55 protein-coding genes (1 of these 55 running past the window's edge) are annotated in these 55,535 nt (G+C 71.7%); 25 read left to right on the top strand and 30 right to left on the bottom strand.

Features of this window, described 5'->3' with window-relative positions; all coding sequences use genetic code 11:
* Positions 1-173: the final stretch of a hypothetical protein gene (locus tag ACFQO7_RS27880; RefSeq protein ID WP_376809150.1), read on the top strand. Its footprint begins 376 nt before the window's first position; 173 of the gene's 549 nt are visible here — the last part of the coding sequence; the start codon falls outside the window, past its left edge; the stop codon is at positions 171-173.
* A gap of 85 nt (positions 174-258) precedes the next feature.
* On the opposite strand, the gene ACFQO7_RS27875 is transcribed toward ACFQO7_RS27880, so the two are convergent.
* Positions 259-867 carry an excalibur calcium-binding domain-containing protein gene (locus tag ACFQO7_RS27875; protein WP_376809149.1) on the bottom strand — a complete coding sequence of 203 codons (609 nt, stop codon included), beginning with the start codon at positions 865-867 and terminating at the stop codon, positions 259-261.
* Positions 868-1,150: 283 nt separating this feature from the next.
* Between ACFQO7_RS27875 and ACFQO7_RS27870 the strand changes: the two genes are divergently transcribed.
* Positions 1,151-1,864 carry an HAD family hydrolase gene (locus ACFQO7_RS27870; protein WP_376809148.1) on the top strand — a complete coding sequence of 238 codons (714 nt, stop codon included), beginning with the start codon at positions 1,151-1,153 and terminating at the stop codon, positions 1,862-1,864.
* Between the two features lie 23 nt (positions 1,865-1,887).
* Here ACFQO7_RS27870 and ACFQO7_RS27865 read toward each other — a convergent pair whose 3' ends face one another.
* The 3 genes from ACFQO7_RS27865 to ACFQO7_RS27855 all read right to left on the bottom strand — a co-directional run bounded on the left by ACFQO7_RS27865 (position 1,888) and on the right by ACFQO7_RS27855 (position 6,425).
* Positions 1,888-2,595, bottom strand: a complete 708-nt coding sequence (locus ACFQO7_RS27865) for an XRE family transcriptional regulator (RefSeq protein WP_376809147.1) — start codon at positions 2,593-2,595, stop codon at positions 1,888-1,890.
* Between the two features lie 513 nt (positions 2,596-3,108).
* Positions 3,109-4,755: a pectate lyase family protein gene (locus tag ACFQO7_RS27860; protein WP_376809146.1), complete on the bottom strand. Its 1,647-nt coding sequence runs from the start codon at positions 4,753-4,755 to the stop codon at positions 3,109-3,111.
* An 11-nt stretch (positions 4,756-4,766) separates the two neighbouring features.
* Positions 4,767-6,425: a pectate lyase family protein gene (locus ACFQO7_RS27855; protein WP_376809145.1), complete on the bottom strand. Its 1,659-nt coding sequence runs from the start codon at positions 6,423-6,425 to the stop codon at positions 4,767-4,769.
* A 255-nt stretch (positions 6,426-6,680) separates the two neighbouring features.
* On the opposite strand from ACFQO7_RS27855, the gene ACFQO7_RS27850 reads away from it, so the two are divergent.
* The 3 genes from ACFQO7_RS27850 (at position 6,681) to ACFQO7_RS27840 (ending at position 10,171) form a co-directional block, all read left to right on the top strand.
* On the top strand, positions 6,681-7,412 hold the full coding sequence (locus tag ACFQO7_RS27850) for an SDR family NAD(P)-dependent oxidoreductase (protein WP_376809167.1): 732 nt from the start codon (positions 6,681-6,683) through the stop codon (positions 7,410-7,412).
* A gap of 120 nt (positions 7,413-7,532) precedes the next feature.
* On the top strand, positions 7,533-8,597 hold the full coding sequence (locus ACFQO7_RS27845; RefSeq protein WP_376809144.1) for an ATP-dependent DNA ligase: 1,065 nt from the start codon (positions 7,533-7,535) through the stop codon (positions 8,595-8,597).
* Positions 8,598-8,659: 62 nt separating this feature from the next.
* On the top strand, positions 8,660-10,171 hold the full coding sequence (locus tag ACFQO7_RS27840) for an alpha/beta hydrolase (RefSeq protein WP_376809143.1): 1,512 nt from the start codon (positions 8,660-8,662) through the stop codon (positions 10,169-10,171).
* Positions 10,172-10,281: 110 nt separating this feature from the next.
* Here ACFQO7_RS27840 and ACFQO7_RS27835 read toward each other — a convergent pair whose 3' ends face one another.
* On the bottom strand, positions 10,282-11,124 hold the full coding sequence (locus tag ACFQO7_RS27835; protein ID WP_376809142.1) for an oxidoreductase: 843 nt from the start codon (positions 11,122-11,124) through the stop codon (positions 10,282-10,284).
* A gap of 67 nt (positions 11,125-11,191) precedes the next feature.
* Between ACFQO7_RS27835 and ACFQO7_RS27830 the strand changes: the two genes are divergently transcribed.
* Positions 11,192-11,857 (top strand): hypothetical protein, encoded by a 666-nt coding sequence (locus ACFQO7_RS27830; RefSeq protein WP_376809141.1) that lies wholly within the window; start codon positions 11,192-11,194, stop codon positions 11,855-11,857.
* 135 nt (positions 11,858-11,992) lie between these two features.
* Here the strand turns inward: ACFQO7_RS27830 and ligD are convergent, their stop codons facing one another.
* Entirely contained in the window at positions 11,993-13,027 is a 1,035-nt protein-coding gene (gene ligD, locus ACFQO7_RS27825) for a non-homologous end-joining DNA ligase (RefSeq protein WP_360529710.1), read from the bottom strand.
* A gap of 29 nt (positions 13,028-13,056) precedes the next feature.
* On the opposite strand from ligD, the gene msrB reads away from it, so the two are divergent.
* The 3 genes from msrB (at position 13,057) to ACFQO7_RS27810 (ending at position 15,630) form a co-directional block, all read left to right on the top strand.
* Positions 13,057-13,461 carry a peptide-methionine (R)-S-oxide reductase MsrB gene (gene msrB, locus ACFQO7_RS27820; RefSeq protein WP_360529713.1) on the top strand — a complete coding sequence of 135 codons (405 nt, stop codon included), beginning with the start codon at positions 13,057-13,059 and terminating at the stop codon, positions 13,459-13,461.
* A gap of 149 nt (positions 13,462-13,610) precedes the next feature.
* Positions 13,611-15,065, top strand: a complete 1,455-nt coding sequence (locus ACFQO7_RS27815) for a SigE family RNA polymerase sigma factor (protein ID WP_376809140.1) — start codon at positions 13,611-13,613, stop codon at positions 15,063-15,065.
* Positions 15,066-15,150: 85 nt separating this feature from the next.
* Positions 15,151-15,630, top strand: coding sequence for a DUF4231 domain-containing protein (locus ACFQO7_RS27810; RefSeq protein WP_360529719.1), 480 nt, complete (start codon positions 15,151-15,153; stop codon positions 15,628-15,630).
* On the opposite strand, the gene ACFQO7_RS27805 is transcribed toward ACFQO7_RS27810, so the two are convergent.
* The 4 genes from ACFQO7_RS27805 to ACFQO7_RS27790 are packed head-to-tail and all read right to left on the bottom strand — an operon-like array spanning position 15,623 to position 18,141.
* Positions 15,623-15,976: a hypothetical protein gene (locus ACFQO7_RS27805; protein WP_376809139.1), complete on the bottom strand. Its 354-nt coding sequence runs from the start codon at positions 15,974-15,976 to the stop codon at positions 15,623-15,625. The two genes, ACFQO7_RS27810 and ACFQO7_RS27805, sit on opposite strands and share 8 nt — an antisense overlap.
* A gap of 47 nt (positions 15,977-16,023) precedes the next feature.
* Positions 16,024-16,521 carry a DNA glycosylase family protein gene (locus ACFQO7_RS27800; protein ID WP_376809138.1) on the bottom strand — a complete coding sequence of 166 codons (498 nt, stop codon included), beginning with the start codon at positions 16,519-16,521 and terminating at the stop codon, positions 16,024-16,026.
* Positions 16,518-17,738, bottom strand: coding sequence for an SLC13 family permease (locus ACFQO7_RS27795; RefSeq protein ID WP_376809137.1), 1,221 nt, complete (start codon positions 17,736-17,738; stop codon positions 16,518-16,520). The genes ACFQO7_RS27800 and ACFQO7_RS27795 overlap by 4 nt, the downstream gene beginning before the upstream one ends.
* Before the next feature lies 1 nt (position 17,739).
* Complete coding sequence (locus ACFQO7_RS27790; RefSeq protein WP_376809136.1) at positions 17,740-18,141, bottom strand: ArsC/Spx/MgsR family protein; 402 nt, start codon at positions 18,139-18,141, stop codon at positions 17,740-17,742.
* Between the two features lie 87 nt (positions 18,142-18,228).
* Here ACFQO7_RS27790 and ACFQO7_RS27785 point away from each other — a divergent pair, with 87 nt between their 5' ends.
* The 6 genes from ACFQO7_RS27785 (at position 18,229) to ACFQO7_RS27760 (ending at position 24,075) form a co-directional block, all read left to right on the top strand.
* Positions 18,229-19,545, top strand: coding sequence for a SigE family RNA polymerase sigma factor (locus ACFQO7_RS27785; RefSeq protein ID WP_376809135.1), 1,317 nt, complete (start codon positions 18,229-18,231; stop codon positions 19,543-19,545).
* Positions 19,512-19,706: a hypothetical protein gene (locus tag ACFQO7_RS27780; RefSeq protein ID WP_376809134.1), complete on the top strand. Its 195-nt coding sequence runs from the start codon at positions 19,512-19,514 to the stop codon at positions 19,704-19,706. The genes ACFQO7_RS27785 and ACFQO7_RS27780 overlap by 34 nt, the downstream gene beginning before the upstream one ends.
* A gap of 95 nt (positions 19,707-19,801) precedes the next feature.
* Positions 19,802-21,196, top strand: coding sequence for a SigE family RNA polymerase sigma factor (locus ACFQO7_RS27775; protein WP_376809133.1), 1,395 nt, complete (start codon positions 19,802-19,804; stop codon positions 21,194-21,196).
* A 95-nt stretch (positions 21,197-21,291) separates the two neighbouring features.
* Positions 21,292-22,731, top strand: coding sequence for a SigE family RNA polymerase sigma factor (locus tag ACFQO7_RS27770; RefSeq protein WP_376809132.1), 1,440 nt, complete (start codon positions 21,292-21,294; stop codon positions 22,729-22,731).
* A 28-nt stretch (positions 22,732-22,759) separates the two neighbouring features.
* Complete coding sequence (locus tag ACFQO7_RS27765; protein ID WP_376809131.1) at positions 22,760-23,194, top strand: hypothetical protein; 435 nt, start codon at positions 22,760-22,762, stop codon at positions 23,192-23,194.
* 107 nt (positions 23,195-23,301) lie between these two features.
* Positions 23,302-24,075, top strand: coding sequence for a class I SAM-dependent methyltransferase (locus ACFQO7_RS27760; protein ID WP_376809130.1), 774 nt, complete (start codon positions 23,302-23,304; stop codon positions 24,073-24,075).
* Positions 24,076-24,079: 4 nt separating this feature from the next.
* On the opposite strand, the gene ACFQO7_RS27755 is transcribed toward ACFQO7_RS27760, so the two are convergent.
* From ACFQO7_RS27755 to ACFQO7_RS27740, 4 genes are all read right to left on the bottom strand, one after another.
* On the bottom strand, positions 24,080-24,343 hold the full coding sequence (locus ACFQO7_RS27755; protein ID WP_203692694.1) for a hypothetical protein: 264 nt from the start codon (positions 24,341-24,343) through the stop codon (positions 24,080-24,082).
* A gap of 172 nt (positions 24,344-24,515) precedes the next feature.
* Positions 24,516-26,108, bottom strand: coding sequence for a DEAD/DEAH box helicase (locus ACFQO7_RS27750; protein WP_376809129.1), 1,593 nt, complete (start codon positions 26,106-26,108; stop codon positions 24,516-24,518).
* A gap of 285 nt (positions 26,109-26,393) precedes the next feature.
* Positions 26,394-26,666, bottom strand: coding sequence for a hypothetical protein (locus ACFQO7_RS27745; protein ID WP_360529764.1), 273 nt, complete (start codon positions 26,664-26,666; stop codon positions 26,394-26,396).
* Positions 26,667-26,715: 49 nt separating this feature from the next.
* Entirely contained in the window at positions 26,716-27,279 is a 564-nt protein-coding gene (locus ACFQO7_RS27740) for a dihydrofolate reductase family protein (RefSeq protein ID WP_376809128.1), read from the bottom strand.
* Between the two features lie 139 nt (positions 27,280-27,418).
* Between ACFQO7_RS27740 and ACFQO7_RS27735 the strand changes: the two genes are divergently transcribed.
* Positions 27,419-30,199, top strand: coding sequence for an FtsX-like permease family protein (locus tag ACFQO7_RS27735; RefSeq protein ID WP_376809127.1), 2,781 nt, complete (start codon positions 27,419-27,421; stop codon positions 30,197-30,199).
* A 22-nt stretch (positions 30,200-30,221) separates the two neighbouring features.
* On the opposite strand, the gene ACFQO7_RS27730 is transcribed toward ACFQO7_RS27735, so the two are convergent.
* A complete protein-coding gene (locus ACFQO7_RS27730) occupies positions 30,222-30,740 on the bottom strand; it encodes a PadR family transcriptional regulator (RefSeq protein WP_376809126.1) in 519 nt (172 codons plus the stop codon).
* 93 nt (positions 30,741-30,833) lie between these two features.
* Here ACFQO7_RS27730 and ACFQO7_RS27725 point away from each other — a divergent pair, with 93 nt between their 5' ends.
* Entirely contained in the window at positions 30,834-31,589 is a 756-nt protein-coding gene (locus ACFQO7_RS27725) for an ABC transporter ATP-binding protein (RefSeq protein ID WP_376809125.1), read from the top strand.
* Positions 31,590-31,598: 9 nt separating this feature from the next.
* Here ACFQO7_RS27725 and ACFQO7_RS27720 read toward each other — a convergent pair whose 3' ends face one another.
* A complete protein-coding gene (locus ACFQO7_RS27720; RefSeq protein ID WP_203692689.1) occupies positions 31,599-31,805 on the bottom strand; it encodes a hypothetical protein in 207 nt (68 codons plus the stop codon).
* Between the two features lie 227 nt (positions 31,806-32,032).
* Between ACFQO7_RS27720 and ACFQO7_RS27715 the strand changes: the two genes are divergently transcribed.
* Positions 32,033-32,380, top strand: coding sequence for a YciI family protein (locus ACFQO7_RS27715; protein ID WP_376809124.1), 348 nt, complete (start codon positions 32,033-32,035; stop codon positions 32,378-32,380).
* The gene (locus ACFQO7_RS27710) at positions 32,373-33,587 is read left to right on the top strand and encodes an RNA polymerase sigma factor (RefSeq protein WP_376809123.1); all 1,215 of its coding nucleotides are present in this window, start codon (positions 32,373-32,375) and stop codon (positions 33,585-33,587) included. Before ACFQO7_RS27715 ends, ACFQO7_RS27710 begins: the two co-directional genes overlap by 8 nt.
* A 9-nt stretch (positions 33,588-33,596) precedes the next feature.
* On the opposite strand, the gene ACFQO7_RS27705 is transcribed toward ACFQO7_RS27710, so the two are convergent.
* Positions 33,597-34,178: a hypothetical protein gene (locus tag ACFQO7_RS27705; RefSeq protein ID WP_376809122.1), complete on the bottom strand. Its 582-nt coding sequence runs from the start codon at positions 34,176-34,178 to the stop codon at positions 33,597-33,599.
* A gap of 149 nt (positions 34,179-34,327) precedes the next feature.
* Here ACFQO7_RS27705 and ACFQO7_RS27700 point away from each other — a divergent pair, with 149 nt between their 5' ends.
* A complete protein-coding gene (locus ACFQO7_RS27700; RefSeq protein ID WP_376809121.1) occupies positions 34,328-34,747 on the top strand; it encodes a hypothetical protein in 420 nt (139 codons plus the stop codon).
* Positions 34,748-34,958: 211 nt separating this feature from the next.
* Here ACFQO7_RS27700 and ACFQO7_RS27695 read toward each other — a convergent pair whose 3' ends face one another.
* A complete protein-coding gene (locus ACFQO7_RS27695; RefSeq protein WP_376809120.1) occupies positions 34,959-35,612 on the bottom strand; it encodes an MBL fold metallo-hydrolase in 654 nt (217 codons plus the stop codon).
* A gap of 47 nt (positions 35,613-35,659) precedes the next feature.
* Positions 35,660-36,322 (bottom strand): GntR family transcriptional regulator, encoded by a 663-nt coding sequence (locus ACFQO7_RS27690; protein ID WP_360529789.1) that lies wholly within the window; start codon positions 36,320-36,322, stop codon positions 35,660-35,662.
* 379 nt (positions 36,323-36,701) lie between these two features.
* Here ACFQO7_RS27690 and ACFQO7_RS27685 point away from each other — a divergent pair, with 379 nt between their 5' ends.
* The 3 genes from ACFQO7_RS27685 (at position 36,702) to ACFQO7_RS27675 (ending at position 39,230) form a co-directional block, all read left to right on the top strand.
* On the top strand, positions 36,702-37,760 hold the full coding sequence (locus ACFQO7_RS27685; protein WP_376809119.1) for a 3-deoxy-7-phosphoheptulonate synthase: 1,059 nt from the start codon (positions 36,702-36,704) through the stop codon (positions 37,758-37,760).
* 187 nt (positions 37,761-37,947) lie between these two features.
* Entirely contained in the window at positions 37,948-38,805 is an 858-nt protein-coding gene (locus ACFQO7_RS27680) for an alpha/beta fold hydrolase (RefSeq protein ID WP_376809118.1), read from the top strand.
* Positions 38,806-38,861: 56 nt separating this feature from the next.
* The gene (locus tag ACFQO7_RS27675) at positions 38,862-39,230 is read left to right on the top strand and encodes a VOC family protein (protein WP_376809117.1); all 369 of its coding nucleotides are present in this window, start codon (positions 38,862-38,864) and stop codon (positions 39,228-39,230) included.
* On the opposite strand, the gene ACFQO7_RS27670 is transcribed toward ACFQO7_RS27675, so the two are convergent.
* Entirely contained in the window at positions 39,231-39,479 is a 249-nt protein-coding gene (locus ACFQO7_RS27670) for an SCO4848 family membrane protein (RefSeq protein WP_376809116.1), read from the bottom strand.
* A gap of 18 nt (positions 39,480-39,497) precedes the next feature.
* On the bottom strand, positions 39,498-39,953 hold the full coding sequence (locus ACFQO7_RS27665; protein WP_376809115.1) for an Lrp/AsnC family transcriptional regulator: 456 nt from the start codon (positions 39,951-39,953) through the stop codon (positions 39,498-39,500).
* Positions 39,954-40,045: 92 nt separating this feature from the next.
* On the opposite strand from ACFQO7_RS27665, the gene ACFQO7_RS27660 reads away from it, so the two are divergent.
* A complete protein-coding gene (locus ACFQO7_RS27660; RefSeq protein ID WP_376809166.1) occupies positions 40,046-40,957 on the top strand; it encodes an SMP-30/gluconolactonase/LRE family protein in 912 nt (303 codons plus the stop codon).
* Here the strand turns inward: ACFQO7_RS27660 and ACFQO7_RS27655 are convergent.
* The 3 genes from ACFQO7_RS27655 to ACFQO7_RS27645 are packed head-to-tail and all read right to left on the bottom strand — an operon-like array spanning position 40,947 to position 44,519.
* On the bottom strand, positions 40,947-41,561 hold the full coding sequence (locus tag ACFQO7_RS27655; protein ID WP_376809114.1) for a TetR/AcrR family transcriptional regulator: 615 nt from the start codon (positions 41,559-41,561) through the stop codon (positions 40,947-40,949). The genes ACFQO7_RS27660 and ACFQO7_RS27655 overlap by 11 nt on opposite strands.
* Before the next feature lie 55 nt (positions 41,562-41,616).
* Entirely contained in the window at positions 41,617-43,764 is a 2,148-nt protein-coding gene (locus ACFQO7_RS27650) for a YhgE/Pip family protein (protein WP_376809113.1), read from the bottom strand.
* Positions 43,761-44,519: an ATP-binding cassette domain-containing protein gene (locus tag ACFQO7_RS27645; RefSeq protein ID WP_376809112.1), complete on the bottom strand. Its 759-nt coding sequence runs from the start codon at positions 44,517-44,519 to the stop codon at positions 43,761-43,763. Before ACFQO7_RS27645 ends, ACFQO7_RS27650 begins: the two co-directional genes overlap by 4 nt.
* A 122-nt stretch (positions 44,520-44,641) precedes the next feature.
* Here ACFQO7_RS27645 and ACFQO7_RS27640 point away from each other — a divergent pair, with 122 nt between their 5' ends.
* Positions 44,642-45,079, top strand: a complete 438-nt coding sequence (locus tag ACFQO7_RS27640) for a GNAT family N-acetyltransferase (protein ID WP_360530203.1) — start codon at positions 44,642-44,644, stop codon at positions 45,077-45,079.
* Between the two features lie 6 nt (positions 45,080-45,085).
* Here ACFQO7_RS27640 and ACFQO7_RS27635 read toward each other — a convergent pair whose 3' ends face one another.
* The 6 genes from ACFQO7_RS27635 to ACFQO7_RS27610 all read right to left on the bottom strand — a co-directional run bounded on the left by ACFQO7_RS27635 (position 45,086) and on the right by ACFQO7_RS27610 (position 54,925).
* Positions 45,086-46,084, bottom strand: coding sequence for a LacI family DNA-binding transcriptional regulator (locus ACFQO7_RS27635; protein WP_191837633.1), 999 nt, complete (start codon positions 46,082-46,084; stop codon positions 45,086-45,088).
* 197 nt (positions 46,085-46,281) lie between these two features.
* Positions 46,282-49,740 (bottom strand): galactose-binding domain-containing protein, encoded by a 3,459-nt coding sequence (locus tag ACFQO7_RS27630; protein WP_376809111.1) that lies wholly within the window; start codon positions 49,738-49,740, stop codon positions 46,282-46,284.
* 130 nt (positions 49,741-49,870) lie between these two features.
* Positions 49,871-51,520: a glycoside hydrolase family 13 protein gene (locus tag ACFQO7_RS27625; protein ID WP_376809110.1), complete on the bottom strand. Its 1,650-nt coding sequence runs from the start codon at positions 51,518-51,520 to the stop codon at positions 49,871-49,873.
* 82 nt (positions 51,521-51,602) lie between these two features.
* Positions 51,603-52,496: a carbohydrate ABC transporter permease gene (locus ACFQO7_RS27620; protein WP_360529824.1), complete on the bottom strand. Its 894-nt coding sequence runs from the start codon at positions 52,494-52,496 to the stop codon at positions 51,603-51,605.
* Positions 52,497-52,507: 11 nt separating this feature from the next.
* Positions 52,508-53,461, bottom strand: a complete 954-nt coding sequence (locus ACFQO7_RS27615) for a carbohydrate ABC transporter permease (protein ID WP_360529827.1) — start codon at positions 53,459-53,461, stop codon at positions 52,508-52,510.
* Between the two features lie 84 nt (positions 53,462-53,545).
* Positions 53,546-54,925 (bottom strand): ABC transporter substrate-binding protein, encoded by a 1,380-nt coding sequence (locus tag ACFQO7_RS27610; protein WP_376809109.1) that lies wholly within the window; start codon positions 54,923-54,925, stop codon positions 53,546-53,548.
* Positions 54,926-55,535 lie beyond the last annotated feature (610 nt).

Genomic DNA, 55,535 nt, shown 5'->3' with positions numbered 1-55,535 from the left:
GCGCGCCCGCCGACGCCGGCAAGGACTTCAACCTCGTCTTCGTGCCGATGTCCGTACAGGCCGTCGTCGAGTTCAAAAAACACGACGGCACGCCGTACGCCGTCGACAACCCGCCCGTCACCCCCCTCACCACCCTCCGCGTCACCCGCACCACCAACCTCGGCTCCTGCTGACCCCCACCCGCGTTGATCATGAACTTATGGCAAGGTTCGACGGCGCGTCGCTGCCACAGGTTCATGATCAACGCGGTCGGGGCGGCTACTCGCAGACGACGCCGTCGCCGTCGGCGTCGCGGTACCAGGAGTACTCCGGATCGATGCCGCGTCGGTACGGGCCGAAGCCAGCCGCTTTCGCCGCCTTGCAGGTGCTGTAGCGCGGGTCGTTGCCCGAGGCAGGCTTCGGCTGCGTCTCGGGCTGGCCACCGGTCGAGCCCTCGGTCTGCTCGCAGGCCACGCCGTCCCGGTCGCGGTCCAGCGCCGTCCGGTAGCCGGGCTGGCCTTTACGCAGCGGAGCCTTGCCTGCCTTGCGTACGGCGTCGCAGTTCGCGTAGTACACCGGTTTGGGCGACGGCGCGGTCTTGCTGGGGACGGGCGTCGAAGTCAGGGCCGCTGCCGGTGTGGAAGAACCGAGCGAGGCCGAAGCCACAGCCGCAGCCGGCCGAGCGTCCTGCACAGCTGAAGGTGGATCGCCGTCCCCGCTGATCATCGAGTTGACGGCGCCGCACATCGCACAGAAGCCGAAGATCACAACACAAAGTGCGACGGCGAGTGGCGTGAGCTTGGGGGAGATCTTCATCGTGACAGTCTGAGTACATACCGTGATCACCGATACCCGGCGACCAGGCCGACCGTAGTGGACGGTCGCCATCTCATGGCAACCGGTAGTAATCGCCCGGCCGCTGGGCGGCTTGCCTGATTCGATGCGCTCGCCACCGGAGGGCCCAGAGCCCAACGACCCTTCGCCACCTGCGCGCCTCCGACAGGTGGGCGCGTCACGAGCGTTCAAGCAAGGTCGAACGCAAAGAGGGCGAGCCGATCCGACGATCGGCGTACCCTGACCGAGAACTCGGCTGCAGCGGTCACCACCGTGCCCAGACTCGCCGTCGCCTCCCGGCTGACAGCTCCCGCAGCCGGTACGTACGGTGCTGAGCATGAGCCGAGCAGAACCCAGACGCCTGTTCGTCCTCTGGGACGTAGACGGCACCCTGATCAACAACGGCGGGGTGAGCAAGGAGGCATACGCGCGCGGCTTCGAGATCCTGACCGGCGCGCCTCCCATACAGCCGGTCGTCACCGACGGCAGAACCGATCTCGCGATCATGCGTGCCCTGTTCGAAGGGCATGGTCTCGCCTTCGTCCCAGCGATGAGCGACCGTCTTCCCGCCGCCATGGCCGCCGCCCTCGATGCGCTCGTGCCTCGCCTGCGCGAGCGCGGGCACGCCATGCCGGGGGCGAGCGCAGCCATCACGGCGCTGGGAGAGGAACCGGACGTGCTTCAGTCGGTGCTCACCGGCAACATCGCCCGCAATGCCCAGACCAAGGTCTCCGCCTTTGCCCTGCAGGCCGGTCTGGACTTCGAGGTCGGTGGTTATGGCGAGGACAGCGAGGTCCGAACTGAGCTGGTCGCTGCGGCACGGCGCAAAGCGGCCGCGAAGTACGGCACCGTCTTCACTCGGGATAACACGGTCCTGGTCGGTGACACTCCCCGCGACGTAGAGGCCGCCCAGTTGGGTGGGGCCAGGGTCGTCGGTGTCTGCACCGGCAGGTTCGGGGAGGCCGAATTGCGTGCAGTCGGCGCGCGGACCGTCTTGCCGAACCTCAGTGATACTGCGGCGGTGGTACGAGCCGTGCTGTCTGCGGCATGACCCCGAACTGTGCGGCAGCGGCGTCACCTGGGACAGGGGTAGGCGTGCCCCCAGACCCGTTCCAACGACTCGGCGTACATGTCGAAAAGGCCTCCTTCACCGGCTCTGCGTAGATGAAGAATCGGTGCCAGGTACCCGTACACGCCGTACGCGTGCAAGTTGACCAGCATCTCGTCGTCGTAGACGAACACGGAGTTGTACAGCGTCGTACGGTGCAGCCGGAAGTCGAGTGAGTCGACCTCCAGCAAGGGGCGGTAGTAGGCGATTGCCATCCGGACCCGGCCCGCCAGCGCCTCGTCCAGCTGCTCTTCAGCACCCCGCCGAGCCACCTCGGGCGAGTCCGGGTCACCCAGCGCCATCCGGACACGCACACCGGAAGCAGCCTTCTCCGCCCGCAGCCGCACCGACTCGGGGTTGTCCTCCGGCAGGAAGAGACTCGCGTACGCCATCACCACGACCTCGCGCTGTGCGCTCTTGAGCAGGTCGAACCACAGTGAGCGAGGCACGAGGTGCCGGTGGGGGTAGAAGCAGATCAGCTCGTTCTCGGCTGTTGTGGCTCTGCTGTCCAGCACGGGCCAGAGGTAGGCCGGAGGGCTGCCGAGCAGACGGGCGGCGCTGAAGGCGGTCGTCCGATGGGGAACCGTGTCGCGCGTCACCCAGCGCTCGACGGTCTTCGGATCTACGCCGAGTTCCGCGGCCATCCGCCGGGTCGTGATTCCGGCCGATCGCATGACGGTACGGAGGCGTTCGTTCGCCATGGTGGGTCACTCCCAGGGGCGTTCAGGGACATCTACATAGTCCACTAAATTCCCCGGCAATGGAATGCCGACGCCGTCGCGACGCCCCTGCACGTCGGCGTTACATCAGCTCATGGGCAAAGCGATCCCGGAGCGGGAGTTCGAGCGGTACGCCGAGGCGCAGGCCGCGTACGGCGCGCACCTACTGGCCTTGCACCGGCGGGACTACACCGGCTGCTGTTGGGAATGCGGCCGCTCTCATCCGTGTGATCGGCGCGTTCACGGCGCTCAGTTGATCGCCCACTTCGCCGACTGGCCGAGCGTCGCGTCTTCGCGCGCCCCATGACGCCGCGCCCGTGGTCCGGTACGGCGGGCACGCTCTCACCATGGCTCGCACCTGGCTGGACGTGCCCGCCGTACCCCTATCGATCATGAAGTTATGGCACTGACACGCCGTCGAACACTGCCATAAGTTCATGATCGACGCGTTGGGTTGCCTCGACCGGATCAGCTGGGTCCCGCGCCGGCGATCACCGCCGCCGGGACGTTGGACGGGTTGGCGACGGTGTAGGCGTAATAGGCACCGGGGTCCGCGACCGTGCCGGAGACCTCGCAGGGGCCGGAGCCGGTGAAGATGTTGTTGCGCTGGACGAGGCGGCCGGGTCCGCTGTCGGCGTACCCGCTCGCGGAGAAGCACGGGAACGGCACGTCCTGGAAGTAGTTGCCTTCCAGGAGCACCCCGCCGTCCTGGGTGGACGCGACGCCGTACAGCTCGTTGCCCAGGAAGTAGTTGTTGTAGACGTGCACCGGGTCGCCCCAGCGCACCCGGGGGTGGCGCTGGCGGCTGTGGTCGAAGAAGTTGTGATGGATGGTCACCTTGAGGTGGCCCACGTCCTCGCTGGCGCTGCCGTCGGAGTGGCCGATCAGCATCGACTTGTCGGTGTGGTCGAAGTGGTTCCACGACACCGTGACGTACTCCGCGCCGCGCACGATGTCGATCGACCCGTCGACCGGCGCGACGAAGCGGTTGTGGTCGATCCAGACGTGGTGCGAGTTCTGGCCCACGTTGACCGCGTCGTCCTCGGCGTCAGTGAAGGTCAAATTGCGGACGATCACGTTGTACGAGCGGTAGAAGTCGAACCCGCCCCCGCTGATCGTCGCGTTGGAGCCGAGCCCGACGATCGTCTTGTTCGGGCGTACCCCCCGCTTGCTGTCGATCGTGATCGTGCCCTGCACCTGGATGACCATCGGCCCGATGGTGTCGATGGCGGCCAGCAGCTCCGCGGTCGTGTCGACCACGACCGTCGGCCCGCCCACGCCACCGTAGGTGCCGTTCTGGCCGAGCGCGTGCACGCTCGCGAAGCCGTCGGCCTGGTTCGGCGGCACCGGCCCCGGGCTGGTGCTGGGCGACGGGCTCGGACTCGGGCTGCTGCTCGGGCTCGGTGAGGCGCTCGCCGACGGCGACGGGCTCGGGGAGGGCGACGGCCCGGGACTGGCGCTGGCGCTGGGGCTCGGCTGTGGACCGGTGCCGCTGTCCACGGTCACGTCGTCGAAGTACGCGCTCGCGTACGACGCGGTCAGGCCGATCCGCCCGGCCGCGAACGTGCCGTCAGCGGCGCTGACCAGCGTCACACCGTCGACCGTCCCCGACAGCGACGACCCGCTGACCCGCAGGGCGAGCGTGTACCAGGTGCCGGTGGCGACCGAGACCGGCGCGCTGGCCAGCGTCGTCACGCCGCCGCCGGAGACGCGGCGCAGTTGGGCCGTGCCGCCGCCGGTCAGCACCAGGGCGTAGAAGCTGGTCATGTTCTGGGCGCGGGCGACGACCCCGGCCGCCCGGGTGCTGTTGCCGAACGCCGTCGGCTGCACCCGGGCCTGCACCGTGTAGTCGGTCCACGACGTCGAACCCGCCTGGGCCTTCGCGTCCGCGCCGGTGCTCGACTGGCGGTAGGCCTGCCCGGACACCGACCAGCTGCCGCCCGAGGTCGACCAGCCGCTCGCGTTGCCGTCGGCGAAGTCGTCGCCGAACAGGACGGCCGCGTCGGCCCGGCTGACCACGACGGCGCTGACCGCCACCGTCGCGGCGAGCACGGCCGTGGCGACCCAGGCCCGGCGCGCCACCCTCAGCCCTCGCGGGGCTGCGCTCTCGCTCATGGCGTACCCCCTCAGATCTTTCCGACGCCCGCACCCGCCGGGACGATCGCCGGCACGGTCGCCGGGTCGTCCACGGTGTACGGGTAGTACGTCGCCGGGTCGGTGACGGTGCCGCGCACCTCGATGGGGTGGTTGCACTCGACGAGGATGTTGTTGCGCTCGACCATGCGGCCCAGCGGCCCGCTGAACTCGACCCGGCCCGGGTTGTTGACGCTGAAGAAGTAGTTGCCCTCCACGAACAGGCCGGACTCGTTGGTCGACGCGATGCCGTAGCTGTTGTCGAAGTAGTAGTTGTTGTAGACGTGGACCAGCGGCGAGAAGCGCACCCGCGGGTTGCGCTGGTCGGAGCGGTCGAAGAAGTTGTGGTGGTAGGTGACCCGCAGCCGGCCGGTGTCCTGCGCGCCGTTGGCGTCGTCGTGGCCGACCAGGGTCGTCTTGTCGTGGTCGTGGAACCTGTTCCAGGACACCGTGAGCAGGTCGGAGCCGCGCTTGATGTCGAGCGCGCCGTCGCCGCCGTCGGACAGGTCGTTGTGGTCGATCCAGATGTGGTGCGAGAACATCTGGACGTTGATCAGGTCGTCGGACGCGCCGCTGATCGACAGGTTCCGGATGATGACGTTGTGCACGGCGTTCGCGGGCGGTGCGGTCACCGCGTCGCTGATCGGCAGGCCGATGTTCAGCCCGCCGCCGACCAGGCGCGCGGTCGAGCCGAGGCCGACGATCGTCTTGTCCGAGGTCACGTTGTGCATGCCGTCGCTGGTGCCGGTCGGCAGCGTGATCGTGCCGGACACCTGGATCGTGTACGGCCCGGTGCGCGCGATGTAGTCGAGGAACTCCTCGGTGGTGTCCACGGTGACGGTCGGTCCGCCTGCCCCGCCCGTGGTGGTGGCCTGGCCGTATCCGGCGACGGTGGCGAACCCGTCCGGCTGCCCCGGCCCCGGCGGGTTCGGCGGCGGTCCGCTCGGGCTCGGGCTGGCGCTCGGACTCGGGCTCGCGCTGGGGCTGCTGCTGGGCCGCGGGCTCGCGCTCGGGATACCGGAAGCGCTCGGGCTCGGCGACGGCCCGCCCGCGGCGGCGACGAGCACGTCGTCGAAGTTCGCGGCCGCGTTGTAGGTGGCCACGCCGATCTGTCCGGTGGCGAACTGCGCGTCCGTCGCGGACACCGACGCCCCGCCGTTCACGCTGCCCTGCAGGCTGGTCCCGCTGACCGTGAGGCTCAGCGTGTACCAGGACCCGGTGGTGACGGTGACCGCAGCGCTCGCCAGGGTCGTCGATGAGCCGCCGACCAGCTTCTTCAGCTCCACCGTGTGGTTGGTGCGCAGCGCCAGGTAGTAGTAGCTGGTGTTGGACTGGGCGCGGGCCAGCAGCGCGGCGAACCGGTTCGCGCCGTTGACCGCGGTCAGCTTCACGCGCGCCGTGACCGTGTAGTTCGCCCAGGCCGTCGAACCGGCTCGGGCACGGGCGTCCGAGCTGGTGCCCGCCTGCCGCAGCACGGGCGTGCCGTCGGCGGTGACGGACCAGGTCCCGCCGGACGTGGTCCAGCCTGCGGAGTTGCCGTCGTTGAAGTCGTCGTTGAACAGGGTGGCCGCGTCGGCGGTGCCCGCGTACAGCAACGCCGCCGCCACCGTGGCAGCCACCGCGGCGGTGGCGAGCCGGGAACGTACCTTCATGCGCCTTCCTTCCGCGAGATCGGGACGTCAAGAGATCGAAACATCGATGCAACTCGACGTTCGTCTCGCGAGCATAGGAAAGCGCTTTCCCTCCCCGCAACCCTTCTGATGTGCAGGTTTGTTGCAGCCCTCGCCTCGTTGATCATGAACTTGGGGGCGTGTTCGACGGCGTGTCCCTGCCCTGCGGCCGTGATCACCGGCCGGAGGAAGCGCGGTTGACCTCAAGCGCGGTGGAGGTGGTGGGATCTCGGCATGATGACGTTCGAAGGGCTGCGGGTGGCGGTCACGGGCGCGGGGCGGGACACCGGGCGGCTGCTCGCCCGCGAGTTCGCGGCGCGGGGCGCGCACGTGTGCCTGTCCGCCCGGAACGAGGCCGCCGCCGCGGCGACCGCCGACCTGATCAACGGCGAGGGGCCCGGCAGCGCCGAGGCGTACCGATGCGACCTTGCCGACCCGGCGTCAGTACGCCGGTTCGCCGCCGACCTCACCGCGCGAACCGGGCACCTCGACCTGCTCGTCAACAACGCGGCAGCGTACGCGGACGGCCCCGACCTGGAAGACGTTCCCGACGACGCCATCGTGTCCATGATCGCCGGCGCGGCGACCGGCACCACGTTGCTGGTCAAGCATCTGCTGCCGCTGTTGCGGGCCTCGTCGCGTCCCGACATCGTCAACCTGGTCTCCGGCTGCGGCGAGACCGGCCACCGCCGCTCGACCGCCCACCCCGCCTTCTACGCGGCCAAACACGCCCAGGCCGGGCTGGCCGACATCCTGTCGTACCGGCTGCGCCCCGAGGGCATCCGGGTGATCTCGCTGTACCCGCCGGACTTCGTGCAGGACGGGCCGCGTACCGCGGGCGCGCTGCTCACCGCCCGCTCGGTCGCGGACTGTGTGCTGTTCGCGGTGGGCCAGCCCCGCGACTGCTTCATCCGCGAGTTCCGGTTCGAGCAGGAGCAGGCGAGCCTCAGCCCGGCCACGCCGGACTGAACGCCGCGCGTTGCGTGATCATGAGGTTGTGGCCATGACACACCGCCGAGCCGTGCCATAGGTTCATGATCAACCAGGAGGTTCGGCGCGGGGTGGGCGGTTTGCTGGTTGACTGGGGGTATGGATTTGCCGGTTAACCCCCCTGTGGAGCCGATGCTGGCCAAGCCGGTGTCGAAGATTCCCGATGAGCCGGGTATGACGTTCGAGCCCAAATGGGACGGGTATCGCTGCATCGTCTTCCGTGACGGTGACGAGGTCGAGCTGGCCAGCCGCGGCGGTAAGACGCTGACGCGATACTTTCCCGAGGTCGTGAACCTTGCGCTCAAGCAGTTCCCGGCGCGGTCGGTGATCGACTGCGAGCTGGTCTGCATCCGCCGTGACGCCGACCGCATCCCCCGCCTCGACTTCGACATGCTCAACCAGCGCATCCACCCGGCGGCCTCCCGGGTGAACAAGCTGTCCGTGGAGACCCCCGCCGACGTCATCGCGTTCGACCTGCTGGCGCTGGACGACCGGTCGCTGATGGACCAGCCGTACGCCCAGCGCCGCGCACTGCTGGCACAGGCCCTGGCCCACGTCGAGCCGCCCGTGCACCTGACCCCGGTCACCACCGACGCGGACACCGCCCGCACGTGGTTCACCGAGTTCGAAGGCGCAGGGCTGGACGGGCTCATCGCCAAGCCCGCCGACATGCCCTACTCCCCCGGCAAGCGGCTCATGTTCAAGATCAAGCATTCGCGTACCGCGGACGTGGTGGTGGCCGGCTTCCGGTACCACACCTCCGGGCCGGTGGTCGGATCACTGCTGCTCGGCCTGTACGACGAGCACGGCGTCCTGCACCACGTCGGCGCGAGTTCGGCGTTCACCGCGGCACGCCGGGCCGAGCTGCTGGACGAGCTGGCGCCCTACCGCAACCCCGGCGAGCACACGTGGGGGACGGCGGCGGAGGGCCAGCGCGTGCCGGGTGCGCCCAGCCGATGGAGTGGGGGGAAGGACCTTGGCTTCGAACCGCTACGCCCCGCACTCGTGGTCGAGGTCGGCTACGACGCGATGGAGGGCGACCGCTTCCGGCATACCGCCCAGTTCAAGCGCTGGCGGCCGGACCGCGACCCCCGGTCCTGCACCTATGACCAACTCGACCGTCCTATCAGCCTCAACGTCGACGAGGTACTGCGTACCCCGTAGGCTCGGGCGGATCCGTTCCGGGGGGAGTGAACACGCTCGTGCGACTCAGGCTCAATAAGAGGGTGGCGGGTGGACTCATCGCGCTGCTGACGTCGGCACTGACGACCAGCGGTTGCATACTGCCGCTGCCCGACTTCGGCGGCCGCCCGGAGGCCGCGGCCGTCAGCCCCGAACCGGGCTGGCGGCTGTGTCCGGAGATCGCCGCGGACCTGCTGGGCAAGGCCCCGTCCGGGTACACCTTCGAGTGCAAGACGGTGAAGGTGCCGCAGGACTGGAACAAGCCCGACGACGGCCAGACCTTCGACATCGAGGTCATGCGGGCGCGGGCCACCGACCAGCGGGACCGCATCGGCGCGCTCATGGTCAACCCCGGCGGCCCCGGCGCGTCCGGCGTCGACCTCGCGGCGTACCTGACCCTGGGCCTGCCCGCGGAGATCACCCGGCGTTTCGACATCGTCGGTTTCGACCCGCGCGGCGTCGGCCGGTCCACCCCGGTCGACTGCTACACCGACGCCGACCTGGACGCGACCTTCGCCAGCGAGCCCGACCCGGTGACGCAGGAGGAGTTCGACGAGGCGCTCGCGCTGACCAAGAAGATGGCCGACGGCTGCAAGGCCAAGTACGGCGACCGGCTCGGCCTGTTCGCCACCGTGCAGGCGGCCCGGGACATGGAGGCGATCCGCCTGTCACTGGGCGAGGGCAAGATGAACTACCTCGGCTACTCCTACGGCACCCTGCTCGGCGCGGTGTACGCGCAGCTGTTCCCGAAGAACATCAGGGCCATGGTGCTCGACGGCGCGGTCGACCCGCTGCAGACGTCGATCCAGTCCTCGGAGAGCCAGGCGATGGGCTTCGAGCGCGCGTTCGACAACTTCGCCGCCTGGTGCGCGAAGAACAAGAACCAGTGCCCGATCGACGGCGACGCCCGCGCGGTCGTGGAGAAACTCATGCAGGAGGCCGACACCAACCCGGTCGGCAATCCCGACGGCCGCAAGGCCACCGCCGGCTGGATCTTCTGGGGCGTGGTGTCCTCGCTGTACACCCAGGCCCGCTGGCCCGACCTGGGCCAGGCCCTGGCCGACCTGCAGGACGGCAAGTCCGAGGCGATCTTCGCGCTGGCCGACTCGTACGCCGACCGCGACGCCAACGGTGAGTACACCAACCTGTTCGACGCGAACGCCGCGGTCAACTGCGCCGACGACGCCAAACCGGCGAGCGTGGAGGAGATCCGGCGGCTGCAGTCGGAGTGGCGGCAGAAGTACCCGCTGTTCGGCGCGCCGCTGGCGGTGGGCATGATGACCTGCTCCGTCTGGCCCGCCAAGCGCGAGCCGTACCCGACCGGCAAGGCCGAGGGGGCGCCGCCGATCCTGGTGGTGGGCACCAAGGGCGACCCGGCCACGCCGTACGAGCAGACCCAGAAGCTCGCCGACATGCTCGGGGTGGGCGTCGTGCTCACCTGGGACGGCGAGGGCCACACCGCCTACCCGGAGACGCGCTGCATCAACAAGCACGTCAACGACTTCCTGATCAACCTGGTGGTGCCGCCGCCGGGCACGGTGTGCCCACCCCAGTGAAACCGTAGAGCACGACAGGGCCCCGCCACGAGTGATCGATGGCGGGGCCTCAGCGTGTGCACGGCTATTCGCCGCGATGACGACGGAGGGCTGTCCACGGACGCTGCCGGTCAGCCCCCCAGGTCGGCAAGGTCCTGGTCGGTGAGGTCGAGGCGGTCCGCCGCGAGGTTCTCCGCCAGGTGATCGAGGGAACCGGTGCCCGGGATCGCCAGCACTGACGGTGCGGCCGCTAGCAGCGCGGCGATCGCGACCTGCGCCGATGTCGCGCCCAGGCGGGAAGCGACGACGTCCAGCCGGTCCGCGTCGAGGGGGCGGGCGCCGCCGCCGAGCGGGAAGTACGGCACGTACGCGATACCCGCCTGCTCGCACTCTGCCAGCAGGCCGTCGTCACCGCTGTGCCGGTTCTGCACCGCCGCGACGGGCGCGATCGCCCGGGCCTCGGCGAGCTGTGCGCCGTCGACGTTGCTCACCCCGAGGTGCCGGATCAGGCCCTGCGCGCGAAGCTCGGCCAGCACCGCGAACCGATCGGCGATCGACTCCCCGCCCGGCCCGGCCATCCCGCCGACCCGCAGGTAGACCAGGTCGAGCCGGTCCAACCCGAGCGTACGCAGATCCGCCTCGACCAGGCCGCGTAGCTGATCGGGAGTCGCCTGCTCGCTCGGCGCGCCGGTCGGCCCCGGCAGCGGCCCGACCTTCGTGGCGATCACCAGGTCGTCCCGGTACGGGCTCAGCGCGGTGCGGATCAGGTCGTTCGCCCGCACCTCGCCGCGGCCGTAGAACCCGGCCGTGTCGATGTGGTTCACACCCAGCTCGACGGCTCGCCGGAGCACCGCGATGCCGGTCTCGGCGGGACGTGGCGGCCCGTCGAAGGTGCCCATCGCCAGACGCATCGCACCGAAGCCGAGCCGCCTGACGGGCAGGTCACCGCCGAGGGAGAAAGTCTTGATCGTCATGACGGCCATGGTGGCCGACGCCCCGGCCCTCGGCAGGGTCCTGGCCACTTGCTGCCACACTGGCAGGATGCGCAGCGAACAGGTGGTCTCGGTCCAGGGGGACGCGGAGCTGATCGCGCGAGCCGGCCACCTGTTCGAGTCCGCCCGGACCGAGTTCGTGTGCGCGGCCCGGGACCTGCGGACCTGGTCGCAGCCGGAGGCCATGGCCGCGATCCGCAACCGGGTGCACGCCGCGGCGTCGACCGGTTTCACCTGCCGCAAGCTGCTCAGCCCGGTGGCGCTCGCCGACGAGCAGGCGCGGGCGCACCTGCGTGAGGTGCAGCGCCACGGCACCCACGTCCGGATCAGCGGCTCGCCGCTGCCGCACGAGACCATCGTCATCGACCAGCGGGTGATGATCCTGGCCGGCCGGGCGACCCCGGCGGGCCGCGAGTACACGGTGACGACCGCGCAGACCCTGGTCGACGGCGTGCACTCGCTGTTCCGGGCCGTCTGGGACAGCGCCGTCGAGCTGGACGCCTACCTGCGCGACGACGTCCCGCACCTCGACGCCGACGGCCGCATGATCCTCCAGGCGCTCGGTTCGGGCGCGACCGACGAGTCGGCGGCCCGGCGGCTAGGCGTCTCGCTGCGCACCTACCGCCGCCGGGTGGCCGACCTGATGATCAAGCTGGAGGCCGACTCCCGCTTCCAGGCCGGAAAACGCGCGGCCGAACTGGGCCTACCCGCCTGAGGCCGCACCGCACTCATGATCGTCGGACTTGCCCGGCACCTGTGCGTACCTTGAACACGCTTTCGCCCAGGTGCCTGGCAAGTCGAGCGATCATGGCCGGGCCGGGCCGGCCCGGCTGCGGCGGCTCGCGGCCGGTCAGCCGTCGGCCTGGTCGACGGGGTCCTTGGCCCGGCTGGGCTGCACCCGCATCGGCTCGCCAGGCATCTTCGGGTAGTCCGGCGGGTACGGCATCTCGCCGAGCTTGCGGTCGCGCTCGTCGCGGTCCCACCACTCCAGCAACGTGCCGAGGTCGTGCCGCACGTCGTCCATGCCCGCGTAGAGGTCGCCGACCTCGGCCAGCCGGGCCGGCACGGTGCGCAGGTCGAAGTCGTTCGGCTCGACCTGGGTCAGCTCGTCCCAGGTGACCGGGGTGCTCACGGTCGCCCGGGGGTTGGCGCGCAGCGAGTACGGCGCGGCGATGGTGCGGTCGCGGGCCATCTGGTTGTAGTCGATGAAGACCTGCTCGCCGCGCTCCTCCTTCCACCACGCCGTCGTGATCAGCTTCGGGTCGCGCCGCTCCAGCTCGCGGGCGAACGCGATCGCCGCCCGGCGCGCCTCGACGAACGACCAGTCCGGCTTGATCCGCACGTAGATGTGGATACCCCGCCCACCGGAGGTCTTCGGGTGGCCGACCAGGCCCGCGTCGTCGAGCACGGTACGGGCCAGCCCCGCGACCTTCACCGCGTCGGCGAAGTCGGTGCCGGGCTGCGGGTCGAGGTCGATGCGCAGCTCGTCGGGGTTCTCGGTGGCGGGCGCGCGGACCGGCCAGGGGTGGTACACGATGGTGCCCATCTGCGCGGCCCAGAGCAGGGCCGCTGGCTCCTTCGGGCACAGCTCGTCGGCCTTGCGCCCGCTCGGGAACTTGATCTCCGCGGTGGTAATCCAGTCCGGGACCCCCCTGGTGGGCACCCGCTTCTGGAAGAACATCTCCCCGTCGAGCCCGTCCGGGAAGCGCTGCAGCATGGTGGGCCGGTCGCGCATGTACCGCAGCATGGGCTCGGACACGGCGAGGTAGTACTCGAAGACGTCCTGCTTCGTGAAGCCGCGGTCCGGGAAATAGATCTTGTCCGGGCTGCTGAGTCTTACGGAACGGTTACCGACCTCGTACTCGAGCGCTGGGGCCTTGGGCATGGCCCGACGCTACCGCGTACGGTCGAGGCATGGAGCAGAACGTGAGCCGGTTGAGCGAGGACGAGTGGCGCGTGCGCCTCAACCCCGAGGAGTTCCGGGTGCTTCGCCAGGCGGGCACCGAGGCCCCGTGGAGCGGCAAGTACGTGGAGACCAAGACCCCGGGGACCTACCGCTGCCGGGCGTGCGGGGTCGCGCTGTTCGACAGTGTGACCAAGTTCGACAGCCACTGCGGATGGCCGTCGTTCGACGAGGCCATTCCGGGGACCATCCGCTACATCGAGGACCGGTCGCTGGGCATGGTGCGCGTGGAGGTGCGCTGCGCCAATTGCGACTCGCACCTCGGGCACCGGTTCGACGGTGAGGGCTTCACCGCCAAGGACGCCCGCTACTGCATCAACAGCATCTGCCTCGACCTCGAAGAGACCCCGAAGTAACACCACGCCCCACCCGTATCAGAAACGACGCCCCGGGACAGCGACCCGGGGCGTCGTCGTGCTCCCGGTTCCGGCTGGTCGGCGACAAGGGGCAACCGGTCCGGTGGTCCACCCGGTAGAGGTTCCTGACGACGGCGACGGGAGCGGGGATGGCCGAGACGGCGGAGTTCGACGAGTTCGTGACGGCGCGATCGCGGCACCTGCTGCGCGTCGCGCACCTGCTCACCGGGGACCACGGGCTGGCCGAGGACCTGCTGCAGACCGCGCTGGCCCGCTCGTGGTCGGCGTGGCGGAGGCTGGACGGCAACCCGGAGCCGTACGTGCGGCAGGTGCTGCTGAACACGTACAACTCCTGGTGGCGGCGGCGCTGGAACGGCGAGCGCCCCACCGACCTGCTGCCCGAGCGCGCCGCGGCCGCCCCGCAGGCGGCCGTCGACGAGCGCGACCAGGTGTGGCGGGCGCTGTCGCGGCTGTCCCGCCAGCAGCGCACGGTGCTGGTGCTGCGCTACTTCGAGGATCTCAGCGAGGCCGACATCGCGCAGCTCCTGCACATCTCCCCCGGCGCGGTGAAGAGCCATGCGGCCAAGGGCCTGGCCCGGCTGCGCCTGGACCCCAGCCTGCGGGAACTGCCGCACCCCGCGGCCGAGGACGCCCCGGCCGGCAACGAGCGGCTGGCCGCCGTGCACGCCCGGATCGCACAGCGCCGGCGCAACCGGATCGCGGTGGTCGCCGCGGCGTGTGTCGTGGTCCTGGCCGCCATCGCCGGGTACGCCGTCGCACCGCACCTGCGCCGCCATTCCCTGCCCGACCCGGCAACCTCGCAGCAGCCCGGGCCGCGTTTCCTCGACGGCCGCCGGGTGCTCGCCGCGACGGCGGGCGGGTTGACCCGAGGCGAGGGTGTGGCCGTGACCTGGACTCCGGAGTCCGGCCAGAACCTGGACATCTTCGTCGAGTGCTTCCACGACCTGCCGAGCTCCTCGGTGCACGTCTCGGTGATCGTGAACGGCGAGCAGTACCGTAGCGCCACGTGTCACGACGCCCGGCGGGTGGATCTGCGGGTGGACTGGTTCGACCTGCGGGCCGAGGCCGGCCGGGCGGTGGTCGTCGAGGCACGGGTCAGCGGCGTCTGCCTCAACCGGCAGACCAGGCGCGGACAGATGGTCGAAATGGACTGCCGGCCCGCGCCGATGCCGCAGTCGGGCACGCTCGTGGTCGGTATCGGTCAGCCCGTGCCCTTCGACGGCTACCCGCTACCCGCCCCGCCGGCCGAACTGCCCGCCCTGGAGCCGCTCTACGAGCAGCGGACCAACACCGTGCTGCTGCGGCCCGGCGCCGAGAGCGTCGAGCTGGTCTGGCTCGGGCCGCTCGCGGTCGGTGCGCGCGCCCAGACACCGGGACGGCTGCACATCCACGTGGACGGCAGGGTGGTGGGCACGCTGGACTTCTGGGACTACGAACAGGACGACGCGGGCCTGTACCACCCGGCATACGGTGAGCCGGACCTCGGCATAGCCCGCGGCACCAAGGTCACCATCACCGTCGTGCCGGACCGTCTGGCCGGGGACTGGTTCGCCGAGGTGCAGTCGGTCGGACCGCCCCTGTGACCGTCGGGTGTGTCAGGTAGTTCCATCGCGTCTGGTCCCGCAACCCGTTGCGTGCCACCATCATCGGGACTTTCAGGAGGACGCGATGGCGGACGGCACGGCGCAGAGCATCTGGTGGCAGCGGCTCACCTCACCCGGCGGCGCGCAGCTGCCGATGAGCGTGCAGGAGCGGCTGCTGTGGTACGCGAAGCAGGTGACCCGCCAGCGGATCACGAACTACACCCTGGAGGGCGTGACCGTCGTGGTCGCCGCGAGCATCCCCGCCGCGGCCGCGCTCGGCGCGTCGACCGCGGTCACCGCGGTGCTCGGCGCGGCGGTCGCGGTGCTGGCCGGGCTGCGGCAGCTGATCCGGCCCGGGGAGAGCTGGGTCCGGGCCAGCGCCACGCTGGTCGCGATGCAGCGCGAGGCCGTGGTGTGGAGCGCGGGCGCGGTCCCCTACGACGGCGAGCGGGCGGACACCCTGCTCGTCGAGAACGTGGAGAGCCTGGTCGCCGCCGAGACGTCGCAGTGGGCCGAGCAGCGCACGGTGCGCCGCTCGGAGCCGGAGCAGCAGCCGGTCAGCTGACGTACCAGTCGAACAGCTCCCAGCCGGGCGGGGTGGCCATCACGAGCAGCATCAGGACGGCCGCCACCCCGGCGACGGCGAGCAGCCTGCGGGTGAACACGTCGGCCTGGACCTGCGGTGACCGCCACGCGCGCCACGCGAACAGCAGGATGACCGCGGCGGGCACGAACCCGAACATGGTCACCAGAACCGCCGGCCAGGACCAGCCGGGCGGGGACTGCTCGGGGAAGTAGGCAGCGTCGGTGACGAGGTAGGCGACGGCTCCGTAGAGGTAGGCCACCACCAGGGCCAGCAGTGCGGCGCTGAGCATCCCGGCGGTGCCGCGGCTGATCGACGTTGCTCTCATCGGCGCACCGTAACGCGAGCCGTGGCACCCGGCAAGGCGCCGAACCGTCACCCGGCGAGGTGTCCGAAGGCGTACGCCCGCCAGGGCCGCCACCGCTCGGCGGGCTCGCCGTGCCGCCCGTCGCCGGGCCAGGCGTCGGGGTCGCCGAGCGCGCGCCTGGCGATGTGCTCCACGGTGGACCCGTCCAGTCCGGGCAGGTCCCGCAGCCGCCGGCGAGCCTCCACCCAGTCAGCGCCGACCCCGAGGTCCAGCCCGCCCGAAGCCACCGCGCCGACGAGCGCGGCGAACGCCTGCGCGACCGGGGCCGCCACATCGAGCACCGCCGGGTCGGCCCCGGCCAGGGCGGACAGGTCGGGGAACACCCGGGTGAGCGCGCCGTCGGGGTCGGTGACCGGGTCGCCGTACGCCATCGCCAGCCGCGCGGCCGCGGCCGGGCCCAGCACCGCGCGCACCGCCAGCTCGACCCCGTCCACGGCGCGCGGCACCCGCCGCCCCGGCGCGGCCGCGACCAGCGGCGCGAGCAGCGTCCTGCTGGCCTGAGTCACCGGGTCAGCAGCAGGGTGGCGGTCCCGGCGCCCAGCGCCGCGACCCCGGTGACCGCCCCCGTCAGCGCGAACCTGCCCCAGCGGATGCGCACCCCGGCGGCCTGGCAGCGCTGCGCCCACAGCAGCGTGGCCAGCGACGCCCAGGCGGTGACCAGCGGCGCGACGTTCGCCCCGAGCAGGAGCCCGAGCAGCTGGTCGCGGTGCCCGGCGGCGACCACGGCCTCGCCCGCCACGTACGCGGGCAGGTTGTTGACCGCGTTGGCGAGCAGCCCGCTGGTGACCGCGGCCCGCACCACGCCCACCGCGCCGGGATCGGCCCCGATCATGGCCGCCATCAGGTCGGCCAGGCCGAGCCGGCCGACCGCCTCGACGGTCAGGAACAGGCCGGTGACCAGCACGAGCAGCCGCCACGGCAGCAGGTTCCAGCCCAGCGCGGCCCGGTCCCAGCGGGCGTACGCGGCGACCAGGACCAGCGCGCAGACCGCCGACACCAGTTCCAGCCGCTCGCCCCACAGCACGCCCGCGAGGAACGCCGTGCAGGCGGCGGCCGCGGCCAGCAGCAGCCGCCGGTCGCGGGGCCGCACCGGCGCGGGCGGGAGGTAGCGGGCCGGGTTGCCGCGCCAGTAGAAGATCCACAGGCAGGCGCCTACCGCGACGAGCACGGCGAGCTGCGGCAGGACCATCGCCCCGGCGAACCCGCCCACCGACAGCCCGATCCGGTCCGCGGCCAGCAGGTTCGTCAGGTTCGACACCGGCAGCAGCAGGCTCGCCCCGTTGGCCAGCCAGATCGTCGTCATCGCCAGCGGCAGCGGCGGCACCCCGGCCCGCGCCGCGGTCGCCAGCATCACCGGGGTGAGCAGCACCGCTGTCGTGTCGAGGTTGAGCAGGGCGGTGGTCGCCGCGGCGAAGGCGAAGCAGAGCGCGAACAGCGCGACGTTGCGGCCCCGGGCCCAGCCGGTCAACCTGGTGGCGATCACGTCGAACAGCTCGGCCCGTGCGAGTTCCGCCAGCACGATCACGGTGCCCAAGAAGATCAGGATGGGCAGGATGCGGCCGCCGGTCGCCAGCGCGCCGGCGGGCGGCACCAGCCCGGTCGCCACCGCGAGCAGCCCCGTGCCGAGCAGCGCGAACGCGAGCAGGTCAAGCCCGCTGAACCTGGTCCGGGCGCGCGTGGGCCCGGTCCCGGCGGCGTCCGCCGGGACTGTCGCCTGTGCCATGTCAGTCGGTGATCGGCGTGGCGAGCGGCGTGGCCAGGGCCTGCGCCAGGGCTTCTGGGGTGCGCCCCACGATCGCGGTGCCGTCGTCGAGCAGCAGGATCGGGCGTTGGATGAGCTGCGGATACGCGACCATCGCGGCGATCCAGCGCGGCCGGTCGGCCTCGTCCCGGCTCCAGCCGGCCAGGCCCAGCTCGGCGGCGGCCGGCTCACCCAGCCGGCAGATCTCCCACGGCTGAGCGCCGAGCCGGTCGAGCACGTCGGCGAGCTCGGCGACGGTCGGCGGCGCGTCCAGGTACGGCCGCAGCGTCACCGGCACCTGGTTGAGCTCGAACGCCTCCCGGGCGGCGGCGCACTTCGAGCACGAGGGGTTGTTCCACATCTCCACGCCGCTATCCTCACCCATCCCGGGATCTGCTCGACCAGCGGTTCAACCTGACCCGCCGGTCAGACGGTACCTGTTGCTGACCGGGACGATCAGGAGGCGACGGGGATGGCCGAGACGGCGACGTTCGACGAGTTCGTGGTGACGCGGTCGCGGCACCTGCTGCGGGTGGCGTACCTGCTCACCGGCGATCACGCGCTGGCCGAGGACCTGTTGCAGACCGCGCTGGCCAAGTCCTGGTCGGCGTGGCGGCGCATCCACGGCGACCCCGAGCCGTACGTGCGGCGGGTGCTCGCCAACACGTACAACTCCTGGTGGCGCCGCCGCTGGCACGGCGAGCGCCCCACCGAGACGCTGCCCGAGCACGCCGGGCCGTCGCCGCACACCGCCGTCGACGACCGTGACCAGCTGCGCCGGGCCCTGGCCAGGCTCCCCCGGCAGCAGAAGGTCGTGCTGGTGCTGCGCTACTTCGAGGACCTCAGCGAGGCCGAGATCGCCCGGACCCTGGGCATCTCCGCGGGCTCGGTGAAGACGCACGCGTCCAAGGGGCTGGCCAAGCTGCGGCTGGACCCGAGCCTGCGGGAGCTGCCGCAGCTCGTCGAGGACGCGCCGACCGGCAACGAGCGGCTGTCCGCGGTGCGCACCCGCATCACGCGGGGCCGCCGGCGCAGCATCGCCGGGGTGGCGACGGCCTGCCTGATCGCGCTGGCGCTGATCGCCGCGTATGCGCTGCTGCCGCACCTGCGCACGCGGGCGCTGCCGGAGCCCGCGTTCCCGATCGAGATGCCGCGGTACGCGCAGAGCCGGGCGGCGTTCAACGACGTCGACTACTACCGCCTGACCGCGTCGGCCCAGCACGGCTATACCCCGCACCTCGACCCCGCGCTCACCTGGACGCCCAGCGGCCGCCTGGAGGCGCTGTTCCTCTCCTGCCGCCACCTGGGACAGCTCAACACACTGATCATCAGTGTCCGGGTGAACGGGCGAATGGCGGGCATGGGCCTGGACATCTGCACCGGCGAGGGGCGGATGGGCTTCGACGGCTTCTTCACCGCGCTGGACCCGGTGGCGCTCGACCTGGTCGCGGGCCGCCCGGCGACCGTGACGCTGGACCTCGGCTTCGGCGAGAACGGCGCCGAGCCGCTGCCCGGGGGCACCGTCGCGGTGGCGGTCGGCGAGCTCGCCACGTACCCGAGCTGCCATGGCCCGGCGCGGCCCCGTCAAACACGCCGTTGGACCGCACCCTGCACAGCGGTGTCGACCCGGCCACGGTCGCCATGCTGGAGTCCGGGGGCGCGCGCACCGCCACACTCACCTGGACCGGGCCGCTCACGGTGTGGGCTGACACGCAGGCACCAGGCCGTCTGCGTTTCCTCGTCGACGGCGTGCTGGTGTCCACGCTGGACTTCGGCACACCGTTCATGACGCTCGTAGGCGGCGCGGGCATCTCGCTCGACCCCGCGATGCGCTACGACAGCGGTTTCCGCTTCGCGCCGCGGCCCGGCGCGCAGCTCACCATCACGGTCGAGCCCGAACGCCTGACCGGCGACTGGTACGTGGCGATCTATCCGCAGCAGCCGGGCTGACCCCGGCGCGGGAAATCTCGCGGGCCGTGCGCAACCCCGGCGGCGGCCCAGGTCGTACAGGATCTCGACACCGCGGACAGGGAGGCACGGGGAGCATGGCCGACACGGCGACGTTCGACGAGTTCGTGACGGTGCGCTCGCGCCACCTGCTGCGCATCGCCTACCTGCTCTCGGGCGATCACATCCTCGCCGAGGACCTGCTGCAGACCGCGCTGGCCAAGTCGTGGACGGCGTGGCGGCGCATCCAGGGCGACCCGGAGCCGTACGTGCGCCGCGTGCTGGTCAACACGTACAACTCGTGGTGGCGGCGGCGCTGGCACGGCGAGCGGCCCACCGAGACGCTGCCCGAGCACGCCGGGCCGTCGCCGCACAGCGCCGTCGACGAGCGCGACCAGCTGTGGCGGGCGCTGGACCGGCTGCCCCGCCAGCAGCGGGTGGTGCTGGTGCTGCGCTACTTCGAGGACCTCACCGAGGCGGAGATCGCGCGGACCATGGACATCTCGCCGGGCGCGGTGAAGGCGTACGCCTCCCGGGGGCTGGCCACCCTGCGACTGGATCCGACGCTGCGCGCGCTGCCGCAGGCCGACGAGGACGCGCCCGCCGGCAACGAGCGGCTGGTCGCCGTGCACCGCCGGATCACCCAGCGCCGCCGCGGCCGGCTGTCCGCGGCGGCCGCGGCCTGTCTGATCGTCATCGCCGCGATCTCCGGGTACGCCCTCGCGCCCGGCCTGGACCGCGGCGACGTCGCGGACCTGCCCGAGTTGTACCGGGGCCACCGCATCGTGGCCCGGATGCAGGCGTCGTTCGCGCAGCGCTCGGCGCAGCTGATGTGGACGCCCGGGACCACCGACCTGACCCTGTTCGCGGACTGCGCCACCGGCACGCGGCCGGCCGAGGTGGAGCTGAGCGTCAACGACGCCTACGTCACGACGATCGCCTGCGGCACCCGCCTGGAGTTCGCCGTCGCGCGCGCCATGACCGCGAGGACCGCGGCGGCCTGGAACGTGCGCGTCGGGCAGCCCGCCCGGATCACGCTGACCGTCGTGGGCGCGGCGACCCCGTCCGACCAGCGGGCCCCCGACGACGGGGTGATGGCGGTGGCCGTCGCCGAGCATGTGCCGTTCGAGCAGTACCCGCTGCCCCCGCGCCCGGCGAGACTCGACCCCCTGGAAGGTCCCGACACGGCGCCGGGGCGGGTCCGGCTCGACGGCCCCGAGGCCCAGGTCATCTCCGGGGTGTGGCGCGGCTCGCTGACGTTCCGGGCCCGCGCGCAGACCCCCGGCAGCCTGCTCGTCTCCGTCAACGGCATCCCGGTCGAGAATTTCATGTGGTGGGACTACGAACAGGGCTACCAGGCGGGCTTGCTGGACGTCGACAGCGCCGACGCGCGAAGGCTCGGGCTGGTCACCGGCCAGACCGTGGTCATCACCGTGGAGCCCGAGCACATGACGGGCGACTGGTGGCTGACCGTGGCCCCGCCCGGCACGTAACCTACGGGCGAAGTTTTCTCGCGGCACCACCCCACCGACGCCGCCGTCCAACCGGTACGTGTTGCTGACGGCGGCGATCAGGAGGCTTGCGGAGCATGGCCGGCACGGCGGAGTTCGACGAGTTCGTCATGGCGCGGTCGCGGCACCTGCTGCGCATCGCGTACCTGCTCACCGGCGATCACGCCCTGGCCGAGGACCTGCTGCAGACCGCGCTGGTCAAGTCGTGGGCGGCCTGGCGGCGCATCCACGGCGACCCGGAACCATACGTGCGGCAGGTCCTGCTCAACACGTACCGCTCCTGGTGGCGCCGCCGGTGGAACGGCGAGCGGCCCGCCGAGTCGCTGCCCGAGCAGGCGATGCCCGCGCCGCAGGCGGCCGTCGACGAGCGCGACGAGGTGTGGCGGGCGCTCGGCCGGCTGTCCCGGCAGCAGCGGGTCGTGCTGGTGCTGCGCTACTTCGAGGACCTGACCGAGGCCGAGATCGCCAAGGCGCTCGACATCTCGCCGGGCTCGGTGAAGAGCTACGCCGCCAAGGGCCTGGCCCGGCTGCGGCTCGACCCCGACCTGCAGGCCCTGCCCACGATCACCGAGGACGCCCCGGCCGGCAACGAGCGGCTGGCGGGCGTACGCCGCCGGATCGTGCAGCAGCGCCGGAGCCGCCTGGCCTCCGCAGCGGCGGCGCTCGCCGTGATCCTGGCCGGCCTCGCCGGGTACGTCGTCGCGCCCGGTGGGGAGACGGACGGGCTGGCCGGGGTGCCCGACTTCCACCAGGGTTACCGCATCACCGAACGCGCGCAGGCCGGTTTCCCGGACGGGACCGGCGAGCTGACCTTCACCCCGTCCACTCTCGACCTGGCGTTCTTCCCGGCATGCGCGCACTCGGGATACGAACTGCCACTGGAGATCAAGGTGTGGGTCGGCGGACGCGAACTCGGCGCCGTGGGCTGCGAGACGGACGGCCTGTCCTTCGAGAGCCGGCTCACCCCGGCCGCCGACACCCTGCGCGCCGCGGGGGTCGAGGTGGGCAAGCCGGTCACCGTCCGGTTCGACCTGGACGTGGCGTACGTCTACCCGGGCACCTCCGGCTCGGCCCCGGAACCGGCGTCGCCCGCCCCGGCGGACGGTGTGCTCGCGCTGCTCGTCGGCGAAGCCGTCGGGTTCGACCAGGTCGACCTCCCCGAGCGCCCGGCGGTGCTGACCCCGCTGGAGCGGCCCGCGTACGCGAGCGGCACCAGCGTGCTGCTCACCGCCGACGGGCCGCGCACCGCCACGCTGGACTGGCGCAGCGGCGGGGTGCGCATCATGGCCCGCTCGCAGACGCCGGGCGTGCTCCGGCTGCGGATCAACGGGGTGCTCGTCGACGTGAAGACCTGGTGGGACTACGAGCAGCAGACGTGGCAGTCGGAGTTCGCGCCCGCCGGGGACGACGCGAAGGTGCGCGGGCTGAGCGCCCAGTACCCGGACCAGCTCACCATCACCGTCGAGCCCGAGCACCTGACCGGGGACTGGTGGCTCGCGGTGATGCCCGCGGGCTGATCTCGGGCGGGCAGGTTAGGGTCGGGTGGTGGCGGAGCAGTCGGACTGGCGCGCGCAGCGCGATCACGCGGTGGCGCAGCATGCGCTGGCCGAGCAGCGCCGCCGGGCGGCCGAGACGGCGCAGGCGATGGAGCTGGTGACCCGGTTCGCCCGGGAGGCGGCCGCGCGCGGGCTGCGCACCACGGCGCTGACGGCCTTCGCCTACGACGGCGGCGGCCGCTACCGCACCAGCCTGCGCGGCTGGTACGTGCACCGCAACCGCACCCTCGCGATCACCGAGGACGGCCGCTACTACGTGCTCGGCGTGCCCGCGTCGCTGCGGGCACGCCTGCTCGGCGCGCAGGTGCCGCCCGCCGACCCGCCGCTGATCGTCGGCCGGGGCGCGCGCGACGGCGAGTCGATGCCGCTGGAGACGCTGCTGCAACGCCGCCTCGACGCGGGCGACGACTGGCCGGGAGCGTAACGACGCCGAGCCCACGTCGGCCGCTCCATTTCGGAGCTGACGGCGCACATGACGCGGTCGTTTCCCCCGAGTGTCGCGGCGGCCGGGATGGCACTACGCTCTCGCGAATGAGTGACGCGCGCGCCCAGGGCCTCATGTTCGGCGAGATCGCCGAGGAGTTCGACCGGATCCGTCCCGGTTACCCGGAAGGGCTCGTCGACGACGTGCTCGCGTACACCGGGATCGGGGTGCAGGCGCTGGAGGTCGGTGCGGGCACCGGCAAGGCGACCACCGCGTTCGCGGCGCGCGGCCTGCAGATCACCGCGATCGAGCCGGACCCGAAGATGGCCGCGCTGCTGTCCGAGCGGCTGGCCGGGCAGTCGGCGGTGCGCATCGTGGTCGCCCTGTGGGAGCAGTACGAGCCCGACCTCGCCTTCGACCTGCTGTTCTGCGCGCAGGCGTGGCAGTGGACCGACGGCTCGCAGCGCTGGCGGCGCGCCGCGGCGGCGCTCACGCCCGGCGGCACGATCGCGCTGTTCTGGAACTTCGACCGGATCGCCGACGACGACCTGCGCGCGCTGGTCCGCGAGGTGCACGCGGGATACGCCCCGCACGCGATGATCGACGAGGAGCCGGCGGACGGCACCGACCTGTCGGCGTACTGGCCGGGCCCGGACCTGGCCGCGCTGCCCGAGTTCGGCGACCTCACCGAGCGGCTCTACACCTGGGAGCGCACGCTGTCGGCCGACGACTACGTCTCGTACCTGTCGACCCAGCCGACGTACCGGATCCTGCCGGAGGCGACCCGCGAGGCGCTGTTCACGGCGCTGCTGCAGCGCCTGCCGGAGAAGGTGACGCTGGCCGTGGAGACCCTGCTCTACCTGGGCCGCCGCACCGCCTGACCGGTCAGGCGACCCGGCGGCGCATCGAGTAGGTGACGGCGTGCAGGCGGTACGGCTCGGTGTGCAGGAACACGGCGCCCCGGTCGTACGCCTGCCAGCCCGACTCGCCGGCCCGGTTCAGGTGGCGCAGGTCGTCGAAGCGCTCGTCGGTGCCCCACCGCTCGACGCCGTCCGGCCCGTGGAAGACCGCGTCCCAGTCCATGAAGCGGTCCGCGCCCAGGGTGCCTGCCGATCGGTACTCGAGCCGTGCGTACTGCCAGCGCGTCATGCGGTCATTGTGCCGCAGCCCCATGCAGCCTGTCCAAACGCGACCACGCTGCGCCTCCGCCGCCCCCTCATCCTGCAACGACATTGGCCTATCTCATCGACTTCGATCTACCAATAGTCGATGAGATAGGCCAACGTCTATGTAGGATGAGGCTGGGGAGACGGGTGCTCGGTCAGCGGGAGCGGCGGCCGCGGCGCGAGCGGCTGGAGCGGCGGGCGGCATGGTCGGCGCCTGCGGCGACGGACGCCTGAGCGGGGGCCGGGGTCGGCAGCACGGCCGGGGTGCCCGACGGGGTGCGCGCTCCGGTGATCCGGGCCAGCTCCTGGTCGTGCGGGCGGACCGCGGTGGTGCGAGCGTCGACGCCCGCGGCGGCGAGCAGGCGCGCGGTCTCCCGGCGCTCCTCGGCCACCACCAGGGTGACGACCGTGCCGGTGCGCCCGGCGCGAGCGGTGCGGCCGCCGCGGTGCAGGTAGTCCTTGGCGTCGTTCGGCGGGTCGTAGTTGACGACCAGGTCGAGGTCGTCGATGTGGATGCCCCGCGCCGCCAGGTCGGTGGCGATCAGCGCGTTGACCGCGCCCGACTTGAACTGGTCGAGGATGCGGGTGCGCTGCGGCTGCGACTTGCCGCCGTGCAGCGCCGCCGCGGTGACGCCGCTGGCCAGCAGCCGCCGGGCGACCCGGTCGGCGCGGTGCTTCGTCTTCACGAACATGATCACCCGGCCGTCGCGCGCGCCGATGTGGGCCGTGGTGGCGTCCTTGTCGGCGGCGTCGATGTGCAGCAGGTGGTGCTCCATGGTGGTGACCGCCCCGGCCGGCGGGTCCACCGAGTGCCGGGCGGGGTCGTTCAGGAAGCGCCGGACCAGCCGGTCGACGTCCCCGTCCAGGGTCGCCGAGAACAGCAGGCGCTGTCCGCCCGGCACGGTCGCCGTCAGCAGCGAGGTGACCTGGGGCAGGAAGCCCATGTCGGCCATCTGGTCGGCCTCGTCGAGCACCGTGATCTCGACCTGGTCGAGCCGGCAGTCGCCGCGGTCCAGCAGGTCGTTGAGGCGGCCCGGGGTGGCGATGACGATCTCCGCGCCGTTGCGCAGCTGGTCGCCCTGGCGGCCCAGGGACAGGCCGCCGACGACGGTGACGGTGCGCAGGTTCAGCGCGGCGGCGTACGGGGCCAGCGCCGCGGCGACCTGGGCGGCGAGTTCCCGGGTCGGGACCAGCACCAGGGCCAGCGGCTGGCGGGAGCGGGCGCGCCGGCCCGCCAGGCGGGTCAGCATCGGCAGCCCGAAGGCGAGGGTCTTGCCCGAACCGGTGCGGGCCCGGCCGAGCACGTCGCGTCCGGCGACGCCGTCGGCGATGGTGCGCGCCTGGATCGGCGACGGCACGGTGAGGCCCTGCGCGGTCAGCACGGCGGCCAGCGAGGGGTGCAGCGGAAGCTCGGCGAAACTAGCCGCCAGCGGACCGGTGGCCTCCGGCAGCGCCGCCGGCACCTCGGCCGGCGCACCGGAAGCCCGGGTCGCGCCGGACGCCCGAGTCCCCCGGGCCGCCGCGGGCTGAGCTCCGCGCCTGGCGGCGGGCACCTTGGCCGTGGACGCCTTGGTGGTAGACGTATCGATGACGGGCGTTCTGGCAGCAGACGTCTTGGCCGCGCCGGTGGCGACGGCGTCAGACCGACTGCCGGTCGCCTTCGTGCCGCCGGACTGGGCGGCGGACGCCGGGCGGCGACGGCGGCGACGGGCGGGGTGCTGGGAGGAACCGGGAACTACGGTGGTCAAAACGGAGCCTTTCGCTGTCGGCACGCCGCGCGAAGGCTCTCGACCCGGTCACGCCAGGGAGAGTCGACAGGTAACGAACCGGCTGACGGAGGTGCTGGACCCGGCTCAGCGGCGGGAATGCCGTGGAACCGGACGACAGAGCATCGCATGCCACGCTCGGCGGCGCGGCGGGATTCTCCGGCGGGAACGCAGGGCCCGGTGGGCCGTGCGTGATCAATTGTTCTCCACACTACACGCCGGGAGGCCGCCCGGTGGGCGTGCCGGGTGCCCGCAGGTGTGTCCTGGCTAACCCAGTTCCATCGCGACCAGGAGGAATACGGCCAGACCGGTGGTGATCCCGATCGCCATGGCCAGCGGCAGGCCCGCCCCGAAGAACGTGGCGACGAAGGTGGCGAGGGCGCCCGGGATCGCGAAGAAGGCCGCCGCCTGCGGCGGCTTGCGCCGCGCGTACGACATGGCGGCCTTCAGCACGAACTTCGCCACGATGCCGGCGAAGGCCAGGATGGCCAGCGCGGCCAGGCCGAGCAGCGCCCACAGCAGGACCTCACCGGCAGACATGCGACCGAAGGTAGCCGCTGCGCCGTTGCGGGGCCAGTGACAGGTGTTGCTATTTCACGACTCGGAACCGCAGGTGCGTGACGTGGGGCGACTCCTCGACCGCGAACCGCTCGAGTTCGATGTGGTCGGTGCCGAGGTGCTCGAACAGCCGCCGCCCGCCGCCGAGCATGACCGGCGCGAGCTGCAGGTGGATCTCGTCGAGCCGACCGGCCCGCAGCGCCTGCTGCACGACGTCCGCGCCCATCAGCGTCACCGCTTGGTCGCCGGCCGCCTTGGCCGCCTGGTCCAGCGCGTCGGCCAGCCCCGTGGTCACGAAGGTGAACGTGCCGCTGCGCTCGGTCCGGTCCGGCGCCGCGCGGTGGGTCAGCACGAAGCAGGGAACCGGGTACGGGGTGTCGCCCCAGACGCCCACCCCCACGTCGAACGTACGGCGGCCCAGCAGGACGGCCCCGGTCAGCGCGAACTGCCGCCGCATCGCCGCGGCGTCCACCTCGTCCGCATCGTCGAAGATCCACCGGTGCAGCCGCTCGCCGCCGCGGCCCATCGGATGCTCCTCGCCCACGTCAGGCCCGGCCATGTAGCCGTCGAGCGACATCGTCACGTGCGCGATCACCTGTGCCATCGTCATCCCCCCGTAGCGCTTTGTGAATGCGGGCTCCATGCTGCCACGATCCACAGCGGACATCACAGCTGCATCACGAGAACGGGGACGGGCCTTGCATTGCCACAATGCATGACGCGACAGTGAACGCGTGTTCACCCTGATCTGGTCGCAGCTACGCCGCCGAGCGTGGCGCGCGGGCGCGCTGTTCGCCGCCGTCCTGCTGGCCACCACCGGCTTCACCGTCCTCACCGGCACGATCAGCACCTCGCGGCTGGAGGTCGTCAGCGAGGTGGACGCCAACTTCCGCGGGGCGTACGACATCCTGGTCCGGCCCCGCGGCGCGCGCACCGCTACCGAGGTGGAACGCGAGCTCGTCGCGCCGAACCAACTCGCCGGCACGTACGGCGGCATCACCATGGACCAGTACCGGACCATCCAGGAGCTCCACGACGTCGAGGTGGCCGCGCCGATCGCCACCCTGGGCACCACGATGGTCGTCGACTGGGTTCCGGTGGACATCACCGACCTGGTGGACCGCTCGAAGACCCGGCAGCTGATCCGGCTCGACCCGGTCTTCCTCGCCGACCGGGGCCTGTCCCGGTCCACCCGGGTCAGCCACTACGTGTACCTCACCCAGCGTCCGCTGATCGCCATGGAGTCCGCCGGCACCGGCGTCCTGCGCTTCCGGGACGGCACCGTGCTCAAGGAAGACCAGGACTGTCACCTGTACCCGCTGGAGGTGGCCGAGGACGGCACGAAGCGCCGGCTGTGCGGCGCGGGCGTGGTGCACACCGCTGGCAGTCAGATCACCGACGACAAGGCACCCGGGTTCACGGTCTTCCGGCTGCTGCCCGACGGGCGGTTCGTCCAGGGCAGCAACACCGGCGGGGGCGGCCTGCGTATGCAGGACTTCCCCGCGCAGGAGCGGCTGCTGGTGGGCATGCCGTGGCTGACCACCGCGGGGATGGCCGCGATCGACCCGGAGCCGGAGGCGCGGCTGCTCGGCCTCGACCAGGCCGTCGTGTCGGGCCGCTACCTGCGTCCCGGCGACGCCTCGTCGGGCCGGGACGGCAGGTTGCTGCCCGCGCTGACCGCCCGGCAGCCGCAGATCGACGAGACGCTGTCGGTCACGGCCTCCGCGGTCGACGAGACCCTCGCCCGCAGCCTGCCCGGCACGGCCGCCGGGGACCTGCACCACCGGCTCGGCTCGGCCCGCGTCACCGGGCTCGGCACCGTCCGGCTCGACGCCCAGCCGCTGCGGCCCGACGTCGTCAACGGCGTACCCAGCATCGCGACCGGCGTGCTGGTACACAACGCGCCACCGCGGTACGAACGCTCACCCGACGACACGCTGCGCCCCGCCGCCTGGACACCACAGCCCGAACAGTGGACCGACAACTTCCGCTTCGGGGTGGGCGGCTGGTCCGGGTTCATCTTCGACACGGCGTTCCGCGCGGCGACCCCGGCCGGCGCCGCGGACGCGCGGCTGCTGATCGACCCGGTGGGGGTCTTCGATCCGCAGCGGCTCGCCGAGTTCTCACAGCTCAGCCGGGTTCCGCTGGAGACGTATCAGGCACCGGGGGCGGCCGGGGCCGACGCCCGCAGCCGGGAGCTGCTCGGTGATCGGCCGCTGGCCCCGTCCAGCAACCCGCAGGGCTACCTCGCGCCGAGCCCGCAGATCATCCTCACCCTGGACGCGCTGCCCAGCATCGTCGGCCCGCAGCGGGCCCGCGACGCGATCTCGGCGGTGCGGGTACGGGTTGCGAACGTGCGCACGCTCGACGAGCTCACCCGCGAACGCATCCGGCGCATCGCCGAGGAGATCGGCCTCGCGACCGGCCTCGACGTCGACATCACCGTCGGCTCGTCGCTGCAACCGCAGGCCGTCGACCTGGCCGCGGGCACCCTCGGCCGCCCTGAGCTGCGCCTGACCGAATGGTGGAGCCGCAAGGGCGTCGCCGTGGCCGTCATGGACGCCGTCGACCGCAAGAGCGTGCTGCTGTTCGGGCTGATCCTCGTCGTCTGCGTGCTGTTCCTGGCCAACGCCACCACCGCCGCCGTCCGCGACCGCAGACGCGAACTGGCCGTACTCGCCTGCGTCGGCTGGCCCCGGCGCCGCCTGGCCGCCCTCGTCACCGGCGAGGTCGCCCTCGTCGGGCTTGCCGCCGGTCTCGCCTCGGCCGCGGTCTCCTTCCCGCTCGGGTGGGCGGCAGGCGTCGCCACGACCCGCCCGCAGGCCCTGCTCGCGATCCCGGTGGCGTTGCTGCTGGCCCTGCTCGCATCGATCGTCCCGGCGATCCAGGCGGCCCGCGCCCACCCCGGCACCGCACTCGCCCCGCTGGTCTCCCCGGTCCGCCGGGCACGGCGCTCGCTGCTCGGGCACACCGTATTCGCCGCCTCGCTGCGCAACACCCGGCGCAGGCCGGGCCGCACGCTGCTGGCCGCCGCCGCGGTCGCGCTCGGCGTCGGCGCGTTCACCGCCCTGCTGACCCTCACCTGGGTGTTCCACGGCTCGATCACCGGCAACCTGCTCGGGGACGCGGTGTCGCTGCGGGTGCGCGCCGTCGACACGATCGCGGTGGCCTCGACACTGGTGCTGGCCGTGGCGGCACTGGCCGACGTGCTGTACCTCAACGTGCGCGAGAGGGCCGCCGAGCTGGCCACGCTGCAGGCCGGCGGCTGGAGCGACGGCGCGCTGGCCCGCCTCGTCGCGTACGAAGGGCTGCTCGTCGGAGCCGCCGGCGCGATCACCGGCGCCAGCGCCGGGCTGCTGTTCGTCGACCGGCTCGTCGGCGGGGTGCCACCCGCCGCGCTGGCCGCGACCGTCGCGGCGGCCTTGGGCGGCACGGCGCTCGCGGGGCTGGCCGCGCTGCTGCCCGCGTCGTCGGTGCGCCGGCTGCGGCTGGCCGCACTACTCGCGCAGGAGTGAGCCACGCCGTTCGCCCGGCGCGTCAGGCGAGCAGTTCGGCCTCCGCGTCCTCCAGAAAGGTCAGGTCGGCGGTGACGTGCCGGGCGGCGGCCGACAGCAGCAGGCGCACCACGGTCTCGCGATCGGGGTCGCGGCGCAGCGTCTCCAGGTTGCGCAGCTCGCGCAGCAGGTGGGCGCGCTGCGCGGCGAGCACCTGCGCCATCGTGTCGCGGTCGCCGGTCCGGGTCGCGGCCACCACCTTCAGGAACAGGTCGTCCCGGAACCCGGCGGTACGCGGGCTGGGCGAGGTCATCCAGTCGTCGAGTTCCCGCTCACCGGCGTCGGTCATCCGGTACACCACGCGGTCGGGTTTGACCTCCTGCGCCATCCGGCTGGAGTCGACGAGGCCGTCCCGGGAGAGGCGGTCGAGCACCTGGTAGAGGTGCCCGATGTTGAGCGCGCCCCACTGCGGCCCGACGGCGGACTCGAACGCGTTCTTCAGCTCGTAGCCGTGGCTGGGCCCCTCGCGCAGCAAGGCCAGGACCGCATGCTGGATCGGCATGGCTCACCACCCTCCCTTCTCGACATCACAGCTGTGTCACAACCGCCCGAACGGGCCTTGCATTGTGACAATGTAGCACTGACAGTGATCGTCATGACCGACAGCACGACGGGGGCCGGCGCCACGGTGCGCGTGGCCGAACTGGCCAAGCACTACCAAGGCGGCGACGTGCGGATACCCGCTGTGGCCGGGGTGTCGCTGGAGTTCGCTCCGGGCACCATGACCGCCGTCACCGGCCCCAGCGGGTCCGGCAAGTCCACCCTGCTGCACCTCATCGGCGCGATCGAGGAACCCGACGCGGGCACCATCACCGTCGACGACATGGAGATCACCTCCATGAAGCGCCGCGGGCTCACCGCTTACCGCCGCCGGGTCGGCTTCGTCTTCCAGCGCTACCACCTGCTGCCCGCGCTCACCGCGCTCGACAACGTCATCGCCCCCGTGGTGCCGTACCGGGTGAAGTTCGACAAGGCGGCCCGTGGGCGGGAACTGCTCGCCGCCGTGGGGCTGGCGGGCCGGGAGAACGCGCTGCCCTCGCAGCTGTCCGGCGGGCAGCAGCAGCGCGTCGCCATCGCCCGCGCGCTGATCGGCGCGCCCAGCCTGCTGCTGGCCGACGAGCCCACCGGCAACCTCGACTCGCGCACCGGCACCGAGATCCTCGACCTGCTGGCCGCACTGCGCGCCGAGCACGCCATGACGGTGCTGGTCGCCACGCACGAACAGCACGTCGCCGCCGCCTGCGACCGGCTCATCCGGCTGCGCGACGGCGAGGTCGTGCAGGACGTGTCACTGGCCGGCGGCGAGGAGCCCGAGCAGACGCTGAGCAGGCTGGGCGGCCCCCGCCTGTGATCGTGAAGCTCAGCGGCGGCAGAACGGGTAGACGCGGCCCTCGACCGTGCGTGTCTGTCCGTCCGGCGACTGCACGAAGTAGGTGCTCCCGCGCACCCACGTGCGCTGCCCCGGGCGGACCAGCACCGTCTCGGACAGCTCCATCACGTAGTCGCCGATGGTCAGCACGCTGACCAGCAGCAGGCGATCAGCGACAGCGGGTTCAGTGACGAGCATGTGACTCTCCGGAGGGGGCGGGGAGCGCTCACGTTACCTCCGCGCCCCCACCTGGGGGAAGGGGTGTTCGTCTATACGTGCACCACGCCACACATACGCTCCCCGTCGTGCCAGGTCAGGCCCGTGTTCCGCACCGCGTGCCGGGTGGTGTCGATTCCGGCGGATGCTGTTCGTATGGACAGTGAGCGGCCGCCACGTCACCGGCCGCCGGGACGAGGAGCGCCGCCATGAAGCAGTACCTGCTCAGCATCTACCAGCCCGACGACGGACCACCGCCGCCCGAGGTGCTGGACCCGGTCATGCGGGCGCTGGCCGCGCTGAACGCCGAACTCGACGCCGCCGGCGTGACCGTCTTCCGCAACGGCCTGCTGCCGCCGGAGACCGCCACCGTGGTCCGCGCCAAGGGCGACGACGTCCTGCTCACCGACGGCCCCTACCTGGAGGGCAAGGAGCACGTCGGCGGCTTCTGGATCATCGAGGCGCCGGACCTCGACGCGGCGCTGCACTGGGCGGCCAAGGCGGCCCGCGCGGTCACCCTGCCGATCGAGGTACGCCCCCTGCACTCCGGTGCCTGAGCCGGCCGACGTCGCCGCGGTCTTCCGCGCCGAGTACGGCCGCGCGGTGGCGGTGCTGGTGCGGGCGTTCGGCGACATCGACCTCGCCGAGGAGTCCGTCCAGGACGCGTTCGCCGAAGCGGTGCGGCGCTGGCCCGAGGACGGCGTGCCACCCAGCCCGGCCGGCTGGATCATCACCACCGCCCGCAACCGCGCCGTGGACCGGCTGCGGCGCGAGGCGACCCGGGACGACCGGCACGCCCAGGCCGCGCTGCTGGCGGTCCCGGACCCACCCGCCGAGGAGGGGCCCGTGCCCGACGACCGGCTCCGCCTGATCTTCACCTGCTGCCACCCGGCCCTCGCGGTCACCGCCCAGGTCGCGCTGACCCTACGGCTGCTCGGCGGCCTGAGCACCGCCGAGATCGCGCACGCGTTCCTGGTGCCCGAGGCGACGATGGCGCAGCGGCTGGTCCGCGCCAAGAACAAGATCAAGGGCGCGGGCATCCCGTATCGCGTGCCGCGCGACGCCGACCTGCCCGCGCGCCTGCGCTCCGTGCTCGCCGTGGTCTACCTCGCCTTCAACGAGGGCTACACGGCCAGTTCCGGGGACACGCTGGTGCGCGCCGACCTGTGCCGGGAAGCGATCCGCCTGGGACGCCTGCTCGCCGAGCTGATGCCCGACGAGCCGGAGGCGCTGGGCCTGCTCGCCCTCATGCTGCTCACGGAGTCACGCCGCCCGGCGCGCACCACCGCGACCGGGCAGCTCGTGCCACTGCCCGAACAGGACCGCTCCCGCTGGGACTCCACACTCGTCGCAGAAGGGCTGGCCCTGGTCCACCGGTGCCTGCGGCGGCGGCAGCTCGGCCCGTACCAGCTCCAGGCCGCGATCAGCGCGGTGCACGCCACCGCCCCCGACGCCGCGTCCACCGACTGGCCACGCGTGCTCGCCCTGTACGACCACCTGCTCGCGCTGACCCCCACTCCCGTCGTGGCATTGCACCGGGCGGTCGCCGTGGCCGAAGTGGACGGTCCGGGCCCTGCCCTGGCCCTGCTGGACACGCTGGACCTGGACGGCCACCACGTCTACCACGCCGTCCGCGCGGACCTGCTGCACCGCCTGGGCCGCGACACCGAGGCCGCGCGGGCCTACCGGGCCGCGATCAGCGGCACCGCGAACGAAGCCGAGCGGGCCTTCCTGCAGGGCCGCCACGACGCCCTGGGCCGCTGAGCGCCGCGATCAGCCGCCGCACACCGCGGGCACGCGCTGGTCCTTGCTCGCGCCCTTCACGATCGAGTCCACCACCGTGAACACCTTGCCGTCGTAGTCGGTGCCGGCCGCTCTGACGTCGGTGAGCCGCTTGCTGACGTAGCTCACGTCGGCGCGCATCGCCCCGGCCAGCCGCTGGTCCACCGCGCTCGCCACCCGCCGGGCCAGGTGGTCGCGGTAGTCCGCGAGCGCTTTCTGCAGGTCCGCGAGAACCTGGCGCTTGGCCGGGTCACCGCCGGCGATCCGGCCCTCGACGAGCCCGACGTAGCGCTGCGTCAACGTGACGACCTGCTGGTAGACCTCGCGGCGACCGGTGCAGATCGCTTGGTCGGCCGCGGAGAGTCCGGCGGCCGCGCCCGGAACCGGGCTCTTCGGCCCACCCGGGGCGGCGCTCGACCCGGCAGACGCCGACGGCACGGCCGCGCCGGGAGCGGGCGAACCCGCGACCGCACCCGGGGAGGGCATCGCTCCGGGCCTGGTCGGGTTGCCGCCGCAGGCGGTGGTGGCAAGCAGGGCCGCACCGAGCACGGCCGAGACGAGAAGACGCCGCATGTGTCGCACTCCTGATCCGTACGCGAACTGCGACAGCCTGCCATCTTTCGCGACCGCGGTGGGGGCGGTCCGGCATCGCCTGGATCACATCGATCGGACCGTCGGCCCGACCGCCGCTCGGCCAGGGCGTACGGGGGTACCATACGCACATGGGTCTCATCGCGTCGTTCCGCACGGTCGATGACGCCGCTGCCGTGGCCACCCGCATGTTGTCGGCCGGCGAGCGGCTCAGCCGTGTGTGGCGTTTCGCCCTGACCCAGATGCTCGACGACTACACCAGCGTGCTCCGGCACGACGGTCGGGAGGCTGCCGCTCGGATGTGGCACCAACCGCCCTCGCCCACGGGTGACGCTCGGGTCGACGCGGCGCTGGCCGCGATGGCCGAACATCTCGCACGGCGGGACGGATGGCCGGTCCCCGTCTGGGCCCGCGATCCACGACGTGAGGCACTGCCGTGGTGGTTCGTCACCGACCTGCCGGGTCTGCGCCCGCGGGCCCTGGTCGAGTCGCCCTCGTCCTTCCGCCGACGAGGCGTGTTCATCACCCGCGGTGCGCTGGAGCGGGCATGAGCATCGGACTCGGGCGGGACGACATCCGCGCGTTGCTCGACGATCTCAGCGCCGAACTCGCCGCCCGCGGAGCTCGCGCCGATCTGTTCCTGGTGGGCGGCGCGGCGATCGCGGTGGCGTACGACGACGCCCGGTGTGGTGCAGACCGCGCTGCGTATCGCTCGCGCAGAGTCGGCCTGACGCCACTCGGAAGGTCGCACACGCCCGCCGGTCACCAGCCGCGGGTGCGCCATTCCGGCAGGGCGGGGCGTTCGCGGCCGAGGGTGCTGTCCTTGCCGTGGCCAGGGTAGAACCAGGTGTCGTCCGGCAGCCGGTCGAACAGCTTCGTCTCGACGTCGTGCAGCAGCGAGGCGAACGCCTGCGGGTCCCCCCAGGTGTTGCCGACGCCGCCCGGGAACAGCGAGTCGCCGGTGAACAGGTGCGGGTGCCCGTGCGGGTCGCGGTAGAGCAGCGCGATCGAGCCCGGGGTGTGCCCGACGAGGTGGATGACCGCCAGCTCGGCCTGCCCGACGCGCACGGTCTGTCCTTCCGCGACGGTCTGGGCCTTGACGGGCAGCTCGTCGGCGTCGTCCGGGTGCGCGATCGGCGTCGCGCCGGTGGCCGCAACTACCTCGGCGAGCGCCTGCCAGTGGTCGCCGTGCCGGTGCGTGGTGACCACTGTGGCCAGGCCGGCGTCACCGGCCAGGGCCAGCAGGGTGTCCGCGTCGTTGGCGGCGTCGATCAGCAACTGCTCCCCGGTGGCCCGGCAGCGCAGCAGGTAGGCGTTGTTGTCGTGGGGTCCGACGGACACCTTGCTGATGACGAGGTCGTCGAGTTCGCGTACGTCGGCGGCCGCGCCGCGGCTCACGTCTCCGGTGTAGGGCACCCTCGCAGACTATCGCCGGGCACGGTGTCGCGCCCGGCGGCCGCGGATCAGAACAGGCGGGCCAGGATCAGCGCGAGGGCTTCCTCGGCGTGGCGGCGGGACAGCTCGGCGGCTCGGTCGGCGTCGCGTTTGCGCAGCGCCTCGACCAGTTCCTGGTGCTCGGACTGGGAGGCGACGATCTCGTCGGGGCGGTAGTGCCCGGCGATCTGCTCGTTGAAGTAGTACAGGTGGTTCTGCTCGATGACGCGGGCGAGCCGGGGGTTGTGCGCGGCCTCGACGATCAGGTGGTGGAAGCGGTCGTTGAAGAGCACGAACTCGTCGGCCGGGCCGTCGGCGGACCAGGTGTCGCAGTGTGCCGCGATGGCGGCCAGCTCCGCGTCGCCGGCGCGCTGGCAGGCGAAGCGGGCCGCGAACGACTCCAGCGCCATGCGCACCTCGTAGATTGCCACGATCTCGTCGCGGCCGTGCTGGCGCACGATCCAGCGGCGGCGGTGCGAGACGATCAGCCCGTCGGCGGCCAGGCGCTGCAGGCTCTCCCGGATGGGCGTACGGCTGACCTGGAGCTTCTCCGCGATCACGGCCTCGACCAGCGGCTCGTTGGGGCCGATCTTGCCGAGCACGATCTGGTCGCGCAGCCACCGGTAGACGTTGTCGGACAGCGTGCGGGTGGCGTGCATGGGTTCGGCGGGCAGGTCTTGCGCTGCGGGCACCTGGCCGCCTCCCTCGTCGTGTCGCTTCCGAGCGCCCACAGTAAACGTATCGACGCGACGGCTGCCATGAGTCCATCACCACAGCCACGCTCAGCCTGCCCGATCGGCCCGGTGGTTTCCGCCCCGGTGTCCGGTTCCCGGGAACAGCGGTCTGGATCGATGCCGTCACATGGGGTAGGCTGTCGGCGTGGTTCGCAGGTATTGGCGCTTTACGCTGGCTCTGGGTGGAGCCGGCGGTTCATTGCGCTGACCGCGATTCCACCCAGAGCCAGCAGGGCGAAGACGTCTCGTCTTCGCCCTTTGCCATGTCATGGACGGGCTGGCCTGGGACTTTCCGAGGTGCGGGGCCCGTCCCCCCACGGAACCGGGAGACGCTCCGATGACCCAGACCAACGACGTCCACGTCCTGTCCTTCGAGCCGCTGCAGCCACCGCGCGAACTGCTCACCCAGCTGCCGCTCGGTGACCATCGCGCGGCGCTGGTGGAACGGTCCCGCCAGGAGGTGCGGGAGGTGCTCACCGGCCGCGACGACCGGCTGCTGGTGGTGGTCGGCCCGTGTTCGGTGCACGACACCGAGGCGGCCATGGACTACGCCCGCCGGCTGGCCGAGGCCGCGAAGAAGCACTCCCGCGAGCTGTGTGTGGTGATGCGGGTCTACTTCGAGAAGCCGCGCACCACGATCGGCTGGAAGGGCCTGATCAACGACCCGGGGCTGGACGGGACGTACGACGTGCACCGCGGGCTGCGCACCGCGCGGGCGCTGTTGCTCGACATCCTCGACCTGGGCGTGCCGGTGGGCTGCGAGTTCCTCGACCCGACCAGCCCGCAGTACATCGCCGACGCGGTGACCTGGGGCGCGATCGGGGCCCGGACCATCGAGAGCCAGGTGCACCGCCAGCTCGCCTCCGGCCTGTCCATGCCGGTCGGTTTCAAGAACACCACCGACGGCGGTGTGCAGGGCGCGATCGACGCCTGCGAGGTCGGCCGTAACAGCCACGTCTTCTTCGGCGTGGACCACGACGGCCGGGCCGCGATCGTCACCACCACCGGCAACGAGGACTGCCACGTGATCCTGCGCGGCGGCCGCAGCGGCCCGAACTACGGCCCCGAGTCGGTGGCCGCGACGCTGGCCATGACCGAGAAGGCCGGGATGAAGCACCGCCTGGTCATCGACGCGAGCCACGGCAACAGCGGCAAGAGCCACGAGCGCCAGGCCGTCGTCTCCGACGAGATCGCGGCGCAGATCGCGGGCGGCCAGGCCGGCATCGCGGGCGTGATGCTGGAGAGCTTCATCGTCGCGGGCCGCCAGGACCTCGACTCCGGGCAGCCGCTGACCTACGGCCAGAGCGTCACCGACGCCTGCATGAGCTGGGAGACCACCGAACACGCCCTGGCCACCCTGGCCCAGGCCGTCACCGCCCGCCGCACCGCCGCCTGACCCCGGCCACGCTGCCAAGATCGCCGTTTCCGGTCGGAACCTCGGGCCACACCGCAGGTTCCGCCCGGAAACGGCGATCTTCGTCTGCGGTACGCCGCTCCCGGTGCCAAGGTCGCCGTTTGGCGGCCGGGACGCCGGGGCGCGACGGATGATGGGGCCGGGAAAGGCGATCGCACGGAGGCACGTGGTGGACATTCCCGAGGTCAGGCACCGGTTCGCCGACGTCGGCGGCGTACGGGTGTTCTACCGCGAGGCCGGTGAACCCGGCGCGTCGACGCTGCTGCTCCTGCACGGGTTTCCCAGCTCGTCGGCGCAGTTCCGGCGGCTGATCGACGCGCTCGGCGGGCGCTTCCACGTCGTCGCGCCGGACCTGCCGGGATTCGGGCAGACCGAGGCTCCTGCGGGCTTCGCGTACACCTTCGAGCGGCTGGCCGACGTGGTCGAAGCCTTCGTGGAGCGGCTCGGCCTGCGCCGGTTCACGCCGTACGTCTTCGACTACGGCGGGCCGGTCGGCATGCGCCTGGCCGCCCGGCATCCGGAGTGGATCGCGGGCCTGATCGTGCAGAACGCCAACGCGTACGACGAAGGCCTGTCCGACCTGGCCCGGGACCTGGTCGCACACCGGCCCGGCGCGCCCGGCGCGCGGGAGGCGGTCGCCGAGATCCTGGTGCTGCCGGTGACCCGGGGCCAATACGAGGGCGGCACGAGCGACGCCGAGCTGATCGCTCCCGACGGCTGGACGCTCGACCAGCACTACCTGGACCTGCCCGGCCGCCGCGACGCCCAGATCGACCTGCTGCTGGACTACCACACCAACGTCGCGCTGTACCCGGACTGGCAGCGCTGGCTGCGCGAACACCGGCCGCCGACCCTGGTGCTGTGGGGCGCCGGCGACGCGTTCTTCACCGTCCCGGGCGCGGAAGCCTACCTGCGCGATCTGCCCGAGGCCGAGCTGCATCTGTTCCCGACCGGGCACTTCGCGCTGGAGGAGTGCCTGCCCGAGATGGCTCCGCTGATCGCCGCGTTCCTGGACCGGATCGGGTGACGGCGGCTCCGTCCGCCTGAGCCCGCCGGTCGGCGTACGCCGCTAGATTGGCAGGCATGCTCGATCACCTGTCGATCCAGGTCGCCGACGTCGAGGCGGCCGCGTACTTCTACGACACCGTGCTGGAGCCGCTCGGCGGCCGGCGTCTGCTGGAGTTCGGCGACGTCATCGGCTACGGCGTCGACCGGCCGGTGTTCTGGCTCGGCCCGGTCACGACCGACGGCTCGGCGCGCGAGGCGCACATCGCCTTCGTCGCCGCCGACCGCGCGGCGGTCACCGCGTTCTTCGCGGCAGCCGTGGGAACCGGGGCGGAGGTGCTGCACGAGCCGCGGGTGTGGCCCGAGTACCACGAGAACTACTTCGGCGCGTTCGTGCGCGACCGTGACGGCAACAACGTCGAGGCGGTCTGCCACCTGCCGGGATGATCAGGGCTCGCGGCGTGCCGCCAGCACTCCCTTGATCCCGAGCACGCCGACGGTGGTGCCGATGGCCAGCGACGCCCCGATCAGCAGCGCGTGCACCCAGAGGAAGCTCGTCGGTGAGCCGTCGCCGGACACGCCGGTCGACCAGGCCCGCGGGTCGTCCCAGATCGCGAGGGCGAACCGCGGCCAGATCAGCCAGGTCCACACGCCGACCCCGATCAGGAACAGCGACCAGCCGCGCGACAACCTCATAACCGGCGAGTATGCCAGTCAGCGGTCGTACGGCCGCACCGAGACCGGGCGCTCGAAGAACGTCTCCAGCGCCACGATGGTCTGCGTGCCGGTCACCCCCGGCACCGCGAAGATCTGCTTGAGCACCGACTGGAGCTCCTCGGTCGTCGAGGTCCGGATCTTCGTGAGCACCGACGCGGCGCCCGCGGTGATGTGCGCCTCCTGGATCTGCGGGATCGCGCGCAGGGCGGCAGCGGTCGTCGCGTCGCCCATCCACTCGTTCGCCTCGATCAGCACGAACGCCAGCACGCCGCGCCCGGCCGCGTGCGGGTCGACGTCGATCGTGGTGCTCCGGATGACGCCCCGTTCCCGCAGCTTGCGCACCCGGTCATGGGCGGCGGCGCCGGACAGGCCCACCGCGAGCCCGAGCGCCGCGTACGGCCGGGTCGCGTCGGCCTGCAGCAGCGCGATCAGCGTACGGTCGATCTCGTCCACGTCAACTCCCGACAACCTTTGACAGAACCTTGTTAGGCGATGTTAGCTTTTCGCCGAATGAAGTTCAGCATGGGAGGCACATCGTGAGTGCTTTGCTCGCCACCGACACCATCCCCGCCCAGCTCGTGACCCTCGACCCGCGCTTCGACTGCAACGGCGACGAGCGGGTGCAGCGGCTGTTCACCGGCGCGCGCTGGCTGGAGGGCCCGGTCTACCACCCGGCCGGGCGCTACCTGCTGTGCAGCGACATCCCCAACGACCGCATCCTGCGCTGGGACGAGACCACCGGCACCGTCGGCGTCTTCCGGCAGCCCGCCGGGCACACCAACGGGCACACCCTCGACGGGCAGGGCCGGCTGGTCAGCTGCGAGCAGGGCAACCGGCGGGTCACCCGCACCGAGCACGACGGCACCGTCACCGTGCTCGCCGACAACTGGCAGGGCAAGCGCCTCAACAGCCCCAACGACGTGGTGCTCCACTCGGACGGCTCGGTCTGGTTCACCGACCCGCCCTACGGCATCACCAGCGACTACGAGGGCAACCGGGGCGACAGCGAGATCGGCGCGTGCCACGTGTACCGCGTCGTGCCCGGCAGGCAGCCGGAGGCGGTGGTGCTGGACGCCGAGCGGCCCAACGGGCTCGCCTTCTCCCCCGACGAGCAGCGGCTCTACCTGGCCGACACCCGCCGCAAGCACATCCGGGTCTTCGACGTCACCGCCGAGGGCGGCCTGACCGGCGGCGAGGTGCTGGCCGAATGCGACGCGGGCTCGTTCGACGGGCTGCGCGTGGACGACCGGGGCATGATCTGGGCCGCGGCCCACGACGGGGTGCACTGCTACCACCCCGACGGCACCCGGCTCGGCCGCATCCTGCTCCCCGAGATCGTGTCCAACCTGGTCTTCGGCGGCCCGAAACGCAACCTGCTCTTCATGACCGCGACGACCTCGGTGTACGTGATCAGGCTGACCGTGAACGGTGCCCGCCCGCCGTGGGCTACCCGCTGAATCCCGGCTGGGCGTTGACCGCCGCGCGGCTGCGCACGATGGCCAGCACCGCCGACTCGACCTGCTCGATCGGCTGCTCCGGGTTGAACACCAGCCAGTCCAGCGCCACCACCAGGCACACGCCGAACAGCGCCGAAGCGGACAGGCGCACGTCGAGGTCCGCGGCGAAGTCGCCGCTGTCCACGCCCGCCTGCACCGTCTCGGCGATGACCGTGATCGCCTCCTCGCGCAGCAGGCGCAGCGTCTGCTGCCAGTCCCGCTGGGTGCGCCACATCTCCGACAGCAGCAGCTGCGCGAACGACCGGTAGCGCTGGATGAAGGCCAGCTCGGCGCGGACCAGCGCGGCCATCGCGTCGACCGGCGGCCGCCCCGCGACGGCCGCCGTGAAGTCGGCCGTCAGCAGGCCCACGCCATACCGCAGCAGCTCCTCGAACAGCACGCTCTTGGAGGCGAAGTTGTAGTAGACGGTGCCCTTGGCCACCCCGGCCCGCTCCGCGATCTGGTCCACCGTCGTATCGGAGAACCCCTGCTCCGCGATCAGCGCCATCGTCGCCTCGAACAGTTTCTGCCGAGTAGCGTCCCGCCGCGCACTCCGCCCGTCCACGCCGCACCTCCCCGTCATCCCGGCCCGCAGTCCCATCATGGTCGTCCCAGGGAGGTCACATGGTGAGGGCGGGGTGGAGTTTGTCGGGGGTGAGGCGGCGGGCGCGGGAGGCGGTCAGGGTGGTGAGGGTCAGGGCGAGCGCGGCGACGCCGAGCAGGACGGCGACGCCGGTGACGACGGTCGCGGTGGAGCCGCCGAGGACGAGGCGGCGCAGGCCGTCGACGACGTAGGTCATCGGCAGGTACGGGTGGATCGCCTGGAAGAAGCCGGGGCTGGTGGCCACGGGGTAGGTGCCGCCGGAGCCGGTGAGCTGGAGCATCAGCAGGATCAGGGCGACCAGGCGACCGGCCGAGCCCAGGGCCGCGCCGAGCAGCTGCAGCACGGCGGTGAAGGCGAGCATCGTGGACAGCAGGTAGCCGTACATGCCCCAGGGGTGCGCGGGGTCCAGGCCCAGCGCGAGGAGCAGCACGGCGTACAGCACGGTGCTCTGGGCGAAGCCGATCGCGACCGCGGGCCGCCAGCCGGCCAGCGCGACCCGCCAGGCCGGCGCGCCGGTCATCAGGTGCCGCCGGGTCACGGGCCGCAGCAGCATGTACGTCAGCATCGCGCCCACCCACAGCGCCAGCGCCACGAAGTACGGCGCGAACCCGGCCCCGTAGGCGGCCGCCGCGTGCCACACGTCGCGTTCCAGGGTCACCGGCGCGGCCAGCACCCCGGCCCGCTGCGCCCGGGTGTCCGCGTCGTAGCCGGGCACCTGCGCCGCCCCGTCGGCCAGCCCGTCGCCGAGCTTGCGGGCCCCGTCGTCGAGCCGGGCGAGTCCGTCGGCCAGCTCCCCCGCGCCGCCGGAGAGCCGGACCAGTCCCCCGTCGAGCTGCCGCGCCCCGGTGGACAGCCGGTACAGGCCGCCGTGCAGCGACTTCGCGCCGGTGGCCGCGTCGGCGATGCCGCCGTGCAGCCGGTCCGCGCCGGTGGACAGCGTGGCCAGGCCCGTGGCCAGCTCGTCGACGCTGCGCCGCGCCGCGGCGACGTCGTCGGCCAGGTGCGGGGCGGCCTGCGCCACGGCACGGGCGGCCTTCGCGACCTCGGTCAGCTGCGCCTTGACCTGCGGCAGTCCGGCACTGTCGAGCCGGTGCGCCAGGTCCCGCGCGGTGTCGGCCGCGGCCGTCGCGGCCCGCCGGGCGGCGGTGAACGCCGGGTCGTCGGCGAGTTCGGGGTGCGCCTGGGCGAGCGCGTCCAGCGCCGTGACGACCTCCGCGGTACGCCGTACCGCCTGGTCCGCGAGTTGCGGCAGCGCGTCCAGATGTGCGGCGAGCGCGTCGGCCGCCGCCGCGACGGCGTTCGCGCCGTGCTCGATGGTGTCCGCGTGCTCGCGCAGCACCGGTTCGACCCGGTCGGCGACCCCGTCCACGGTGGAGGCGAGCTTCGCCCCGCCCGCGGCGGCCCGTGCCGCCCCGTCGGCGAGCTGCGCCGAGCCCGCCTCCAGGGTGGCCAGTCCCCCGGCCAGCTCGCGCGAGCCGGACTCGGCCTGTGCCATCCCGGCGGCGAGCGTGCCCGCCCCGGTCTGTGCACTGTGCGCGCCGTCGGCCAGCGCGTCCGCGCCGTCCCTCGCGTCGCCCGCACCGCCGGCCAGCTCACCCGCGCCGTCGGCGGCGTCGCCGAGCGCCGACTTCACGTCGCTGAAGCCGATCAGCATGCCGTCGAAGTACTTCGCCGCCGCCGACTCGGCCGCGGCCGCCCGGATCTCGGTGAACGCGCTGCGGGCCAGCATCCCGGAGATGTAGTTGACCCCGTCGTCGCTGACCACGGTGAGCTGCCCGGCCCGCGCCGTCGCCGCCGGATCGGGCCCGGTGACCAGCGCCGCCGAGAAGTCCGCCGGGATGCGCAGCATCAGCTGGTAGGTCCCGTCGCGCAGCCCGTCCGCCGCCCGTGCCGCGTCCACCCGCTGCCACCCGAAGACCTGCCGCTGCTCCAGCTCCTCGGCCAGGTCCCGCCCGGCGTGCACCGGCCCGCCATCCGGATCACTGGCGGTCCGGTCCTCCACCACCAGCGCCACCGGGATCCGGTGCATGTTGCCGTACGGATCCCAGAACGCCCACAGGTACAGCGCCCCGTACAGCAGCGGCACCAGCGTCAGCACCACGAGCGCGGCCCGCGTCATCCGATGCCGCCGGAACCGCCGCAACTCCAGCCTGCCCAGACTCACCGCCCCACCCCCACCTGCGAAAGGAAGGGCACCTTCACATCGCTCCGCGATGTAGAAGGTGCCCTTCCCAACAACAGCGGCGCAGAGATGCTGGTCAGAGTGCCGCGCGAAGCGTCGTCGCGGTGCGGGCCGCCATCGCCGAGGGCACCGCCGGCGACCGGGGCGGGCAGCAGTTCGGCGCCGCCGGTCCGAGCGCCTTGCGGGACGCGAGCGCCCACGGCGGCGGTGTCGCGGCAGACGGCGACGACCGCGCGGCCCGTGGCGTCCAGCTCGCTGAGCAGGGTCTGCGTCTCGGACGGGGTCAGGCCCACGTCGATGTCGTCGATGAGCAGCACGGCGGGGTCCTCCAGCAGGGCGAGCTTGATCATCAGGCGGTGCCGGTCGAGCGGGGACAGGTCGCGGACCAGGCCGTCGGACTCTTCGGCGAGCACGGGGTGGCGGCTGCGGCGGTGCCAGGGCCGGGCCCGGCCGAGCAGGCGCAGCCGTTCGCCGACGTGCTCGGCGACGGTGAGCGCGGGTTCGGGCTCGTTGACGCCGGGAACCAGGCCGAACGCCGTACGCCCAGGGGTCAGCACCCCGTGCGTGGTGCGGAACCGGCCGCCGAGCGCGAGCAGCGCGCTGGTCCGCCCGCCACCCGCGGGGCCGGTCAGCGTGACCAGTTCACCGGCGTGGACCGCCAGGTCGAGATCGCGGAAGACCCACCCCCGGCGGGTACGCAGTCCGAGCCCCTCGGCCCGCAGCAGTGCCGGCTCCACGCCGCCCCCAAAGTATTTGAACTGACCGGTCGGTCTAAATACTCGCTCACGATGCGGCGAGAGCGGTAGTGAGGGTGAGCCGTCTCACCGACTACGATCCAGAGGTGATCTCGGCAGAGCCAATGATCTTCCGTACCGCGAGCTTCCAGGACCTGGACGCCGCGACCCTCTACGCCCTGCTGAAGCTGCGGGTCGACGTGTTCGTCGTGGAGCAGTCCTGCCCCTACCCGGAGCTGGACGGCCGCGACGGCGAGCCCGGCACTCGGCACCTCTGGTACGAGGTGGACCGCAAGCCGGTCGCCTACCTGCGCATGCTCGAAGACGCCGAGCCGGGCGGCCCGGTGTGCCGCATCGGCCGCGTGGTGACCGCCCCTGAGGCACGCGGCGACGGCCTGGCCGGGCAGTTGCTCACGGCCGCGCTGGCCGCGGTCGGCGACCGCCCCGCGGTGCTGGACGCGCAGTCGCACCTGGCGAAGTTCTACGCCAAGTACGGCTTCGCCGCCAGCGGCCCCGAGTTCCTGGAAGACGGCATCCCGCACGTGCCCATGCGCCGCGGCTGAGGCCGGTCAGGCGGAGGCGGCGACCACCGCGGTCGAACCGCGCACGACCAGCTCGGGGTCGAACAGGTACTCGTCCGGGGCGACCTCGCCGCCGTCCACCTGCGACACCAGCATGGCCACCGCGGCCGTGCCCATCGCGCCGATGGGCTGGCGCACCGTGGTCAGCGGCGGGTCCGTGCACGCCATGAAGAGCGAGTCGTCGTATCCGACCACGCTGATGTCCTCCGGAACGCGCAGCCCCATCCGGCGCACCGCGCGCACCGCGCCCAGCGCGAACACGTCGGAGGCGCAGACCAGCCCGGTCACGCCCTCCTTGATCAGGCGTACCGCCGCGGCCTGCGCCGCCTCCATGGAGTAGATGGTGCGCGCGACCGGCGGGTTCTTCTGCCCGGTGCGCTTGCGGAACGCGGCGAGCTTGCGTGCCGACGGCACGTGGTCGACCGGCCCGAGCAGCAGCCCGATCTTCGTATGCCCCAGCGACGAGAGGTGTCCGTAGGCCTGATCGACCGCGACCGCGTCGTCGGCCGCCACGACCGGGAAGCCCAGTCCGTCTATGGCCGCGTTCACCAGCACCACGGGCAGGCCGCGCTGGCGCAGCCGGTGGTAGTGCTCGTGCTCGGCGTCGGCCTGGGCGTACAGCCCACCCGCGAAGATCACGCCGGAGACCTGCTGCTCCATCATGATGTCGACGTACGCCGACTCGGCCACGCCCTCCTCGGTGCGGGTGCACAGCACCGGGGTGAAGCCCCGCTGTGCCAGCGCCCCGGCCACGATCTCGGCGAACGCCGGGAAGATCGGGTTTTGGAGTTCGGGCAGCACCAGGCCGACCAGGCGGGCGCGTTCCCCGCGCAGCTTGGTGGGGCGCTCGTAGCCGAGCACGTCCAGGGCGGTCAGCACCGCGGTGCGGGTCGCTTCGGAGATGCCGGGCTTGCCGTTGAGCACGCGGCTCACCGTCGCCTCGCTCACCCCCACGTACTTCGCCACTTCGGCGAGTCTGCGCGTCACGCCGGTCACTGTAACCGGTCGGCCGCGTGCCGGTTGCCGGGCGAACCGGTAAACCGGATCACGCTTCGGCCAGGGCCGACCCTCCTGGCGGCGTTAGGAAGGGCACCTTCACATCGCTCCGCGATGTAGAAGGTGCCCTTCCTTTCACTCGACCGGTGGAGAGGGCCGCTCACCCTCTCCACCGGGGTCCGGGGTGGTTACGAGGCGTAGACCTCGTATTCCGAGAGCTGGCCGGCCGGCCAGCCCGTGTTGCCGGTGAAGCTCAGGCGCAGGTAGCGCTGGCTGGTCGCCGGGAAGGTGATGGTCACGGTGTTGGCCGAGGACGGGTTGAAGACGTAGCCGGCCGAGGCCTTGACCGTGGTGAAGGAGGAGCCGTTGGTGCTGCCGAGGACCGACAGGGTCTGGGTCCGGGTGGCCCAGGCCGCCGCCGGGGGCAGCTTGAGCACCACGCGGGAGACCGAGGTCGTCGCGCCGAGGTCCACCGTGATGGTCTGCGGCCAGGCGTTGTTCAGCGACTCCCAGTACGAGTTGGCGTTGCCGTCGACCGCGTTGCCCGCGCCGTACACGTCGGCGTGGCCGCTCTCGGTCACCGGGCGGTTCAGCGCCAGGTTGGTGTTGGCGACGACGCCGTTGCCGGACAGGTTGACCGTGTGCGGGCTGCCGGCGGCGTTGCTGGTGAAGCTGACCGTGCCGGAGCGGGCCCCGGACGCGGTCGGCGTGAACGTCACCGAGATGGTGCAGGACGCGCCCGCCGCCAGCGAGGAGCCGCAGGTGGTGGTACGGGCGTAGTCGCCGGACACGGTCACCGAACCGAGCGTCGCCGCCGCCGTGCCGGTGTTGGTCACCGTCACCGACTGCGCGCCGCTGGTGCTGCCGACCGTCTGGTTCGCGAACGACAGGCTGGCGGCGGACAGACCGATGGCCGGGGTCTGCGGGGGCGGGGTGCCGTTGCCGTACACCTCGAACTCGCTGAACTGCGCGGCCGGCCAGCCGGTGTTGCCGGTGACCGTCACCCGGACGTAGCGGCGCGACCCGGCGGTGAAGTTGATCGTCGCGCTGTTGCCGGTGGCCGGGTTGAACGGGTAGCCGGCCGAGCCCGCCAGGCTGCTGAAGGTCGAGCCGTCCGTCGAGCCCAGCACCTGCAGGGTCTCCGTGCGGGTGCCCCACGAGGGCGGCAGCTTCAGCACGACCTGGTTGACGTTGACACTCGCGCCCAGGTCGACCGTGATCGACTGCGGGAAGGCGTTGTTGCTGCTCTCCCAGTACGTGTTCACGTCGCCGTCGACCGCGTTGCCCGACCCGTACGACTGGGTCTGGCTGGTCTGCGTCGTCGGGCGGCCCGCGGCGAGGTTGCCGTTGGGGTTGAAGCCCGAGCCGGTCAGGTTCACCACGTGCGGGTTGCCCTGCGCGTTGCTGCCCACGGACAGCTGCCCGTTGCGGGTGCCGGTCGCGGTCGGCGTGAACGTCACCGAGATGGTGCAGCTCGCGCCGGGGGCCAGCGACGAGCCGCAGGTCGTGGTCCGGGCGAAGTCACCGCTGACGGCGACGCCGCTCAGGCTGACCGCGACCGAACCCGGGTTGCTCACCGTGACCGTCTGCGCGGCGCTGGTGGTGCCCACGTTCTGCGTGCCGAAGACCAGGTTCGACGTGCTCAGGCTCAGCTGCGCCGAGGGCGGCGGAGGCGAGCTGGGCGGCGGCGGGCTGTTGCTCGGCGGGGTGGTGCCGCCGGTCCAGACCGGGGTCGGCCAGATGCCGGTGCAGGCGGGCGGGTTGGCGTACCAGCCGGAGTTGGCGCCCACCTGGGTGATCTGGAACGACGGGCCCACACAGTTGTGGATGGGGTTGCTCTGCGCGATGCCGGACGCGGTCACGTTCTCGAAAGTGGCCTGGCCCTGCGACTGCACCTGCAGCGCGTACGTGCCCGCGCCGATGATGCGCACGTTCTTGAAGTGGATGCCGGTCGCGCCGCCCTCGATCCAGTGCAGCGCCGCGTAGGAGCTGTCCAGGATGTCGGTGTCAGTGATGTTGATGGTTGCGCCGCTGATCGGCTCGTTGAGGCCGGAGAACCAGATCGCGCCGACGCCGAAGTTCCAGTTGTAGTCGGAGTTTCCGGTGCGGATCAGGGTGTTGCGGGCGATGGTGAAGGTGCCCGCCACGGCGGTGCCGGATCCGGAGTTGACGCCCGGGTAGCGGTTGCCGATGTGGATGCCGCCACCGTTGGTGATGCTGTCCGCCACTACGTTGTCGGTGATCTTGATGTCCCGGCCGCCGTACGACACGAGGTGGTTGGCCAGGATCGTCACGCCGATCGTGTTGAACGAGAACGTGTTGTTGACGTTCGGGATGCGGTCGGGCCACATGGCCAGGGCGTCGTCACCGGTGTTGCGCACGAACGTGTTGGTGACCGTCGAGTTGGTGACGCCGGTGTGGAAGTTCACGCCGTCGGCGGTCTGGTCCAGGATCACGCTGTTGCGGATGGTGAAGTTGTCCATCGGGCCGTCCATCCAGGCCCCGACCTTCGTGTGCTGCATCCACACGCTGTCGACCACCGAGTTGGTCATGGCCCCGCCCATGGCGTTGACCTGGTCGTCGTCGACCCGCTCGCGGATGTCGCCGATGATGGCGAAGTCCTTGAGGGTGACGTTGCGGCTCGGGCCGCCGGCCTCGTGCGAGCGCACCGCGCCGGTGTAGCCGCCGCCGGCGACGTACTTGCCGTAGACGCCGACCGCGCGGTTGCGCTGGGTCGGGTGGCGGCCGGTGAGCACCGAGTGCCACATGCCCGCGCCCTGCAGGGTCACCCCGTCGACCACGATGTGGTCCCAGACGGTGTACGTGCCCGCGGGGATCCAGACGACCCGGCCCTGCGCCTTGCCCGCGTCCACCGCGGCCTGGAACTTGGCCGTGTTGTCGGCCGTGCCGCCGGTCGGGTCCGCGCCGAAGTCGGCCACCACGTCGATCGCGTTGGCGGGCTTGGACTTCGGGCCGCCGACCAGCTCGAAGTCGGCCAGGTCGATGGTGAAGCTCGGCGACTGCGCGGTCGAGTTCACCTGCAGCCGGATCTTCGTGCCGATCGGGTACGTGCTGCCGAGCAGGCTGCGCTGCTCGTCGTAGAAGTGGTGCGGGTTGGTGTCGCCCGGGTTGTTGTTGAACGGGTAGCCGCCGTAGTACCAGCCGTACTTGGAGGTCACCGGGACGCTCTTCAGGAAGTTCCCGTTGACCCGCAGGTCGATGGTGGCGTCGCGGCCGGTGCCCGCGGCGTTGTCCGGCAGGCTGTACCGGAAGTTGATCGAGTCGGCGGGCGCGGTGAGGGTGAACTCGACGTACTCGCCGACGGCGTCGAGGGTGACGGCCTGCCGGCCGGACGCCTCTGAGGCGAGCTGGCCGTAGTAGCGGGTGTGCGCCAGGACCGTGCCGTTGGTCGGCTGGTCCTCGGCCTCGAACTCCTTGAACCCGACGGTCGCGCCGCGCCCGGCGATCGAGAACGGGGAGATCGAGGCGACCGGGGCCAGGTCGGGGCCGGCGGTGCCGAATGAGGTGACCGCGACCAGCGCCACACCGGCCAGCAGCGAGCTGGCGGCCGCGGCGGCCAGCCCGGTGCGGCGGCGGGGCGCCGGTACGCGGTCCGTCGGTGCGGGAGGGGTGCTGTGCTCGTTCATTGCCTGTTGCTGCCTTCCGGTGGGGACGGGGTGACCGGAGCGGAGTGCGGCGGCGCGATTCGGGACAGACGCGCCGCCACGGCCGTGGGCGATGCTGAGCTGCGGGCTCCTTCCACCCGCATCCGAGGGGTCAGGCGGGGCGGATCCAGACCGCGGTGTCCGCGGGCAGGCGGTTGCCGTCGAGCGGTCCGCTGGCGACGAGGACCTGCGCGTACGCGGGCACGTCGACAGCGGCGTCGGAGAGGTTGACCACGCAGATCAGGTCGAGGCCGTCCGGGCCGGGCCGGCGGAACGCCAGCACCTGCGGGTCGCTGTCCAGCCACGACATCGGGCCGTCGCCGAGCGCGGGCTCGCTGTGGCGCAGGCTCAGGCTGCGGCGGTACAGCTCCAGCATCGAGCCCGGGTCACCGGTCTGCGCCTCGGCGGTGTACGCCTTCCACGCCGCCGGCTGGGGCAGCCACGGCTTGTTCGCCGCGCCGTCGGGACTGAACCCGAACGGGGCCTCGGCTCCCGACCAGGGCAGCGGCACCCGGCAGCCGTCACGGCCCGGGTCGACGCCCGCGGTGCGGTGCCACATCGGGTCCTGCATCAACTCCGCCGGGATGTCCTCGACCTCCCACAGGCCCAGCTCCTCGCCCTGGTAGAGGTACGCCGAGCCGGGCAGCGCCAGCGCCAGCATGATCGCGGCGCGCGCCCGGCGGGTGCCCAGCTCCAGGTCCACCGGGGTGTCGTGGGTGCGCCCCTTGAAGCTGAACGAGGTGTCGGCCCGGCCGTACCGGCTGACGTGGCGGGTCACGTCGTGGTTGGACAGCACCCAGGTCGCCGGGGCATCCACCGGGGCGTGCGAGCGCAGCGTGTCGTCGATGACGTCGCGCAGCAGCGCCGCGTCCCAGGGCGAGCACAGGAAGTTCATGTTGAACGCGGTGTGCATCTCGTCCGGGCGCAGGTAGTTGGTGAACCGCTGCACGTCGGGCATCCACACCTCACCGATCAGCGCGCGGCCGCCGTACTCGTCGGCGATGCGCCGCCAGGCCCGGTACACGTCGTGCACCTCGTCGAGGTCCTCGAACGGGTGCCGCTCGGTGGTGCCGACCTCTGGCAGGTTCGGGTCCTTGATCAGCAGACCGGCGGAATCGATGCGGATGCCGTCGGCGCCGAGGTCGAACCAGAAGCGCAGCACGTTCTCGTGCTCCTCGCGCACCGCCGGGTGGTCCCAGTTCCAGTCGGGCTGCGCGCCGTCGAACAGGTGCAGGTACCACTCGCCGTCGGCGACCCGGGTCCAGGTGCCGCCGCCGAAGTTCGAGGTCCAGTCGGTCGGCGGCAGCTCACCGTGCTCGCCCTTGCCGGGGCGGAACCAGAACAGCTCCCGCTCCGGCGAGCCGGGGCCCGCCGCCAGCGCCGCCTGGAACCACGGGTGCTGGTCCGAGCAGTGGTTGGGCACCACGTCGACGATGACGCGGATGCCCAGCGCGTGGGCCTCGCGGATCATCTCCTCGCACTCGGCCAGGTCACCGAAGATCGGGTCGATGTTGCGGTAGTCGCTGACGTCGTACCCGCCGTCGGCCTGGGGCGAGACGTAGAAGGGGTTGAACCAGATGGCGTCGATGCCCAGGTCCCTCAGGTACGGCAGATGCGCCCGGACACCGGCCAGGTCGCCGACGCCGTCGCCGTTGCCGTCGGCGAAGCTGCGGACGTACACCTGGTAGATGGCGGCATCGCGCCACCAGGCGTCGGTCGCCGAGCGCACCCCCTGCGGCGCGGGGGCTCCGATGTCAACCACGAGATACCTGCTTCCTTTTACGGAACACGAACTGGACGTGTGGGGCACGGCGGGCGGGCCCGCGTTGCGGGCCCGCGGCCGGCTACTCCTTGAGACCGCCGGCGGTCAGGCCGGACATGATGCTGCGCTGGAAGATCAGGAAGAACACGATGGTCGGGATCGCGGCGATGACGGCCGCGGCGACGACCACGTTCTGCGGCGTGCCGCCGGAGAAGGCGTAGATGCCGACGCTGATGGTGCGGGTCTCCGGCGAGGGCATGACCAGCTTCGGCCAGAGGAAGTCCTTCCACACCGCGGTCACCGCGAAGATCGAGACCACGCCGAGGATCGGCCGGGAGATCGGCAGCACGATCGACCAGAGGGTGCGCATCGAGCCCGCGCCGTCCATCCGCGCCGCCGACATCAGGTCCTCGGGGATGGAGTCGAAGAACCGCTTCAGCAGGAAGATGTTGAACGCGTTCGCCACCGCGGGCAGCCAGATCGCGAACGGCGAGTCGATCAGGCTGAGCTCCGTGAACGGGATCGGCATGTCGATCACCGTCACGTACTGCGGGATGATCAGCACCATCGCCGGGATCATCAGCGTCGCCAGCATCAGGCCGAGGATCAGGTTGCCCAGCTTCGGCCGCAGCTTCGACAGCGCGTACGCCGCCGCCGTGTCCAGCACGAGCTGGAACACCAGCGCGCCGATCGCGTAGTAGAAGGTGTTGAACAGCAGCTTGGCCAGGTCCAGCCGGTTCCACGCCTCGGCGTAGTTGCCCGGCTGCGGATCCGACGGCCACAGCGTCGGCGGCGTCTGCGCCAGCTCGGGGCTGGACTTCAGCGCGCCGGTGACCATCCAGTACAGCGGCCCGATGAAGCAGAGCGTGAACAGGATGACCACGGTGATGAGCAGGGTCCAGTAGATCGTCTTGCCGCGGCCCCGCTGGAGCTGCGCGAAGGAGATCAGTGACCGGGTCTCGGATTGCTGCGCCATGACTCGTTCCCCTAGTCCTGTTTCGCGTTCAGGCGGGCGTACACGGCGGAGAAGCCGATCAGCGCCACGAGCATGATCACGCCGAGCGCCGCCGCGCCGTTGAGGTCGTTCTGGAAGAAGCCGTGCTGGTAGATGAGGTACACGACCGAGGTGGCCGAGTCCTCCGAGCCCGCGCCGTTGGCCAGGATCAGCGGCTCGATGAACAGCTGCATGGTCGCGACGACCTGGAGCATCGCCATCAGCGACAGGATCAGCCTGGTCTGCGGGATCGTCACGTTGGTGATGCGCCGCCACAGGCCGGCGCCGTCGAGCTCGGCGGCCTCGTACAGCTCGCCCGGAATGTTCTGCAGCGCGGCCAGGTAGATCAGCACCGCGCCGCCCATGTTCATCCAGGTCGAGGCGAGCACCATGGCGGGCATCGTCATGTCCGTCGACTGCATCCACTGCGACGTGGGCAGCCCGACCGCCTTCAGGATCGAGTTGAACAGGCCCGCGTCGCTGGGGTCGTAGGCGAGGTACTTGAACAGGAACAGCGCCGAGGCCGGGGGCAGCATCACCGGCAGGTAGATCAGGATGCGCAGGTAGCCCTTGGCGTGCCGGAACTCGTTGAGCAGCACCGCCAGGAAGAAGGGGACCGCGTAGCCGGCGATCAGGGCGAGCACCGTGAAGTACAGGGTGTTCTGCCAGGCCGTCCAGAAGCTCGGGTCGTTGATGATCCGCTCGTAGTTGTCCCAGCCGACCCAGGTGGTCTCGCCGGCGCGGGTGCGCTGGAAGCTCATCACCACGCCGCGGATCATCGGGTACCAGGAGAAGAACGCGAAGCAGATGACCGCGCCGATCAGGAACGCGTAGCCGGTGAGGTTGTCCTTGATACGGCGGTTGCGCCGGGCGCGTCGCGGATCGACGGGTGCTGGCGCTTGGCTGCCGACGTCGATGCCGGCGCCCGGAACGGTGGCGATCGCCATGTCATCACTCCAGAGGGAAGGTGCGGGGTCAGGTCCGCGCGAGGACGGGGAGCCGGCGGTCGTGCCCGGCTCCCCGTCCCTGCATCACTTGGCGGCCTGAGCGAGGAGCTGGTTGACCTTGTCCTCGGCCTTCTTGAGCTCGGCGTCGACGCTCGCGTTCGGGTTCGTCAGGATCGCCGACATGGCACCGTCGAGGATCGCGTAGATGCCCTGCGCGTTGGCCGGCTCGAACTTGATCGTCACCGGGTTGTTCTCGAAGGCGGCGAAGTCGTCCGGCGCGATGTTGCCGTTCGCCTTGCGCAGGTCGAACTCGGACTTCTGCGACGCGCTGGCCGGGGTGAACAGCTGCGGCTGCGGCAGACCGACCTGCTCGCCCTGAGCCTTGGCGCGGGCGTAGTCGAACTGGCCCTTGCCCGGGGTGAGCTTCTGGAAGGCGAGCCACTTCAGACCGGCCTTGACCTGGTCGTCGGTCAGGCCCTTCTTGAAGAAGTAGCCCTCACCGCCACCGAGGGTGCCCTTGGCGGGGCCGTCCTGGCCCGGCATCGGGCCCATCGCCCAGTCCTCGTACTTGCCCTGGAACTGGGTGACGATCGCGGTGGTCGCGTCCGGCGCGCCGACGAACATGCCGACCTTGCCGGCGCCCGCGATGGTCAGCAGGTCGCCCCAGCCGAGCAGCTGGCGGGCGCCCATGCTGTTGTCGCCGTAGCGCATGTCCTTGAGGTTCTGCAGAACCTTCTTGCCCATGTCGTTGTTGAAGTCGGCCTTCTTGCCGTCGGCCGTCACCAGGGAGCCGCCCTGCGAGTACAGCTCGGCGGTGAAGTGCCAGCCGCCGGTGTTGCCGGAGCTGTACTCGCCGAAACCGGCGATGCCGTCACCGAGCGCCGAGATCTTCTTGGCGGCCTCGCGCACCTCGGCCCAGGTCTTCGGCGGGCTCTTCGGGTCCAGACCGGCCTTGGTGAACAGGGTCTTGTTGTAGACCAGGCCCATCGAGTAGTTCTTGGTCGGGATGCCCCAGACCTTGCCGTCCTTGGTGAACGTGGTCTTGGCGTCGCCGAGCACGTCGTCCCAGGTCGGGAGGTTCTCCTTGGTGGCGAAGGCGGTGATGTCCATCGCCTGGCCGGAGTCGATGACCTGCTGCACGTCGGTCATGTAGCCGTAGAACACGTCGGTCATCGAGCCGCCCTGCAGGCGGGCGGTGAAGTCCGGCGGGTTGGCGCACTGGGTGCCGACCGAAACACTCTTGATCTTGATGCTGGGGTTGGCCGCCTCGAACGCCTTGACGTCGTCGTTCCACGCCTGCAGCAGGTTCTTCTGCGCGCCGACCGGCTGGCAGTCGACCGTGATGATGGTCTTGCCGGCAGCATCCGTGGAGTCGTCGCTCTTGGTGGAGCAGGCCGCGAGGCCCAGTCCCAGGCCGGTCGCGAGCGCGATCGCCGCGACCTTCCGGAAGTGCGGTACGGACATCTGTCCATCCCTTCGGGAAACAGTTCTTGATCTACGGAGCCGCGAGGACGGATCGCCGCGGCGGCGTCTTGTTGTTGCGCTGACTTCCGTGTGACCTGCCTCGCATTTTCCAAGGTCAGGCTTAGGTGAAGTCACTGTAGCGTTGGCGACTCATGTCCGCAAGGTGTCGAGATAGTTACGCAATTTTTTGACGTAACGCTGTCGCACGCGAGCCAACGTCTGCGCTGCAAGGGATACCTGTGGTGTGCTTCACAGGACATGTGTCGATACCGTTTCGCAATCTGGCTCGCACACGGTCACATCTTTGCGGTCGCTTGTGCGCGATGATCGAGATCAGATGGGAAACGTGCAGCTCAAACCCGCAAAACCAGCAGCCGCAGCACCCGGCGCGGTCGATTCGGGCCCTACCAGGGACGGGCAGCGCCCGCCGAACATCGACAACGGCCGACCGCGGTCACGTTTACGCAACGTTTCAACCCCCACCACCCACCGGGCTGGGCCCGACCCGGCTTCGGCACGACGGGCGACGGGCGGCGTGCCCTGCCGCAACTCTTAAAGAGTCGCGGCCTGCGGGTGCCGGTGATGGCGCAACTCTTTAAGAGTTGCGAAC

It is taken from the genome of Catellatospora aurea (assembly GCF_042663325.1).
Classification (GTDB): domain Bacteria; phylum Actinomycetota; class Actinomycetes; order Mycobacteriales; family Micromonosporaceae; genus Catellatospora; species Catellatospora aurea.
This window is presented reverse-complemented; position numbering and strand designations above follow the sequence as displayed.

Bases quoted from the DNA above. Each gene is read 5' to 3' on its own strand.
- ACFQO7_RS27875 (WP_376809149.1), bottom strand. From the start codon at position 867: ATGGCGACCGTCCACTACGGTCGGCCTGGTCGCCGGGTATCGGTGATC.
- ACFQO7_RS27870 (WP_376809148.1), top strand. From the start codon at position 1,151: ATGAGCCGAGCAGAACCCAGACGCCTGTTCGTCCTCTGGGACGTAGAC.
- ACFQO7_RS27865 (WP_376809147.1), bottom strand. From the start codon at position 2,595: ATGCGATCGGCCGGAATCACGACCCGGCGGATGGCCGCGGAACTCGGC.
- ACFQO7_RS27860 (WP_376809146.1), bottom strand. From the start codon at position 4,755: ATGAGCGAGAGCGCAGCCCCGCGAGGGCTGAGGGTGGCGCGCCGGGCC.
- ACFQO7_RS27855 (WP_376809145.1), bottom strand. From the start codon at position 6,425: ATGAAGGTACGTTCCCGGCTCGCCACCGCCGCGGTGGCTGCCACGGTG.
- ACFQO7_RS27850 (WP_376809167.1), top strand. From the start codon at position 6,681: ATGACGTTCGAAGGGCTGCGGGTGGCGGTCACGGGCGCGGGGCGGGAC.
- ACFQO7_RS27845 (WP_376809144.1), top strand. From the start codon at position 7,533: ATGGATTTGCCGGTTAACCCCCCTGTGGAGCCGATGCTGGCCAAGCCG.
- ACFQO7_RS27835 (WP_376809142.1), bottom strand. From the start codon at position 11,124: ATGACGATCAAGACTTTCTCCCTCGGCGGTGACCTGCCCGTCAGGCGG.
- ACFQO7_RS27830 (WP_376809141.1), top strand. From the start codon at position 11,192: ATGCGCAGCGAACAGGTGGTCTCGGTCCAGGGGGACGCGGAGCTGATC.
- ligD (WP_360529710.1), bottom strand. From the start codon at position 13,027: ATGCCCAAGGCCCCAGCGCTCGAGTACGAGGTCGGTAACCGTTCCGTA.
- msrB (WP_360529713.1), top strand. From the start codon at position 13,057: ATGGAGCAGAACGTGAGCCGGTTGAGCGAGGACGAGTGGCGCGTGCGC.
- ACFQO7_RS27815 (WP_376809140.1), top strand. From the start codon at position 13,611: ATGGCCGAGACGGCGGAGTTCGACGAGTTCGTGACGGCGCGATCGCGG.
- ACFQO7_RS27810 (WP_360529719.1), top strand. From the start codon at position 15,151: ATGGCGGACGGCACGGCGCAGAGCATCTGGTGGCAGCGGCTCACCTCA.
- ACFQO7_RS27805 (WP_376809139.1), bottom strand. From the start codon at position 15,976: ATGAGAGCAACGTCGATCAGCCGCGGCACCGCCGGGATGCTCAGCGCC.
- ACFQO7_RS27795 (WP_376809137.1), bottom strand. From the start codon at position 17,738: ATGGCACAGGCGACAGTCCCGGCGGACGCCGCCGGGACCGGGCCCACG.
- ACFQO7_RS27790 (WP_376809136.1), bottom strand. From the start codon at position 18,141: ATGGGTGAGGATAGCGGCGTGGAGATGTGGAACAACCCCTCGTGCTCG.
- ACFQO7_RS27785 (WP_376809135.1), top strand. From the start codon at position 18,229: ATGGCCGAGACGGCGACGTTCGACGAGTTCGTGGTGACGCGGTCGCGG.
- ACFQO7_RS27775 (WP_376809133.1), top strand. From the start codon at position 19,802: ATGGCCGACACGGCGACGTTCGACGAGTTCGTGACGGTGCGCTCGCGC.
- ACFQO7_RS27770 (WP_376809132.1), top strand. From the start codon at position 21,292: ATGGCCGGCACGGCGGAGTTCGACGAGTTCGTCATGGCGCGGTCGCGG.
- ACFQO7_RS27760 (WP_376809130.1), top strand. From the start codon at position 23,302: ATGAGTGACGCGCGCGCCCAGGGCCTCATGTTCGGCGAGATCGCCGAG.
- ACFQO7_RS27755 (WP_203692694.1), bottom strand. From the start codon at position 24,343: ATGACGCGCTGGCAGTACGCACGGCTCGAGTACCGATCGGCAGGCACC.
- ACFQO7_RS27745 (WP_360529764.1), bottom strand. From the start codon at position 26,666: ATGTCTGCCGGTGAGGTCCTGCTGTGGGCGCTGCTCGGCCTGGCCGCG.
- ACFQO7_RS27730 (WP_376809126.1), bottom strand. From the start codon at position 30,740: ATGCCGATCCAGCATGCGGTCCTGGCCTTGCTGCGCGAGGGGCCCAGC.
- ACFQO7_RS27725 (WP_376809125.1), top strand. From the start codon at position 30,834: ATGACCGACAGCACGACGGGGGCCGGCGCCACGGTGCGCGTGGCCGAA.
- ACFQO7_RS27720 (WP_203692689.1), bottom strand. From the start codon at position 31,805: ATGCTCGTCACTGAACCCGCTGTCGCTGATCGCCTGCTGCTGGTCAGC.
- ACFQO7_RS27715 (WP_376809124.1), top strand. From the start codon at position 32,033: ATGAAGCAGTACCTGCTCAGCATCTACCAGCCCGACGACGGACCACCG.
- ACFQO7_RS27705 (WP_376809122.1), bottom strand. From the start codon at position 34,178: ATGCGGCGTCTTCTCGTCTCGGCCGTGCTCGGTGCGGCCCTGCTTGCC.
- ACFQO7_RS27700 (WP_376809121.1), top strand. From the start codon at position 34,328: ATGGGTCTCATCGCGTCGTTCCGCACGGTCGATGACGCCGCTGCCGTG.
- ACFQO7_RS27685 (WP_376809119.1), top strand. From the start codon at position 36,702: ATGACCCAGACCAACGACGTCCACGTCCTGTCCTTCGAGCCGCTGCAG.
- ACFQO7_RS27675 (WP_376809117.1), top strand. From the start codon at position 38,862: ATGCTCGATCACCTGTCGATCCAGGTCGCCGACGTCGAGGCGGCCGCG.
- ACFQO7_RS27670 (WP_376809116.1), bottom strand. From the start codon at position 39,479: ATGAGGTTGTCGCGCGGCTGGTCGCTGTTCCTGATCGGGGTCGGCGTG.
- ACFQO7_RS27640 (WP_360530203.1), top strand. From the start codon at position 44,642: ATGATCTTCCGTACCGCGAGCTTCCAGGACCTGGACGCCGCGACCCTC.
- ACFQO7_RS27630 (WP_376809111.1), bottom strand. From the start codon at position 49,740: ATGAACGAGCACAGCACCCCTCCCGCACCGACGGACCGCGTACCGGCG.
- ACFQO7_RS27620 (WP_360529824.1), bottom strand. From the start codon at position 52,496: ATGGCGCAGCAATCCGAGACCCGGTCACTGATCTCCTTCGCGCAGCTC.
- ACFQO7_RS27615 (WP_360529827.1), bottom strand. From the start codon at position 53,461: ATGGCGATCGCCACCGTTCCGGGCGCCGGCATCGACGTCGGCAGCCAA.
- ACFQO7_RS27610 (WP_376809109.1), bottom strand. From the start codon at position 54,925: ATGTCCGTACCGCACTTCCGGAAGGTCGCGGCGATCGCGCTCGCGACC.